Annotated in this window: 64 protein-coding genes and 1 riboswitch (2 of these 65 cut by a window edge); of the genes, 43 read left to right on the top strand and 21 right to left on the bottom strand. The window is 38.0% G+C overall.

All coding sequences use genetic code 11. The annotated features are described in order from the left end of the window. From LC455_RS26390 to LC455_RS26440, 11 genes are all read left to right on the top strand, one after another. Positions 1–116 carry the end of an ABC transporter substrate-binding protein gene (locus LC455_RS26390; RefSeq protein WP_223595488.1) on the top strand. It extends 883 nt beyond the left edge of the window, so the window shows 116 of its 999 coding nt (coding positions 884–999); the start codon falls outside the window, past its left edge; its stop codon occupies positions 114–116. 80 nt (positions 117–196) lie between these two features. Next, positions 197–1,228: an ABC transporter permease gene (locus LC455_RS26395; RefSeq protein ID WP_223595489.1), complete on the top strand. Its 1,032-nt coding sequence runs from the start codon at positions 197–199 to the stop codon at positions 1,226–1,228. After that, positions 1,203–1,997 carry an ABC transporter ATP-binding protein gene (locus tag LC455_RS26400; RefSeq protein WP_223595490.1) on the top strand — a complete coding sequence of 265 codons (795 nt, stop codon included), beginning with the start codon at positions 1,203–1,205 and terminating at the stop codon, positions 1,995–1,997. Before LC455_RS26395 ends, LC455_RS26400 begins: the two co-directional genes overlap by 26 nt. Before the next feature lie 236 nt (positions 1,998–2,233). Beyond that, positions 2,234–3,364 (top strand): 4-hydroxyphenylpyruvate dioxygenase, encoded by a 1,131-nt coding sequence (gene hppD, locus LC455_RS26405; RefSeq protein ID WP_440446429.1) that lies wholly within the window; start codon positions 2,234–2,236, stop codon positions 3,362–3,364. Between the two features lie 70 nt (positions 3,365–3,434). Next, entirely contained in the window at positions 3,435–4,043 is a 609-nt protein-coding gene (locus LC455_RS26410; protein ID WP_223595492.1) for a flavin reductase family protein, read from the top strand. 14 nt (positions 4,044–4,057) lie between these two features. Further along, entirely contained in the window at positions 4,058–4,984 is a 927-nt protein-coding gene (locus tag LC455_RS26415) for a fumarylacetoacetate hydrolase family protein (RefSeq protein WP_223595493.1), read from the top strand. A 4-nt stretch (positions 4,985–4,988) separates the two neighbouring features. Continuing rightward, positions 4,989–6,146, top strand: a complete 1,158-nt coding sequence (locus LC455_RS26420) for a homogentisate 1,2-dioxygenase (RefSeq protein ID WP_223595494.1) — start codon at positions 4,989–4,991, stop codon at positions 6,144–6,146. 136 nt (positions 6,147–6,282) lie between these two features. Then, positions 6,283–6,897 (top strand): NUDIX hydrolase, encoded by a 615-nt coding sequence (locus LC455_RS26425; protein ID WP_223595495.1) that lies wholly within the window; start codon positions 6,283–6,285, stop codon positions 6,895–6,897. A 131-nt stretch (positions 6,898–7,028) separates the two neighbouring features. Next, positions 7,029–8,390, top strand: coding sequence for an aspartate kinase (locus tag LC455_RS26430; RefSeq protein WP_223595597.1), 1,362 nt, complete (start codon positions 7,029–7,031; stop codon positions 8,388–8,390). Positions 8,391–8,533: 143 nt separating this feature from the next. Then, on the top strand, positions 8,534–9,508 hold the full coding sequence (locus tag LC455_RS26435) for a quinone oxidoreductase family protein (protein ID WP_223595497.1): 975 nt from the start codon (positions 8,534–8,536) through the stop codon (positions 9,506–9,508). Positions 9,509–9,532: 24 nt separating this feature from the next. Further along, positions 9,533–11,776, top strand: coding sequence for a molybdopterin oxidoreductase family protein (locus tag LC455_RS26440; RefSeq protein WP_223595498.1), 2,244 nt, complete (start codon positions 9,533–9,535; stop codon positions 11,774–11,776). 43 nt (positions 11,777–11,819) lie between these two features. Here the strand turns inward: LC455_RS26440 and LC455_RS26445 are convergent, their stop codons facing one another. Together LC455_RS26445 and LC455_RS26450 are read right to left on the bottom strand one after the other, a co-directional pair. Further along, the gene (locus LC455_RS26445; RefSeq protein ID WP_223595499.1) at positions 11,820–12,395 is read right to left on the bottom strand and encodes a hypothetical protein; all 576 of its coding nucleotides are present in this window, start codon (positions 12,393–12,395) and stop codon (positions 11,820–11,822) included. A 17-nt stretch (positions 12,396–12,412) separates the two neighbouring features. Further along, complete coding sequence (locus LC455_RS26450) at positions 12,413–12,979, bottom strand: membrane-spanning protein (RefSeq protein WP_223595500.1); 567 nt, start codon at positions 12,977–12,979, stop codon at positions 12,413–12,415. A gap of 148 nt (positions 12,980–13,127) precedes the next feature. Between LC455_RS26450 and LC455_RS26455 the strand changes: the two genes are divergently transcribed. Continuing rightward, positions 13,128–13,745, top strand: coding sequence for a TrkA C-terminal domain-containing protein (locus LC455_RS26455; RefSeq protein WP_223595502.1), 618 nt, complete (start codon positions 13,128–13,130; stop codon positions 13,743–13,745). A 38-nt stretch (positions 13,746–13,783) separates the two neighbouring features. Here LC455_RS26455 and LC455_RS26460 read toward each other — a convergent pair whose 3' ends face one another. Further along, positions 13,784–15,340, bottom strand: coding sequence for an ABC transporter permease/substrate-binding protein (locus LC455_RS26460; RefSeq protein WP_223595504.1), 1,557 nt, complete (start codon positions 15,338–15,340; stop codon positions 13,784–13,786). Further along, positions 15,340–16,464 carry an ABC transporter ATP-binding protein gene (locus LC455_RS26465; protein WP_223595506.1) on the bottom strand — a complete coding sequence of 375 codons (1,125 nt, stop codon included), beginning with the start codon at positions 16,462–16,464 and terminating at the stop codon, positions 15,340–15,342. Before LC455_RS26465 ends, LC455_RS26460 begins: the two co-directional genes overlap by 1 nt. A 259-nt stretch (positions 16,465–16,723) precedes the next feature. On the opposite strand from LC455_RS26465, the gene LC455_RS26470 reads away from it, so the two are divergent. Further along, a complete protein-coding gene (locus LC455_RS26470; protein WP_223595508.1) occupies positions 16,724–17,407 on the top strand; it encodes a M50 family metallopeptidase in 684 nt (227 codons plus the stop codon). 38 nt (positions 17,408–17,445) lie between these two features. Here LC455_RS26470 and LC455_RS31585 read toward each other — a convergent pair whose 3' ends face one another. After that, a complete protein-coding gene (locus tag LC455_RS31585) occupies positions 17,446–17,571 on the bottom strand; it encodes a hypothetical protein (protein ID WP_263297926.1) in 126 nt (41 codons plus the stop codon). Between the two features lie 144 nt (positions 17,572–17,715). On the opposite strand from LC455_RS31585, the gene LC455_RS26475 reads away from it, so the two are divergent. Beyond that, entirely contained in the window at positions 17,716–18,201 is a 486-nt protein-coding gene (locus tag LC455_RS26475; protein WP_223595509.1) for a nitroreductase family protein, read from the top strand. 50 nt (positions 18,202–18,251) lie between these two features. Here the strand turns inward: LC455_RS26475 and LC455_RS26480 are convergent, their stop codons facing one another. Next, the gene (locus LC455_RS26480) at positions 18,252–19,241 is read right to left on the bottom strand and encodes an NAD(P)H-dependent flavin oxidoreductase (RefSeq protein ID WP_223595511.1); all 990 of its coding nucleotides are present in this window, start codon (positions 19,239–19,241) and stop codon (positions 18,252–18,254) included. Between the two features lie 177 nt (positions 19,242–19,418). Between LC455_RS26480 and LC455_RS26485 the strand changes: the two genes are divergently transcribed. Further along, on the top strand, positions 19,419–20,669 hold the full coding sequence (locus tag LC455_RS26485) for a DHH family phosphoesterase (RefSeq protein ID WP_223595513.1): 1,251 nt from the start codon (positions 19,419–19,421) through the stop codon (positions 20,667–20,669). 32 nt (positions 20,670–20,701) lie between these two features. Here LC455_RS26485 and LC455_RS26490 read toward each other — a convergent pair whose 3' ends face one another. Continuing rightward, positions 20,702–21,715 carry an LLM class flavin-dependent oxidoreductase gene (locus LC455_RS26490; RefSeq protein ID WP_223595515.1) on the bottom strand — a complete coding sequence of 338 codons (1,014 nt, stop codon included), beginning with the start codon at positions 21,713–21,715 and terminating at the stop codon, positions 20,702–20,704. 297 nt (positions 21,716–22,012) lie between these two features. Between LC455_RS26490 and LC455_RS26495 the strand changes: the two genes are divergently transcribed. After that, positions 22,013–22,999, top strand: a complete 987-nt coding sequence (locus LC455_RS26495) for an acyltransferase family protein (RefSeq protein ID WP_223595518.1) — start codon at positions 22,013–22,015, stop codon at positions 22,997–22,999. 42 nt (positions 23,000–23,041) lie between these two features. Here the strand turns inward: LC455_RS26495 and LC455_RS26500 are convergent, their stop codons facing one another. Both LC455_RS26500 and LC455_RS26505 read right to left on the bottom strand, forming a co-directional pair. Then, on the bottom strand, positions 23,042–23,563 hold the full coding sequence (locus LC455_RS26500; protein ID WP_223595519.1) for a MerR family transcriptional regulator: 522 nt from the start codon (positions 23,561–23,563) through the stop codon (positions 23,042–23,044). 62 nt (positions 23,564–23,625) lie between these two features. Then, the gene (locus LC455_RS26505) at positions 23,626–24,504 is read right to left on the bottom strand and encodes a MerR family transcriptional regulator (RefSeq protein ID WP_223595520.1); all 879 of its coding nucleotides are present in this window, start codon (positions 24,502–24,504) and stop codon (positions 23,626–23,628) included. A 461-nt stretch (positions 24,505–24,965) separates the two neighbouring features. On the opposite strand from LC455_RS26505, the gene queC reads away from it, so the two are divergent. The 8 genes from queC to LC455_RS26545 all read left to right on the top strand — a co-directional run bounded on the left by queC (position 24,966) and on the right by LC455_RS26545 (position 31,192). Beyond that, entirely contained in the window at positions 24,966–25,625 is a 660-nt protein-coding gene (gene queC / locus LC455_RS26510; protein WP_223595521.1) for a 7-cyano-7-deazaguanine synthase QueC, read from the top strand. 5 nt (positions 25,626–25,630) lie between these two features. Beyond that, positions 25,631–26,113, top strand: a complete 483-nt coding sequence (gene queD / locus LC455_RS26515; protein ID WP_223595522.1) for a 6-carboxytetrahydropterin synthase QueD — start codon at positions 25,631–25,633, stop codon at positions 26,111–26,113. Next, a complete protein-coding gene (gene queE / locus LC455_RS26520) occupies positions 26,106–26,834 on the top strand; it encodes a 7-carboxy-7-deazaguanine synthase QueE (protein ID WP_223595523.1) in 729 nt (242 codons plus the stop codon). The genes queD and queE overlap by 8 nt, the downstream gene beginning before the upstream one ends. Before the next feature lie 58 nt (positions 26,835–26,892). Further along, the gene (locus tag LC455_RS26525) at positions 26,893–27,618 is read left to right on the top strand and encodes a polysaccharide deacetylase family protein (RefSeq protein WP_223595524.1); all 726 of its coding nucleotides are present in this window, start codon (positions 26,893–26,895) and stop codon (positions 27,616–27,618) included. Between the two features lie 85 nt (positions 27,619–27,703). Continuing rightward, on the top strand, positions 27,704–28,528 hold the full coding sequence (locus LC455_RS26530) for a DUF2935 domain-containing protein (RefSeq protein ID WP_223595526.1): 825 nt from the start codon (positions 27,704–27,706) through the stop codon (positions 28,526–28,528). A gap of 153 nt (positions 28,529–28,681) precedes the next feature. Then, positions 28,682–29,029, top strand: a complete 348-nt coding sequence (locus LC455_RS26535) for a hypothetical protein (protein WP_223595528.1) — start codon at positions 28,682–28,684, stop codon at positions 29,027–29,029. 112 nt (positions 29,030–29,141) lie between these two features. After that, on the top strand, positions 29,142–30,644 hold the full coding sequence (locus LC455_RS26540) for an aminotransferase class V-fold PLP-dependent enzyme (protein ID WP_223595530.1): 1,503 nt from the start codon (positions 29,142–29,144) through the stop codon (positions 30,642–30,644). Between the two features lie 59 nt (positions 30,645–30,703). Continuing rightward, positions 30,704–31,192 carry a L,D-transpeptidase family protein gene (locus LC455_RS26545; RefSeq protein ID WP_223595532.1) on the top strand — a complete coding sequence of 163 codons (489 nt, stop codon included), beginning with the start codon at positions 30,704–30,706 and terminating at the stop codon, positions 31,190–31,192. Between the two features lie 55 nt (positions 31,193–31,247). Here LC455_RS26545 and LC455_RS26550 read toward each other — a convergent pair whose 3' ends face one another. After that, complete coding sequence (locus LC455_RS26550; protein ID WP_223595534.1) at positions 31,248–33,635, bottom strand: immune inhibitor A domain-containing protein; 2,388 nt, start codon at positions 33,633–33,635, stop codon at positions 31,248–31,250. A 237-nt stretch (positions 33,636–33,872) separates the two neighbouring features. On the opposite strand from LC455_RS26550, the gene LC455_RS26555 reads away from it, so the two are divergent. Next, positions 33,873–34,814 (top strand): ATP-grasp domain-containing protein, encoded by a 942-nt coding sequence (locus tag LC455_RS26555; RefSeq protein ID WP_223595536.1) that lies wholly within the window; start codon positions 33,873–33,875, stop codon positions 34,812–34,814. Positions 34,815–34,868: 54 nt separating this feature from the next. Here LC455_RS26555 and LC455_RS26560 read toward each other — a convergent pair whose 3' ends face one another. Further along, a complete protein-coding gene (locus LC455_RS26560) occupies positions 34,869–35,399 on the bottom strand; it encodes a YceI family protein (RefSeq protein ID WP_223595537.1) in 531 nt (176 codons plus the stop codon). A 172-nt stretch (positions 35,400–35,571) separates the two neighbouring features. Here LC455_RS26560 and LC455_RS26565 point away from each other — a divergent pair, with 172 nt between their 5' ends. Together LC455_RS26565 and helD are read left to right on the top strand one after the other, a co-directional pair. Then, positions 35,572–36,438: a hypothetical protein gene (locus tag LC455_RS26565; protein WP_223595539.1), complete on the top strand. Its 867-nt coding sequence runs from the start codon at positions 35,572–35,574 to the stop codon at positions 36,436–36,438. Positions 36,439–36,624: 186 nt separating this feature from the next. Then, positions 36,625–38,949, top strand: a complete 2,325-nt coding sequence (gene helD, locus LC455_RS26570) for an RNA polymerase recycling motor HelD (RefSeq protein WP_223595541.1) — start codon at positions 36,625–36,627, stop codon at positions 38,947–38,949. Positions 38,950–39,001: 52 nt separating this feature from the next. Here the strand turns inward: helD and LC455_RS26575 are convergent, their stop codons facing one another. Further along, positions 39,002–39,136 (bottom strand): BA3454 family stress response protein, encoded by a 135-nt coding sequence (locus LC455_RS26575; protein WP_223595543.1) that lies wholly within the window; start codon positions 39,134–39,136, stop codon positions 39,002–39,004. 102 nt (positions 39,137–39,238) lie between these two features. On the opposite strand from LC455_RS26575, the gene LC455_RS26580 reads away from it, so the two are divergent. Then, positions 39,239–39,706 carry a GNAT family N-acetyltransferase gene (locus LC455_RS26580; protein WP_223595545.1) on the top strand — a complete coding sequence of 156 codons (468 nt, stop codon included), beginning with the start codon at positions 39,239–39,241 and terminating at the stop codon, positions 39,704–39,706. 22 nt (positions 39,707–39,728) lie between these two features. Here LC455_RS26580 and LC455_RS26585 read toward each other — a convergent pair whose 3' ends face one another. Then, positions 39,729–39,959, bottom strand: coding sequence for a hypothetical protein (locus LC455_RS26585; RefSeq protein WP_223595546.1), 231 nt, complete (start codon positions 39,957–39,959; stop codon positions 39,729–39,731). Positions 39,960–40,167: 208 nt separating this feature from the next. Here LC455_RS26585 and LC455_RS26590 point away from each other — a divergent pair, with 208 nt between their 5' ends. The 4 genes from LC455_RS26590 (at position 40,168) to asnS (ending at position 43,835) form a co-directional block, all read left to right on the top strand. Then, positions 40,168–40,917 (top strand): SDR family oxidoreductase, encoded by a 750-nt coding sequence (locus LC455_RS26590; RefSeq protein WP_317851483.1) that lies wholly within the window; start codon positions 40,168–40,170, stop codon positions 40,915–40,917. Continuing rightward, the gene (locus LC455_RS26595) at positions 40,898–41,923 is read left to right on the top strand and encodes an S-adenosylmethionine:tRNA ribosyltransferase-isomerase (RefSeq protein WP_223595549.1); all 1,026 of its coding nucleotides are present in this window, start codon (positions 40,898–40,900) and stop codon (positions 41,921–41,923) included. Before LC455_RS26590 ends, LC455_RS26595 begins: the two co-directional genes overlap by 20 nt. A 15-nt stretch (positions 41,924–41,938) precedes the next feature. Beyond that, the gene (locus LC455_RS26600; protein ID WP_223595550.1) at positions 41,939–42,292 is read left to right on the top strand and encodes a VOC family protein; all 354 of its coding nucleotides are present in this window, start codon (positions 41,939–41,941) and stop codon (positions 42,290–42,292) included. A gap of 151 nt (positions 42,293–42,443) precedes the next feature. Then, a complete protein-coding gene (gene asnS / locus LC455_RS26605) occupies positions 42,444–43,835 on the top strand; it encodes an asparagine--tRNA ligase (RefSeq protein ID WP_223595551.1) in 1,392 nt (463 codons plus the stop codon). A gap of 57 nt (positions 43,836–43,892) precedes the next feature. On the opposite strand, the gene LC455_RS26610 is transcribed toward asnS, so the two are convergent. Beyond that, positions 43,893–44,066, bottom strand: coding sequence for a hypothetical protein (locus LC455_RS26610; RefSeq protein ID WP_223595552.1), 174 nt, complete (start codon positions 44,064–44,066; stop codon positions 43,893–43,895). Positions 44,067–44,177: 111 nt separating this feature from the next. Between LC455_RS26610 and LC455_RS26615 the strand changes: the two genes are divergently transcribed. The 4 genes from LC455_RS26615 to LC455_RS26630 all read left to right on the top strand — a co-directional run bounded on the left by LC455_RS26615 (position 44,178) and on the right by LC455_RS26630 (position 45,615). Then, entirely contained in the window at positions 44,178–44,402 is a 225-nt protein-coding gene (locus LC455_RS26615; RefSeq protein ID WP_223595553.1) for a helix-turn-helix domain-containing protein, read from the top strand. A gap of 183 nt (positions 44,403–44,585) precedes the next feature. Continuing rightward, entirely contained in the window at positions 44,586–44,957 is a 372-nt protein-coding gene (locus LC455_RS26620; protein WP_223595598.1) for a DUF2089 domain-containing protein, read from the top strand. Continuing rightward, positions 44,958–45,341 carry an SHOCT-like domain-containing protein gene (locus LC455_RS26625; protein ID WP_223595554.1) on the top strand — a complete coding sequence of 128 codons (384 nt, stop codon included), beginning with the start codon at positions 44,958–44,960 and terminating at the stop codon, positions 45,339–45,341. A 4-nt stretch (positions 45,342–45,345) separates the two neighbouring features. Further along, positions 45,346–45,615 (top strand): hypothetical protein, encoded by a 270-nt coding sequence (locus tag LC455_RS26630; protein WP_223595555.1) that lies wholly within the window; start codon positions 45,346–45,348, stop codon positions 45,613–45,615. A gap of 37 nt (positions 45,616–45,652) precedes the next feature. Here the strand turns inward: LC455_RS26630 and LC455_RS26635 are convergent, their stop codons facing one another. Beyond that, entirely contained in the window at positions 45,653–47,128 is a 1,476-nt protein-coding gene (locus LC455_RS26635) for an amino acid permease (RefSeq protein ID WP_223595557.1), read from the bottom strand. 101 nt (positions 47,129–47,229) lie between these two features. Then, positions 47,230–47,419: riboswitch (Lysine riboswitch) on the bottom strand. Between the two features lie 311 nt (positions 47,420–47,730). Between LC455_RS26635 and LC455_RS26640 the strand changes: the two genes are divergently transcribed. Both LC455_RS26640 and LC455_RS26645 read left to right on the top strand, forming a co-directional pair. Beyond that, the gene (locus LC455_RS26640) at positions 47,731–48,546 is read left to right on the top strand and encodes a YitT family protein (protein WP_223595559.1); all 816 of its coding nucleotides are present in this window, start codon (positions 47,731–47,733) and stop codon (positions 48,544–48,546) included. A gap of 126 nt (positions 48,547–48,672) precedes the next feature. Next, positions 48,673–49,308 (top strand): nitroreductase family protein, encoded by a 636-nt coding sequence (locus tag LC455_RS26645; RefSeq protein WP_223595561.1) that lies wholly within the window; start codon positions 48,673–48,675, stop codon positions 49,306–49,308. 38 nt (positions 49,309–49,346) lie between these two features. On the opposite strand, the gene LC455_RS26650 is transcribed toward LC455_RS26645, so the two are convergent. Further along, entirely contained in the window at positions 49,347–49,961 is a 615-nt protein-coding gene (locus LC455_RS26650; RefSeq protein WP_223595563.1) for a PH domain-containing protein, read from the bottom strand. Between the two features lie 174 nt (positions 49,962–50,135). On the opposite strand from LC455_RS26650, the gene LC455_RS26655 reads away from it, so the two are divergent. Next, a complete protein-coding gene (locus LC455_RS26655) occupies positions 50,136–51,122 on the top strand; it encodes a DMT family transporter (protein WP_223595565.1) in 987 nt (328 codons plus the stop codon). Between the two features lie 48 nt (positions 51,123–51,170). Here the strand turns inward: LC455_RS26655 and LC455_RS26660 are convergent, their stop codons facing one another. The 3 genes from LC455_RS26660 to LC455_RS26670 all read right to left on the bottom strand — a co-directional run bounded on the left by LC455_RS26660 (position 51,171) and on the right by LC455_RS26670 (position 52,540). Beyond that, positions 51,171–52,031, bottom strand: coding sequence for a DUF421 domain-containing protein (locus LC455_RS26660; RefSeq protein WP_223595567.1), 861 nt, complete (start codon positions 52,029–52,031; stop codon positions 51,171–51,173). Between the two features lie 18 nt (positions 52,032–52,049). Then, complete coding sequence (locus LC455_RS26665) at positions 52,050–52,256, bottom strand: DUF1657 domain-containing protein (protein ID WP_223595569.1); 207 nt, start codon at positions 52,254–52,256, stop codon at positions 52,050–52,052. 80 nt (positions 52,257–52,336) lie between these two features. Then, positions 52,337–52,540 carry a DUF1657 domain-containing protein gene (locus LC455_RS26670; protein ID WP_223595571.1) on the bottom strand — a complete coding sequence of 68 codons (204 nt, stop codon included), beginning with the start codon at positions 52,538–52,540 and terminating at the stop codon, positions 52,337–52,339. Between the two features lie 175 nt (positions 52,541–52,715). Between LC455_RS26670 and LC455_RS26675 the strand changes: the two genes are divergently transcribed. Beyond that, entirely contained in the window at positions 52,716–53,054 is a 339-nt protein-coding gene (locus LC455_RS26675) for a YmaF family protein (RefSeq protein WP_223595599.1), read from the top strand. 137 nt (positions 53,055–53,191) lie between these two features. Next, positions 53,192–53,797 carry a hypothetical protein gene (locus LC455_RS26680; RefSeq protein WP_223595573.1) on the top strand — a complete coding sequence of 202 codons (606 nt, stop codon included), beginning with the start codon at positions 53,192–53,194 and terminating at the stop codon, positions 53,795–53,797. Between the two features lie 40 nt (positions 53,798–53,837). Here the strand turns inward: LC455_RS26680 and LC455_RS26685 are convergent, their stop codons facing one another. Together LC455_RS26685 and LC455_RS26690 are read right to left on the bottom strand one after the other, a co-directional pair. Then, positions 53,838–55,091 carry an erythromycin esterase family protein gene (locus LC455_RS26685; protein WP_223595575.1) on the bottom strand — a complete coding sequence of 418 codons (1,254 nt, stop codon included), beginning with the start codon at positions 55,089–55,091 and terminating at the stop codon, positions 53,838–53,840. Positions 55,092–55,187: 96 nt separating this feature from the next. Beyond that, the gene (locus tag LC455_RS26690) at positions 55,188–55,970 is read right to left on the bottom strand and encodes a GNAT family N-acetyltransferase (protein ID WP_223595577.1); all 783 of its coding nucleotides are present in this window, start codon (positions 55,968–55,970) and stop codon (positions 55,188–55,190) included. Between the two features lie 151 nt (positions 55,971–56,121). Between LC455_RS26690 and LC455_RS26695 the strand changes: the two genes are divergently transcribed. Together LC455_RS26695 and LC455_RS26700 are read left to right on the top strand one after the other, a co-directional pair. Further along, positions 56,122–56,781: an HlyD family secretion protein gene (locus LC455_RS26695; RefSeq protein WP_223595579.1), complete on the top strand. Its 660-nt coding sequence runs from the start codon at positions 56,122–56,124 to the stop codon at positions 56,779–56,781. 8 nt (positions 56,782–56,789) lie between these two features. Beyond that, a protein-coding gene (locus LC455_RS26700; RefSeq protein WP_223595581.1) for a DHA2 family efflux MFS transporter permease subunit crosses the window boundary here: on the top strand, positions 56,790–57,671 show its 5' end (the start). Its footprint extends 906 nt past the window's final position; 882 of the gene's 1,788 nt are visible here — the first part of the coding sequence; its start codon is at positions 56,790–56,792; its stop codon lies off the right edge, out of view.

Here is a 57,671-nt window from a genome sequence, read left to right on the forward strand (position 1 = left end):
CAGTTGAACTGCCAAACAGCTTAAAGCTTGTAATCAATAAAAAAGCAGCTGAAGCACAAGGCTTGCAAGTGAAGGAAGAATGGAGCAAGCTTGGCGAGTTTTATGATGGAAAATAACAAACTATAAATCTATAAGGAGTCAGCCTGAAAGGGTTGACTTCTTGATTGATACATAGAACAAAGAAAGGATGATTTTAATGTTTACAGCCATATTTGGATCTTTTGAAGCAGGTATCATCTATGCGATTATGGCACTGGGCGTCTATCTTTCCTTTCGTATTCTGGACTTTCCAGACTTAACGGTAGATGGTAGTTTTGTGACAGGTGCCGCCATTTCGGCGGTTATGATTGCGGGAGGATCTAATCCGTTTTTGGCAACGATTGTAGCATTATTTGCAGGATTTGCTGCAGGCTGCTTAACGGGACTGCTTCACACCTTTGGTAAAATCAATAATTTGCTATCTGGTATTCTGATGATGATTGCGTTATATTCGATTAACTTACGAATTATGGGACGATCAAATATTCCATTATTGAATACGGATACAGCTTTTACAAAAATCAGTGATATGTTTGAAAAATCAGGTATTGATTCATCTTTAAACAGTATTCTCTCGGCGATTGGGCTTAGCGATAGCCTTCCGGAGACATGGGGAATTTTAATCTTTATGGTAATCGTCACCTTAGTGATCAAAATCCTTACTGATTTGTTTTTGCAAACCGAAATTGGTCTTGCTATAAGAGCAACAGGCGACAACAAACGGATGATTCGCAGTCTTTCAGCTAATACCAATCTCTTAGTAGTTCTTGGACTCGGACTTTCCAATGCATTAGTGGCATTTTCAGGTGCCCTAATTGCGCAACAAGGCGGATTTGCAGATGTTGGAATGGGAATTGGCATGATTGTCATTGGCTTAGCCTCTGTTATTATCGGTGAAGCCCTGTTTGGTACAAAAACTATAGCACGAGCAACTCTTGCGGTTATTGGCGGATCCATTATCTATCGAATTGTTGTTACCCTGGCCCTCCGTGTTGAGTTCCTGGACCCAGGGGATATGAAATTAATAACGGCTGTAATTGTTATCATTGCCCTAACGGCACCAAAGATTATTGATGGCTCCAAAGAGAAAAAACGGAAGGCGAGAAGAAAATCTGAAAGAATGAACATCATCCAGACTTCTGTGAGAACGGAGGGGGACAACCATGCTGCAATTAAATCAGATTCATAAAATCTTTAATGAGGGAACACCAGATGAAAAAATTGCGATTGACCATATTAACCTTTCGTTGAAACCAGGGGATTTCGTGACGGTTATAGGCAGTAACGGTGCAGGAAAATCGACCTTAATGAATATCATTTCCGGTGTTTTATTCCCTGATATCGGAGACGTTTGTATCGGCGGAAAAAATGTAACAAATATGTCCGAGTTTAACCGGTCTAAAATGATTGGCCGCGTTTTTCAGGATCCCATGGCAGGAACAGCTCCAAGTATGACTATCGAAGAAAATTTGGCTATGGCCTATTCTCGAAATAAAACAAGAACGCTTCGAAAAGGTGTGACGAAAAAACGTCGCGATTATTTTAGAGAAGTACTGGAATCATTACATCTCGGTTTGGAAAACCGTCTCAGTGCAAAGGTTGGACTGCTGTCAGGCGGGGAACGTCAGGCGCTTTCTCTATTAATGGCCACTTTTACTGAACCCTCCATCCTGCTGCTTGATGAGCACACGGCTGCACTTGACCCATCAAGAGCGGAGTTGATTACAAATTTGACAAAGGAGATTGTCGATAAGTACAAACTTACCACGTTGATGGTCACACATAATATGCAGCAGGCGATTGATTTGGGAAATCGGTTAATTATGATGGATAAGGGCCAAATCATTTTGGAAGTGGATGAGGAAAAGAAACAGCAGTTAACCATCGAAAGATTATTAGAGGAATTCAAACGAATTCGCGGTGTTCAAATGGCAAGTGACCGAGCGGTCCTTTCATAGTGAAAAATATTTTTTCGATTGTAACTTTAGGTATATTTTTCAAAAAAATAATATTGCTACACTCAAGTAAGAAACATCCTAGGACTAGGTATGTTTCTTTTTTCTTTAAGGAAAAAAATACTATGGTTAAAGAATATTTCTTTACTGCAAAAAAGCGTTATTGCTTTACACCCTGCTCTTGAGGGGACAAGAATTCTTCCATTAAAATAAATTCTGAATATTACTATTTTTAAAAAATGGGGGTTCTTGAATTGAAAGAAAAACGCGTAAAAGCTGATCAGCTAGTAAATGACTTTTTTCCAGTACGAGATGTAGATTATATAGAGATTTTTACAGGAAATGCCAAACAAGCATGCCACTTTTTTTGCACAGCATTCGGGTTTCAGCCAGTTGCGTATTCAGGTCTAGAAACGGGCAATCGTGAAACCGTTTCCTATGTGTTAAAACAGCGGAACATTCGCTTGGTGCTTACAGGTTCCTATATGGAGGACAGCAGAGTAGCGCAGTTTGTTAAAAAGCATGGCGATGGCGTAAAAGATGTTGCCCTTTTAGTGGATGATGTCGATAAAGCATATGATGAGGCGGTAAATCGCGGGGCAATTGCCCATGTGGCGCCTTTTGAAATTAAGGATGAAAAGGGTGTTGTAAAAAAAGCCGTTCTGGGTACATATGGTGATACCATCCATACGTTAATAGAACGGAAAAATTATCAAGGTGTATTCCTGCCGGGATTCGAGTCCTATTCTTCCGATGTACCAGTTGAAGATGCTGGCTTAATTGGAATAGATCATGTGGTAGGAAATGTTGAACGCATGGAAGAATGGGTTGAATATTATTCCAAGGTAATGGGCTTTATCGAAATGAAGCATTTCACCGATAAGGATATCACGACTGAATATTCTGCGCTCATGTCAAAAGTTATGCATAATGGCGGCCGCATTAAATTCCCAATCAATGAACCGGCAGAGGGTAAACGCAAATCGCAAATTCAGGAATACCTCGAATTTTATAACGGTCCAGGGGTACAGCATCTTGCAATTTTAACGGAAGATATTGTCTCTACTGTTGCCACTTTAAAGAAAAATGGTGTTGAGTTCCTTAAAACTCCAAGTACTTATTATGAATCATTAGGAGAGCGTATCGGTAAGATTGATGAGGAAATTGAAAAGCTGCGAGAGTTAAATATTTTAGTGGACCGTGACGATGAAGGCTATTTGCTGCAAATTTTTTCAAAGCCGATTGTAGACCGTCCGACACTATTTATTGAAATCATCCAGCGTAAGGGTGCCCGTGGATTTGGAGAAGGAAACTTTAAAGCCCTGTTTGAATCGATTGAACGGGAACAGGAAAGACGTGGTAATTTATAAATTAATAGCAAGGGGGAACTTTTTCCCCTTTTTTTACAACCTTTTGTCATATGAAAGAGTGGTGTATTGAATGGAAATTACGCCGGAAGCGCTGGAATGGAGAGAGGCCTATAAATTATTAATCGGATCCATTTTACCAAGGCCGATCGCTTTTGTGTCAACGATAGATGTGGACGGTACCGCCAATGCGGCACCCTTCAGTTTTTTTACTGCCATCTGTGCTGATCCGATGCTCATCTGTTTTTCGCCGATGAGAAAAGGGAAGGACGGAGCGAAAAAGGATACACTTGTTAATATTGAAAATACCGGTCAATTTGTTATTAATATCGTCAGTGAACGTATGGCCGAGCAAATGAATAATTGTGCGATAGAATTTACACCTGACATTGATGAAATCGTGGAAACGGGCTTAACAAAAGAACCTGGCCATAAGGTGAAGGTACCTCGAATTGCGGAATCACTTGTTCATTTAGAATGTGAACTACAACAGGTTCTCCATTTTGGCGACAAGCCGGGCAGCGGCAGTCTCGTCATCGGTAAAGTGGTCCATGTTCATGTTCAAGATGAATTAATGGACAAAGGGAAAATAGACACCGCCCATTTAAAGCCTATTGGAAGAATGGCAGGTAATATCTTTACCGATCCTTTGGCGAAAACGTTTGAAATGAAAAGAAAATAGGAAAAGGTGAGTCAATGAAATTTGTAACCTTTGAAAAACCAGATGGGAGTATCCGTGCAGGCTGGCTCCTGAATGAAGCTTATGCTGTTGATATGCACGAAGCAACGGATGGAAGGCTGCCTTGTAATCTAATAGACTTTCTCGACAATAGTGAAGTGAATTTAAAGATTGCGGCTGCCTTGTCGTTAACCAATGATCAGAAAGGAGTTTACCAATTAAGTGATCTTCACTTAAAAGCACCACTTCCCAACCCAAGAAGCTTTCGTGATTTTTATGCCTTTGAGCAGCATGTGAAAACGGCACGGGAAAATCGTGGTCTGAAAATGATTCCAGAATGGTACGAAATTCCTGTATTTTATTTTTCCAACCACCTGGCAATAAAGGGACCTGGCGAAGAAATCATTAAACCTATAGATTGTGACTGGTTAGACTATGAACTAGAGGTCGCATGCATTATAGGCAAAACAGGCAGAAACATTTCAGCTGCTGAGGCCAATGATTATATTTTTGGCTTTTGTGTTTTGAACGATTGGAGTGCAAGAGACCTGCAGCGGAAAGAAATGAAGGTTGGCTTAGGTCCTGCAAAAGGCAAGGATTTCTCCACCTCTATGGGGCCTTGGATTATCACAAAAGATGAATTGGAAGATTTAAGGACAGGGAAGGGCTTTGATCTTAGCATGAAAGCACGGGTAAATGGCGTCCAACTTTCTAAAGGTAATTTAAAGGAGCTTTATTTTTCCTTTGGAGAAATGATTGAAAGGGCATCAGCGGGCGTAACCCTCTATCCAGGCGAGGTTATTGGTTCAGGCACTGTCGGAACAGGATGTATCCTTGAACTTGGCGAAAAGGTGCATCGATGGCTTAAGCCAGGAGATAAAGTAGAGTTAGAAATTGAGAATTTAGGGATATTAGAGAATACAATAATCGAAGAAAAGAGGTGAAAGGATGTATTACCGTCAACTGGGAAAGATTCCCCATAAACGGCATACGATGTTTAAAAAAGAGGACGGGAGCCTTTATAGGGAGCAGGTAATGGGAACTCGTGGTTTTTCAGGAACCCAATCGATTCTTTATCATCAATACATGCCGACAGAAGTCGTAAGATCTGAGCTAGTTGGAAATTATTTGCCTGTTTATGAAGTGCAGCAATCGCTTAAGCACCGACACTTTTTTTCGACCAAGGTTACCAAAAAAGGGGATGCTCTAAAGGCAAGAGAATATATTCTTGGTAATCAGGATCTGCTAATTGGAACCGCGACCGTTACCGAGCCTATGCAAAGCTATTATCGAAATGGCGATGGCGATGAAATGCTGTTTATTCATCATGGCTCAGGAAAGCTTGAGACGATGTTTGGGACAATCACATACCGTCCTGGTGATTATCTCGTCATACCGATAGGGACGATTTATCGAATCATACCCAATGCAGATGAAGAGACGAAAATGCTTTTTGTCGAAGCGTTTAGTCAAATCACTACTCCAAGAAGGTACCGAAACGAATACGGCCAGCTTTTAGAGCACTGCCCATTTTGCGAGCGGGATATCCGCGGTCCGGAAGCCTTGGTGACATTTGATCAAAAAGGGGAGTATGAGGTTTTAACAAAATCAAGAGGGGCGATTCATTCTCACATTCTGGGCCATCATCCGCTTGATGTGGTTGGCTGGGATGGGTATTTGTATCCGTGGGCTTTTAATATCGAAGATTTTGAACCAATTACCGGAAGAGTCCATCAGCCGCCGCCTGTACACCAAACCTTTGAAGGAAATAACTTTGTGGTTTGTTCCTTCGTTCCTCGCCTTTATGATTATCATCCGGAATCCATACCGGCTCCGTACTATCACAGTAATGTTAATAGTGATGAGATTCTCTATTATGTTGAAGGTAATTTCATGAGTCGAAAAGGGATTCAAGAGGGTTCCATCACTCTACATCCAAGCGGAATTCCTCATGGACCTCATCCGGGAAAAACAGAGGCGAGCATCGGTAAGAAAGAAACGCTGGAGCTGGCTGTGATGATCGATACTTTCCATCCATTAAAGGTTGTAAAGGGTGCAGTTGATTTAGAGGATACTGCTTATATGTATTCTTGGATTGATAAATAGGAATAATAGAGAAACAATCCTGCCTCTAGGCGCTTGGATTGTTTTTTTATATACATAGGCTAATTTTAACCGATAATACTGTTAAAAATGCTATTGTAAGTACATACACATTAATATCGAGATGAGGGGTGAAAACGTGGAGCGCGAAACCATTTTGACGAAATTAAAAGATCATGTTCCTACAATACTTGGCAGTGAGAAATTTTCAAGGTACGCTGTCATGCTGCCACTCATTCAAAAAGAGAATGGAATCCATGTATTGTTTGAGGTCCGTTCACAACAATTACGGCGGCAGCCTGGGGAAATTTGTTTTCCTGGGGGCAGAATAGATCCCGGTGACTTTGATGAAAAGGCAGCGGCCATTCGCGAAACGAAAGAGGAATTAGGTATTGCTGGAGAAAATATCTGTGAGGTGTTCCCTTTAGATTTTATGGTATCTCCATTTGGGATGATGGTATTTCCCTTTGCCGGCTTTATTACAAATCCAGGCAGTATTCAAGCGAATCCCTCTGAGGTCGGGGAACTATTCACGGTTCCTTTATCATTTTTTATCGAAAAAGAGCCGGAAATTTACCGAATCGAATTTAAAGCAGAGCCGGAAGAAAATTTTCCATTTGACTTAATTGTCGGCGGAGAGAATTATAATTGGCGGACAAGGGGGATGGAGGAGTATTTTTATATCTATGAAGATAAAGTGATTTGGGGGCTGACAGCTAGAATTCTTGCTCATTTTATTGAAATGATTCGCTAAATTTTATCTAAAGCCAAGTTGTGTACTCCCTATGCGTACAAATGTCCATGCAAAAAGGAAAAAACACTTGATTATTTTCAGAATTGGAATAAAATTAAGATTATATTTTTACACAATAGGGAGTTGTCATGATGAAAGTAGTAAAGTTTGGCGGATCATCTTTAGCATCCGGAAAGCAGATTGAAAAAGTATTTCAAATTGTCATAGCTGACGCTGAGCGGAAAGTGGTCGTTGTATCAGCTCCCGGTAAAAGATTTTCTGAGGATCATAAGGTAACGGATTTATTAATAGAATGTGCAGAACTCAGCTTACTCAATATGGATCCAAAAGAAAAATTTGACGCTGTTATCGAAAGATATTCATCCATTGCAGAGGAATTAGCACTCGGGGATGAGATCATTCATGAAATTCAAAACGATTTGATAGAAAGGCTGAATGGGAACAAAAGTAGGCCTGACCGGTTTATGGATAGGCTTAAAGCAAGTGGTGAAGATAATAATGCCAAATTGGTGGCTGCCTACTTCCGTAAGCGGGGAGTCGATGCCTCATATATCGACCCGAAGGAAGCTGGACTTTTAGTAAGTGATGAACCTGGAAATGCTCAAGTTTTAACAGAGTCGTACAATCGCTTATTTTCACTCCATGAACGCCCTGGCATTTTGATTTTTCCTGGCTTTTTTGGCTATAGCAGGGAAGGAGAAGTTTTTACGTTTTCACGAAGCGGCTCTGATATTACCGGATCAATCCTTGCTAACGCGCTAAAAGCGGATTTATATGAAAATTTCACCGATGTAGATGCGGTTTATTCCGTTAATCCTAATATTATTACAAAACCAAAAGAAATTAAAGAATTAACCTACCGGGAAATGCGAGAGCTTTCGTATGCGGGCTTTACCGTTCTGCATGATGAAGCCCTTGTCCCAGCTTTCCGTGCGGGAATTCCGGTTCATATCAAGAATACGAACAATCCTGCTGCTCCTGGGACCAGAATTGTGTCTGATCGAAAAAATACAAATGGGCCGGTAATTGGTATTGCCAGTGATCAAGGTTTTTGCAGCATTTATGTGAGTAAATACTTAATGAACAGGGAAGTTGGTTTTGGTCGTAAGCTTTTAGGTATATTAGAAGATTTCGGCTTATCATATGAGCATACACCATCAGGAATTGATGATGTATCTGTCATCTTGCGAGAAAGCCAGATGGATCCTATTATGGAAAGAGAAATAAAAGACCGTATTATGACAGAGCTTCATGCAGATGAAGTGAAAATTGAGCATAGCCTCGCTCTTATTATGGTTGTTGGCGAAGGCATGAGACATAATGTGGGTACAATGGCTCGAGCCTCTAAAGCGTTAGCGAAGGCACATGTTAATATTGAAATGATTAACCAAGGATCCTCTGAAGTCAGCATGATGTTTGGTGTAAAACAAGTAGATGAAAAAAGAGCTGTTGCAGCATTGTACGAAGAGTTTTTTGCTGCTGTCACGGTATAATAGGTAAAAAGTAGTTCTTAATTCCTTTTAATTAAGAACTACTTTTTTTGTCTCTATAGGGCGAAATTTAAATAGTATAAAATTTAATTGTGTGCTATCATTATACCAACCGGTTAGTATTCTAAAATAAAGGAGACTTTTTAATGAAAGCGATTCAATTTAAAGAATATGGAAAACCTGATGTTTTACAGTTTGTCGATGTACCCTTACCAGAATTAAGGTCCAGAAATGTTTTGGTAAAGGTAAAAGCTGCGGGAGTGAACTTTGCGGATACTGCCCGCAGATATGGCCAATATTTAGCGAAAACTCCTCTACCTTATGTTCCAGGAGCGGAAGTAGCGGGTGTCATCACAGAGGTTGCGGCAGATGTCACGGACTTTAAGATTGGCGATCGGGTAGTCGCATTAACAGATGATGGAGGATATGCAGAGTACATTGCACTTCATGAATCCCAGTTAGTAAAGATACCGGAATCAGTCGATTTCAATCAGGCTGCTTCCATTTTAGGTCAGGGAATTTCGGCATATTTCATCTTAAAATCTTCTGGCCAAATCCAAAAAGGTGACACCGTACTGGTGCATGCTGCAGCAGGTGGTGTGGGTACATTTGCGGTGCAATTAGCAAAGATAATGGGCGCAGGCAAGGTCATTGCCACAGCCAGCAGCAAGGAAAAGCTTGATCTTGCTTTTTCTCTTGGGGCTGATGTTGGAATTAATTACACTGAAGAAAATTGGCATAAGCAAGTTTTAGCTGTCACAGGTGGCAAAGGGGTCGATGTTGCTCTTGAGATGGTTGGCGGCGACATTTTTAAAAATACTTTGAAATGTATGGCGGTAAATAGCAGACTTGTCATTTATGGCCGTGCTGGCGGGCAGGAAACAAAATTCGATCCAGCTATCCTCATGCAGCGAAATGTAAGTGTTGTCGGTTTTTGGCTTGTTCATTTTCTGAAAGATTCAAAAGCATATAAAAATAGTGTAAGAGATTTATTGAATTATATTGGCGAAGGTAAATTAAAATTAATAATAGGCAAAACCTTTGCTTTGGAAGATGCGAAATTGGCACACGAACTGTTAGAAGGTCGTCAAACAATCGGGAAACTTATTTTAAATCCTTAATAAGCCTCAGGGGAGGAATTGCGGTTGATTTTGAATGAACTGGAAACAAAAATAAACTTTCGTACATGCCCATTGTGCGAAGCGACATGCGGCCTGGAAATTCATACGAAGGGACAAGAGGTTGTCCACATTAAGGGGGATAAACTGGATCCGTTTAGTAAGGGGTATTTATGCCCAAAGGGTTTCAGTGTCAAGGAACTTCATGCTGACCCTGACCGAATCCGAAAACCGATGATTCGCCGTGGTTCAGATTGGCAGGAAGTTTCTTGGGACGAAGCCTTTTTAGAAGTTAGAAAAGGACTGCAAACGATTATTAAAGAGCATGGAAGGAACTCCGTCGCCGTATATTTAGGAAACCCTTCAGTTCATAATTTGGGGAACATGTTATATGCGCCAACATTTTTACGGGCATTAGGGAGCCGGAATATATATTCTGCCAGTACGCTTGACCAGATTCCGAAGCAGCTTTCCTCTGAAATGATGTTTGGAAGTGATGCAAATCTTCCTATCCCTGACATTGATCATACAAATTATTTTTTAATGATTGGGGCTAATCCGCTTGCTTCAAATGGAAGTTTAATGACTGCACCTAATATGAGAGCTAGGTTGAGGGCTCTCCGGGACCGGGGCGGTAAGTTAGTTGTCATCGATCCAGTACGGACCGTGACTGCCAAACAGGCGGATGAACATCATTTTATCCGACCTGGAACGGATGCTTTTTTCCTGTTTGCCTTGATTAATACTCTTTTTGAGGAAGATTTAGTATCACCGGGGAAACTGGTTCATCTTATAAACGGTCTAGAGGAAATTAAATCCCTATCCCAGGATTTTTCACCAGAGGTGGCAGCAGCTAAATGCGGTATATCTGCTACTGAAATTCGCAGGATTGCCCACGAGCTGGCCGCCTCGTCTAAAGCCATTGTTTACGGAAGAATGGGCACCTGTACACAGCCCTTCGGAACGATGAACAGTTGGCTTGTAGATGTATTGAACGTTTTAACTGGGAACTTGGACCGTCAAGGTGGTGTGATGTTCCCTACCCCTGCGACTAGACGTGCTTCCTCGAAAAAAGTCAACTCAATCCGGTATAATCGATATCAAAGCCGGATTAGCAGCATGCCAGAGGTCTTGGGAGAGCTTCCAGTCTCATGCATGGCGGAAGAAATGGAAACGGAAGGACACGGACAAATTAAAGGATTCATTTGTGTGGCCGGAAATCCAACCCTATCGGCACCAAATAGTAAGCGTCTGCAGGCGGCTCTTGAGAAAGTGGATTTCATGGTCAGTGTTGACTGTTACATGAATGAAACGTCAAGACTTGCAAATGTGCTGCTGCCAGTTCCTTCACCATTAGAACATTCGCATTATGATATTGCCTTTTATAATCTTGCTATAAGAAATATAGCACATTATTCAAAGCCTGTTTTTGACCTGCCTTCAGAACAATTAGATGACTGGCAGATACTTCTGCATTTAGCTGCAGCAGTAAGTGAACAAAATTTAGTTGGCGATCCTCTCACTTTATTGGATGATTATACTATAGGTGAAAGGATTAAACATGAATTAAAAAATGAAAATTCGCCTATTTATGGACGGGATGCAGTTGAGATTTTTTCATTCCTAAAAGATAGAAAAGGACCAGAGCGGTTACTTGATTTTTATCTTCGTATAGGGCCGTACGGAGATCATTTTGGGAAAAATCCGGATGGGCTTAGCTTGTCTGTACTTGAGGTAAATCCGCATGGAATGGACTTTGGCGCAATGAAGCCCAGAATCACCGAAATTCTGCAAACTCCATCTGGGAAAATTGAATTGGCACCTTCAATTTTAGTGAAGGATGTTAAGCGCTTAAAACAGTCGCTTAAGTCTGAATCGAATCCTCTCGTTTTAGTTGGCAGGCGGGATTTGCGAAGCAATAACTCCTGGTTGCACAATTTGCCAGTATTGGTAAAAGGAGAAGACCGTTGTACGCTTTGGATTCATTCCAGTGATGCAAATCGTTTTGGTATAGGGAAGGGAGAAAGGGCATTACTCAAATCCCGAACAGGTAAAATTGAAGTGCCTGTCGAAATTACAGACGATATCATGCCAGGTACGGTAAGTTTGCCGCACGGATGGGGACATAGTCATACAGGTACACGACTTGGCGTCGCATGTGAGCATCCAGGTGTGAATGTCAATTTATTGACGGATGAACAAGAACTTGATCCTATTTCAGGAAATGCGGTACTTAATGGTGTTCCAGTATCCATTGAAAAGATTGGATAAGAATACCGACTCAAATAAAAGAGGCTCGGAGAAAGAGCCTCTTTTACCCTTTCTTTAATTTAATTCTCGTCCGAACCCCCGCCCAAATGGCGATGGCGAGACCTCCTGCCGTATCGGCAATTAAATCAGTCATCGTATCTTTGTTACCTCCGCCTTGTAAGGTCATGTCAAAAAATTGGTCAGAGCTAAATTCATATACCTCCCACAAAACACCGCCTAGTGCAGCGAACGATAAAGTGAATAAAAAGACAAACCACGGCGATATTTCATCCCCTGCATTCCGATGGATTAATCTTTCATACAAGGCGATACCTGAAAAAGCAAGGATCGCACCGCTGACAAAATGCATAAAAGTATCCCACCAGCCAAGCCCATACCAGCCTCGAATCGATCCTAAATATTGTGAGCCGATTAAAAAAATTAAATAGGAGATGACGATTGGCAAATTAAATTGCAGCTTTGTAAAAAGCGCCAGCAAAAGAGGGACGGCCCCGCAAACAATACCGCCTATGGCAACAGTTGATTTGAAGGATACGTCATTTTTATAATAATAAAATGCTAAAATTGCCATGAAAACTACATACAATCCACTTAAAAGAATAACGAGCTTCCGATTCATTCAGGAATCCCCCAGTTTTAAACTTTTTGTTTTCTAGCACCCGAGTAAATAGCGATAAGGAGACCACCGGCACAGCCACACAATAAATCATACATTGTGTCCGTATTGCCACCTCGCTGCATCGTATGGGTAAACGTTAAGTCCCCGAGAAATTCATAAATTTCCCATATCAGACTTGAAAAAACTGCAAGTGAGAGAACGAACAGAAAAAGCATGGCAGCCGAAACGCCGCTGCGGACGTTCTCCGGTATTAAACGTTTATATAGAGCAATCCCAACAACCCCAATATAAATCGCTTTAAAAAAATGAAGAGTAGAATCCCACCATTTGTAGTGCAAATAAAAGCTTGAGATTGATCCCAGAAATAAGGAACAAAATAAAAAAATAAAATAGCTGATAATGATTGGAATATTAAAGGGGTTATTTTTCAACCGTAATAAAAAAAGCGGTAAGGCGCTGACCAAAACTCCGCCTAGTGCAACCTGCCATCGAGAGGTATCACCCTTTAAAAGGTAATATATGAATAAGACAGTCATAAAAATAATAAATGCCGAGCTTAAAATGATAATTAATTTTCGCATCATGATTTCATCCTATTCTAATGAATTCCTTAAAATTATGTCCAAACTTAAGAAAATAAGTCTAAAATAGTGATATTAGACTTTTGTTAGAAGGAGTATATGTATAAAATAAGAAAGGAAATTCTTTTAGACGAAACGTGGCGGTGTTTTTATGCAAAGGGCACAAATCCCAACATATGAGCGGATTGCAATTGATTTAGCAAATAGAATTTATGATGGTGAATTTAAAGTCGGAGAAAAAATTCACGGTAGGTCGACACTGGCAAGTGAATATAAAGTTTCTCCGGAAACTGTCAGACGTGCAATTAAGATATTAGAGGATGTCGATATTGTTCAGTCGGCTAAAGGCAGCGGAATTGTGATCGCATCCAAAGAGAATGCCATCAAATATATTCATCGATTTTCCAATTTAGCAAGCATTAAAGATTTAGAAAAAGAAATGAATAGTATAATTTCGGAAAGAGATAGGCTTGACGAGTTGATGCTGGAAACTCTTAGAAAAATAATGGATTACTCAGGTAAGCTTAGGCATACAAATCCATTGGCCCCAATAGAGGTAGAGGTTTTTCCAGACTGCAGCCATATAGGTAAAACGATTTCCGAAGTGAAGTTTTGGCAAAATACCGGCGGTACCGTTATCGGTATGAAACGAAACGGAGAAATGATCATCTCACCAGGTCCATATGCCTTAATTATAGAAGGAGATGTGCTGCTAGTAATAGGTGATGATAAAACTTATGACAGAGTTTTGCATTTTTTAAAGGAATAAAATAAGCCAGTTTCCTCGGAAACTGGCTTATTTTCGGTTTATTGAATTAATCCTTCTTTTTTCAAAAACTCTTTTGCTACCTTTGCTGGAGACTGTTTCAGACTATCAACCTTATAGTTAAGCTGACGCATTTTGTCATCAGTTAATTTACCCGCAAGCGAATTGAGGGCTTTTTTCAATTCAGGATGTTCCTTTAATGTTTCTTGCTTAACTATTGGCACCGCATAGTAAGGCGGGAAGAAATTTTTATCATCCTTTAGAACTTTTAAATGAAAGGCCTCAAGTAAACCGTCAGTGGAAAACGCATCAATAACATCACTTTTATGATTATCTAGGGCTGTATAGCGCAGACCCCCGTCAACAGCTTTCACATCTTTAAAATTCATATTATATTTTTGAGAAAGTCCAATCAAACCATCATCACGATTTGGAAATTCAAGTGTAGGACCTAATATTAAGCCATTGCTGACTTTCGCTAAATCAGAAATCGTATTTAACCCATACTGTTTAGCGGTGTCTTGGCGAACAGCCAATGCGTAAGTGTTATTAAATCCGAGCGGTTTTAATTGTTCAATCCCATATTTTTTAATAAATTCTTTTTGGACAATATTATAGACCTGCTCAGGATCATTTTTGGGCGGCTGCTTTAAAATATTAACCAACCCAGTTCCGGTATATTCGACGTATACATCGATGTCCCCTTTATTCAGGGCGCTAAAGGCTACCTGAGAGCCCCCTAAATTAAGCTTTCTTTCTACTTTAAGATCCGTCTTGTCTTCAATCAAATCAGCCAGCATATTTCCTAAAATTAATTGTTCACTAAAATTTTTCGAGCCAATCACAATTTTATCCTCAGTATTGGCCTTTGCATAAATTGAAAAGGCTCCGGCAGTAACAAGCAGAACGGAAGCAATACCAATCACCCATCGTTTGGTCTGCTTACCTGAAGACTTTGAGGACCGTTGCTTGCTTGTATACGAAAGTGCCGATTCCATTTTACCCACAAGAAAGTCAATCAGAAGTGCCAGAATACACGCAGGGATGGCTCCTGCTAAAATCATGTTATTATCAACGGTTTGCACCCCTGAAAAAACGAGGTAACCAAGTCCTCCGGCGCCGACGAAAGCAGCGATGGTCATTAATCCAACAGCGGTTACCGCTGAAATTCTGATACCCGCCATAATCATCGGGAAGGCAAGTGGCAATTGCACTTTTCTCATTGTTTGACCTTTGGTCAGACCGATACCTTTGGCGGCTTCCAGAATATCCCTATCAATATTAGTTAAGCCTGTATAAGTGTTTTTTACAATTGGAAGCAGTGAATAAAGAACGACCATGATAATTGCGGGCGTGCTTCCGATACCAATAAAAGGAATCAAGAATCCGAGTAAAGCCAAGCTTGGTACAGCTTGAATAACATTTGTCGTCCCAATAACCGGCTTAGAAAGCTTTGGTTCTCTGGAAATAAGAATTCCAAGCGGAATACCTACCACAATCGCGATTAATACGGAAACAATACTTAAATAAAGATGCTGTCCTAGTAAACTGAAAATCTGCTGATAATTAGACGATATATAATTTAAGAAATTACTCATTAAAACGCCACCTCCAAATCAATCAGCTGGCTGCTTAATGCTGATAAAATGCTGCTTCTTGTGATTAATCCAGTTAATTGTTTAGCACTATTCACCACGGGCAAATAGCCTATTTTATGCTCATTCATGGTTGCTAACACTGAAATTAAATTTGCATCTTGGGAAACAGAAAGAACATTTTGTTCCATAATCATTTCAATTGAGGTATTTCGATTAAGAAGTTGAATGCCTTTTAAAGTCACGAGTCCTTTTAGGACGTTATTTTTGTCGGTAACCATTAAACTGTCTACCTTATTGTCCTTCATGATCTCAATCGCCTGTAAGACGTTTCTCATCGCTGTAATTTTTACAGGATTCTGAATCATAATATCCTCGGCCAATAATAATTCGGGATTATTCCATACACGTCGTTTCCCAATAAATCCCTCAACAAATTCATTAGCAGGATTTTTTAAGATATTTTCAGGTGTATCGTATTGAAGAATATCCCCATCTTTTAAAATACAAATCTTATCTGCTATTTTAATAGCTTCATCCATGTCATGCGTAACAAAAATGATGGTCTTATTCCATTCCTTTTGCATTTGGAATAATTCCTCCTGAAGGGAGCTTCTTGTAACGGGATCTAATGCACTGAAGGGTTCATCCATTAAGATGATATCGGAGTTTGTGGAGAAGGCCCTGGCTACGCCTATCCTTTGCTGCTGGCCGCCGCTTAATTCTTTGGGATAACGATGCAAATATTCCTTAGGATCTAAACCTACCATTTCCAGCAATTCTAATGTCTTTTTTTCAATCGACGCCGGATCTTCACCCTTCAGTTTAGGAATCAATTCCAGGTTTTCTTTAATAGACATGTGAGGAAATAATCCTGTGTTTTGAATAACATATCCAACATTCCTCCGTAATTCAATCGGATTCATCTTAGAGATATCTGTCCCGTTTACAAAAATCTGTCCCGATGTGGGCTGAATAAGCTTATTGATCATTTTAAGCAAAGTCGTTTTACCGCATCCGCTTGGACCAATAAAAACGACCAACTGACCTGCTTCAATGTCTAATGAGAAAGTGTTAATAATGGTCTTTGTTCGATATTTCTTAACAATATCTTTAAACTGTATCAATTTCATTCCCCCTTTTTTGTTGAAACGTTACCGGTAATGTGACAACCTAATGATAACACATAAGTTGTCACTTTGTCGAGTTCAAGAAAAAATTAAGCGCCGGATCAATCTTTCCAAAAGATTAGTCATTAAGTAAATAAGAGTTATTTTGGTTCCTCCTTCAGAGTGAACGAGTTGCCAAATGGAATAGCAGATAAGGTATTAAAAATGTTAAGATAAAGATAATAAAAAATTTTCAAAAAAAGGAGGAGAATGTGTTTTGAGCTTTGTCCGAGATAAATTCAGTACGAAGTTTTTCTTTTTCCTCGTGTTTGCTTTTCTATTGATACATGTACCAATTATTGGGGATTATGTAAAAATAATTAACACCCTAATACATGAATCCGGTCATGCTTTGATTGCGCTATTAGGGGGAAATGTTGAAAGAATATCGTTGTTTATGAATTCCGAGGGGGCAACCTATAGTAATCAATCTACATGGATTGGCAGTTTTTTTACCAGTCTTGCGGGCTATACATTTGCTTCTTTTATGGCTTTCCTTTCATTTTTGCTAATCGGAAAGAAAAAACAAATACTCTTTATTGATATATTGTTAGGTTTTATTTTTCTAAATTTGCTATTTTGGGTACGTAATCCTTACGGGATATTTTGGCTTTGTTCCTTTGCGGTCGCCTTTTTAATTTTACTGATAAAAGGAAGTCCAGGTCTAAGAGATCATATTTTACTTTTGATTGCTTCGATTTTGTTGGTTGATTCCGTTCAAAGTGCTTATGAAATCTTAATTATTAGCTTAATTCAGCCCGGTGCGGCGGGGGATGCTGCAAATCTATCGCAATTGACGCATATTATTCCTGCACCACTTTGGGGGATTTTCTTCTTTATTCAGTCACTGTGGTTTTGTTACTACGGATTGAAGAAAGGTTATTATAAACTGAAAAATTAAAAAAGGAGGACGTGCCTCCTTTACTAATAAAAATACATTTATTTTTGTAAATCTTTTTTCGTTATCTCACTTCGAATACCTGTTTCTTTTGAGAATTCAGTGTCTTGTTTTTTGTTGGCCGGATATTTATTTTTCCTCTCACGATTATCGTTGCGATTTGTCATTTGAAGTCCCTCCCTTCAATACGGTCGATGATTATTTTGTACATGCGGATGTTTTTTACTCAAGTAGATTTGAAAAGCACATTGTTGGTAATAGTTAACATATGATAATACAATGACCGATGGATGAAGGGTGGAGTAATAGAAATGAATATATTAGACGCGATTAATACACGAAGAAATATAAAAAAATTCAGACCAGTTCCAGTTAAGGAAGAGTTGATTCATTCGTGGCTCCAGGCAGCGGCAATGGCGCCTAATCATCGAATGACCGAGCCATGGGAGATTTATATTATTGGAAGTGAAACACGAGCAAAATTGAACCATAAAACGAATTTTGGGAATGCTCCTTTTTTGATGGCAATATTATCCAAACGTGGTGCAACAAAAATTGAGTCTGAAGAAAATGCAATGGCAACTGCCTGTTTTGTCCAAAATTTTAATCTGGCTGCCTGGGCAGAGGAAGTAGGGACATTTTGGTCATCGATAGGAGCGAATGGAAAAAATCGAGAGACACTCGGAATTCCTGATAATTATGACCTCATTGGTGTTCTTGCTGTTGGCTACCCAGAAGAAATACCAGCTCCAAAGCCAAGAACTTCGATTAATAGCAAAATAAAGAAGCTGCCATAAGAATAAATAAAGACAAAGCCAACCCTTCATCTTATGGTTGGCTTTGTCTTTTATGTTAAAAGACTTTTATTTACTGACTCTTTAAACTCCAATGTAAGATTGTCGATGATTTTTTGGACAGGTAAAATTTCTTTAATTTCATCCACTCTTGCGCCAGCAAAAACTAACCCGTTTTCAACATCCCCATTCACTGAGGTAACGAGAGAATCTAGTGTGCAAAAGCGATAAGAACAATTTTTTAAACAATCCTGACATTTAGCAATTTTTAATTTGTCTTGTCCGCTGATTAAGTTAGTAAAATGATTCTTTATCGCCCTCCCTTGTAAGCCAACGGTAGTTTTAACCAGAACCAAATCATCCTTTTGGGCATTAACGTATTTTTGTTTAAAGGCTAATGGGGCATCACATTCTTCGCTGGCCACAAACCGTGTCCCCATTTGCACCCCTGAAGCACCCATAGAAATTGCTTTTACGATATCGCTTCCATTCATAATGCCTCCTGCAGCAATAACTGGAATGGAAACCGATTCAATAACTTCTGGAAGTATGTCAAACATGGGGCGATCAGTTCCAAGATGCCCTCCAGCCTCAAACCCTTCAACCACTACTGCAGAAGCACCCAGCCTTTCAGAAATTCTAGCCAATTTGGCTGAAGAAACAATCGAAATGACCGGAATTCCAGCTTGTTTTCCCCAGGTATACATATCCCTTGAAATTCCTGCGCCAGAGATAATAAAATCGACCTTTTCTTCTAGGGCAGCTTTCATTTTTTCAGCAAAATCATTCATAGCAAACAAAACATTGACCCCTATATACCCTGTGTCTTTGATTAGATTTCTAGCTTTTTTAATGTGAGCACGCATTTCCGCAACTGAAATTCCTGTCCCAGAAATAATTCCAATTCCACCAGCATTTGCGACTGCTGATGCCAGTTTGCTCAAAGAGATACCTACACCCATTCCTCCTTGAAGAATCGGAACCTTTGGCATGATATGACCTATTTTGAGTTGTGGAAAGTTCAATTCATAACCCCATTTCATTTGATTTCTTTTATAACTACTTGTGAATCGTATCATTTTGTTTTTGAACTGTATGTGATGTTTGTTACCTGGTCATAAAGGCAGGTTATATTTCTTTTCTAACAAAACAAAGTATAAGAACAAACTTCCGAAACCAAACTATACGTTATGGATAAATTTTTGAATGGTGGGGAAGAGATGGTAAAACTTTTTACTGACATTGATTTGGATGGACTTGGCTGCGGCTTGATCGCTAAGATTGCTTTTGGGGAAAAGGCAGATGTAGCATATTGCTCCTACCGAAATCTAAATCAAAGGGTGGAAGCATTTATTTCTAATTCAGAGAATAATGCAGAAGAAGTGTATATAACTGATTTAGCCGTCAATAACGATGTTGAGAAAAAACTGGCAGAAAGATTTCGGCAGGGGAAACATATTCAAATGATTGACCACCATGCGACCGCGATGCATTTTAATGAGTATACGTGGGCAAGTGTAAGGGCGGAGTATGAGACAGGTAAAAAGACTTGTGCCACCTCATTGTTTTATGATTTCCTTGTTGAACATGGAAGGTTAGAACGAAATACGGCTTTAGAGGAATTTATCGACTTGGTCCGCCAGTATGATACCTGGGAATGGGATGAAAATGATAATATTAAAGCAAAAAGATTAAATGATTTATTCTATATCAGGAACCGCGAGCAGTTTGAAGAAGAGATGCTAAAAAGGCTGATAGAAAACAAAGATTCATTTGATCTGACTGAAACGGAAAATATGCTTCTTGATATCGAAGAGCAGAAGATAAGCAGATACATTCAGTCCAAGAGCAGACAAATGGTCCAAACCTTTGTTGGCGATTATTGTGTCGGAATTGTCCATGCGGAGCAATATTTATCTGAGTTGGGAAATGCATTAAATAATCTTTATCCGTATTTTGATATGATTGCATTATTGAATGTCGGAGGTAAGAAAATGGGATTTCGAACTATTCACGATGAAGTAAATGTAGCCGAATTTGCCCAAAAATATGGCGGCGGCGGCCATCCGAAAGCCTCTGGAGCGGATTTGACAGCTGAAGCATTTGAAACGTTTATTGTGAAAGTTTTTAATCTTTCTCCTCCTAAACCAGATGCAGATCGAAATGAATTTAATGTGAAAGAAGCCTCCTATGGCAGCAGTTATCAGAACCATAAAGGGGAAATTAGTTTTATTCAGCCGAATGGTAATAGCAGTTATAGAGTATTCCATAATGGAGAGAAACTAAATCAATCATTCTTGTCTTATACAGAGGCTGAACGATTTTTAAAAAGAAACTACGCCTCTTGGCTCCGATATGACAAAGAATATCTTCCATTACTTGCAAAAAATCTCCAGATTTCATTGGAGGAAATAAAAGAAAAATATCCTGAAACTATTAGTAACAGGATTGTGGACATTATAAACATATAAAAAGAGCTTGGGCAGCCAAGCTCTTTTTATGTTCATTTGACTATTTCAGATAAAATTTCATAAGAACGAAGTCGGGCTTGATGATCAAAAATTTGCGAATTAATAATCATTTCATCTGCCTGGGTTTCATCTAAAAAGGCTTGCAGTTTCTCCTTAACAGTTTTCGGTGAGCCGACAATAGAGGTACTCAATCGGCCGGCTAACAGTGACTTTTCATAATCACTGCAAAGCGAATCAATATTTTCGACAGGAGGTTGGAGCTTTCCAGGATTATTTCGGATTAACGCTAGGAATTGCTGCTGCATTGACGTGGAAAGCCAGTTTGCTTCTTCGTCAGAATCTGCGGCAATCACGTTCACTCCCACCATGGCATAAGGCCTCTTAAGTACACCAGAAGGTTTGAAATTGCTGCGATAAAGCGCAAGAGCAGGCTTTGTGTATTCAGGAGAAAAATGACTAGCAAAGGAAAAAGGCAATCCTAGTTGTCCTGCTAATTGAGCACTAAAACCGCTGGAACCCAATAACCAAATTGGGACATCCAATCCTTCTCCAGGAATGGCCTTTACATAATTTTTCCCTGATGGATTAAAGTACGCTCGGAGTTCACCAAGCTGCTCAGGGAAGTCATGGCCATCGCTTCGCCGGTCTCTTCTAAGTGCATGGGCTGTCAGCTGGTCTGTTCCTGGTGCACGGCCTAGTCCAAGGTCAATACGACCTGGAAAGAGAGATTCAAGCGTTCCAAATTGCTCGGCAATGATTAGTGGTGAATGATTAGGAAGCATAATCCCACCTGAACCAACTCGGATGGAAGTAGTGCCAGCTGCAACATGACCAATAACCAAAGATGTCGCAGAACTCGCAATCCCTGGCATATTATGATGCTCTGCAAGCCAATAGCGGTTATAGCCCCATTTTTCAACATGACGGGCAAGGTCTAAAGTGTTCCTTAATGAATCAGCAGGACTTCCTCCTTCAATGATGGGAGAAAGATCAAGGACTGAATATGGGATATCACTAAGACGTTTCATTCTATTTTCTTGATTCATATTGTCAGCTTCTTTCATAAAAAACTTTATTGGGTATTCACAATGAAATTTTATCAGTTCGTTGCTGCCTCTCAAAATGAAATGCCTGCCCCAACTTATTAAGGCTTAATTAAGAATAGAGTGGTAATTTAATCGTGGGTATATTTGATTATTATTTCAAAATTGTAATTCCCATGAAACATTATGTAAATCCGCTAAAATATTTCCGTAATGGTTTTGAGGTATCATGGATGAACAGGGTGATTTGGAAAATTTTTAATATACCTTTTTGAGTGAATTAAACTATGGGGTGATAAAATGGGTTCAATTTCAAAAAGGAGTAAATATTTCGATAATGCCAAATTTATATTAATTTTTCTCGTTGTTTTTGGGCATCTCATCAGTCCTTTAAAGGAACACGATGGGATCCTTTTTACCTTATATTCCGCGATTTTTTTATTCCATATGCCAGCATTTATATTAATCTCCGGATACTTCGCAAAAGGTTATAAAAAACCAGGCTACTTGAAAAAGTCTGTAAAAAAAATATTAATTCCTTATTTTATTTTTCAATCCATTTACTCTGTTTATTATTATCTAAATGGACAGGAAGACAAATTGAATTTTGATTTACTCCATCCGCATTGGACGCTATGGTTTTTAATGAGTTTGTTCTGCTGGAATTTATTGTTATATATCTTTGCAGAACTTAGATGGAAGGGTCTTGTGATTGCTATCGCTATCGGAATTGGGGTAGGTTATGTTGATCATATTGGCAGTTTCTTAAGCTTATCAAGGACATTTGTATTTTTTCCATATTTTTTAATGGGGTACTTACTAAATGGGAAGCAGCTAAAAAGGATTATCAGAGCAAAGTACTCACTTCCATTGGGGATCTTAATCATATCTGTAACCCTTTTATTGGTTGGATTTGGCTTCCCAAAAGATGCAGTTCCATGGCTGTTAGGTGATACATCATATGCAAACATGGGAGGTAAAGAGGTAACAGATGGGCTATTGCGAGGTCTACAATATGGTGTGACATTCATAGTAATGTTTGGGTTTTTAGCTCTCATACCTTCCACTCAGTTTAAATTAACGAAAATCGGAGAAAGAACCTTATATATCTATTTATTTCACGGTTTTATTATTAAATCGTTTCAAACGTTCATTCCGGATGAGCGATTAAATTCCATATCAGGAAATTACCTTTTACTTTTCATCATTTCTTTCTTGATATGTAAAGTTCTTGGAAGTTATTTTATGAAAAAATATACGCAGCCTCTAGTTGAATTAAAAGTCTGATAGCCGAATGTGTTGATCACATTCGGCTAATTTTTTGCCCAATTACAATCCAAGTAATGAACTAACGAAACTTTTCTTTTTTCTTTTGACTTTTCCGTTGTCCAGGACGAGTGGTTTATCTATTTGAGGCTGTCTTTTCATTTCGTTCACTTCTGTTTGAAGTTTTTCTACCAGGTGTGTTAATTCTTTTATTTGTTGCTGAAGTTCTTCAATTTCACGGCGATGCTGTAGAAGCTGGTAGGAAGCAACCGAATCTGCTTTTGCATGAAGACCCATTTCTAGTTTATTAACCTTTTCAAGCAGCTTTTCAAATGTTTCATTCTTCTCCGTAGTGTTAACTATACCTTTTCGAGTTATCTTCTTCTCTTTTACAGGAGCAATTTCTTGAATTAGTGTCCCGCTTTGCAGCTTTTCATGAATTTCTTGTAATACCTCAATGTCCTTGTCGTTAAAATGATAATGCCCTCGTTCATTTCGTTCCATTGGCAGGTCGAGCTGTTTTACCCAGCGTTGAATCGTACTAGTAGACACTCCTAATAATTTAGCGGCCTCGCTTGAATTCATATCGAATCCCTCCAAAGTTAAAATTCTCGTAAACTCCGAACGACGAAATGATTCACAATCAATTAAGCCCAGAATTTCCACCATTTCTTTTCTTTGGTTGCTGCTACATCTCTAAAGCTTGTCAACATTTGTTGAAATGCTAATTCCCTTTGAGTAATTTCTTGACGGTATTGATTTCGTTCTTCGATAAAAAATTCACGGTCAATGGAAATAGCTTCAGCAAGGCTTGAGATTTCGTTATTGGTTACATCAACATAATGAGACAATTCGTCTGTGGTTTCGGAAAGTTGTTTTGAAAGGGTGAAAATTTCTTCAGTTGTTTCCATTGAAACGTTTGCAATATTATTAGAAAGGTATTGCAATGATTCTAGCGTATGTTCAGAAGCTTTTTCAATAGATTCTGAAAGCTGTTGAATATCAGATTGCGTGTTGGCTGATGATTTATAAATCGAATCGGAAATTGATTTGACAGTAGTTAATGTTCCGTTTTTAATTTCTTTTTTTACTTCCTCTAATACCTCTTTACGGACAACACTTCGGATTTCTTCTTTTACTTCATTTAAAAAATTTTGCGTATAGGTATCCATTGCTTCGAAAAAAAGATTAGCATTATTTAATGGATAGTCCTCCGCAACCGCCGGCGTTTTCGGTTCTGAAATGACCTCTACAGAGATGATAGAGGGTTCTAAATCAGTCTCAGCAACATTTTCGGACTCTGGTTTTGGTTGTAGCGATTTGCGAATAAGCTCTTTACTTGCCTTTTTTTCTTGCATACTTTTAATATCGAAAAGCAGGTTTATCTCCCTTTCCCCATAAATTCTTGCCCCTTGTTTTGTCCGGGGAATATCGAGTAACTCATTAAATTCTGTTTCCCACTGACGTAAGGTTCCAGGCGCGATATTTATTTTTTTTGCTGCTTCTTTTAAGGTATAGGTTTTCATTTATAAATCATTCCTCTCTATAAAAATCTAGGAAATAATCATCGTTATGATAGTAATTCACCATTAAGTATCCTATTTTCCTGCTATATGACAAAAGCTATCAAAACAAGACTTAATGTAAGAAATAACAACATATTACTGCAAATTGAGCGCAGTTCTTTTTTGGGAATGAGTAAGTTGTAATAGTTGAGTGTAAACTAAAAGGAACATGTCGAATGAACAACAATTTCTATTGTGATGTTGGCGATAAATTTGATGTAGATTTCGGTAAAATGAAATAGAATTAGCAAAAATTTTATCTTTGAAAATATTTATTTTGTGGTATAGTTAGAAACGGAAATAAATAATTAATCCGCAGGCAGATGCGGTAGAGGTTCTAGCACCCCTCTCAAAAAAAACTAAGAGGAACAGTACTGCTTCTTAGTGGTACTGTTTTTCTATTTTAAGGAGAATGAGTAAAAATGAAAAACAGTAAAGCACTTGTAGTCTTTAGCGGCGGTCAGGATAGTACAACATGTTTATTCTGGGCCTTGGAACAATTTAAAGAAGTGGAAGTCGTCACTTTTAACTATAATCAGCGTCACAGCCTTGAAATTGAATGTGCCAAAAATATTTCAAATGAACTTGGTGTCAGGCACCATATTTTAGACATGGCACTGCTAAATCAGTTAGCGCCAAGTGCATTAACACGGGAGGATATTGAAGTAAAAGATGGCGAAGAGGGCGAATTGCCATCATCCTTCGTACCAGGAAGAAATTTAGTCTTTTTAACGTTTGCAGGAATCTTAGCGAGTCAGATCGGCGCCAAGCATATTGTAACAGGTGTTTGCGAGACAGACTTTAGCGGCTATCCAGATTGCCGTGATATTTTTGTGAAGTCTTTAAACGTTACCCTTAATTTATCGATGGATTCTCAATTTGTCATCCACACACCACTAATGTGGATTAATAAAGCAGAAACCTGGGAATTAGCCGATAAATTAGGAGCTTTAGATTTTGTCAGGGAAAAAACGCTAACTTGTTACAATGGCATTATTGCCGATGGCTGCGGAGAATGTCCTGCCTGTAAGTTACGCCAAAATGGATTAGAAGAATACTTGAAAATTCGAAAGGAGTTTTAACAACTATGTATGGTTTTCGAATTGTTGATAAACTCCAAAAGATTGATGTAGATATCCAAAAAGAGCAGCTAAGGTATCATAATAAGCGTGTCATGGTAAGTAAAGAATTCACCTTCGATGCTGCCCATCACCTGCACAACTATGAAGGAAAATGTAAGAACTTACATGGGCATACCTATAAAGTGATATTTGGGCTCAGCGGTTTTGTCGATGAGCGTGGGTTGATGATGGACTTTGGCGATATTAAAGATATTTGGAAACGTGAAATTGAAGTCTTCCTCGATCATCGGTATTTAAATGAAACTCTTCCGCCGATGAATACGACAGCTGAAAATATGGTTGTTTGGATTTATGAAAAAATGGCTGAAGCACTAAGCAAGGATGAAAGACAGAAACAGTACCACGGTGTAAGAGTGGAATTTGTCCGTTTATTTGAAACTCCGACGAGTTATGCTGAAGCCAGAAGGGAGTGGATGGAAGTTGAGTAAATTGCCTGTAATGGAAATTTTCGGGCCAACCATCCAAGGCGAAGGCATGGTTATCGGTCAAAAAACGATGTTTGTAAGAACGGCGGGCTGTGATTATTCCTGCAGCTGGTGTGATTCATCTTTTACATGGGACGGAACCGGTAAAAATGACATCAATATGATGACAGCTGATGAAATTTGGGAAGAATTAAAAAGGCTTGGAGGAAATGGGTTCTCGTTTGTAACGATCTCTGGAGGTAACCCTGCGCTATTAAAAAATTTAGATACTTTAATAGAACTATTTAAAGAAAATAATATAAAAATTGGCCTGGAAACGCAGGGCAGCAGATGGCAGGATTGGTTTGTGGATATTGATGAATTAACAATTTCTCCAAAGCCTCCTAGTTCAAAAATGGAAACGGACTTCTCCATTCTTGATACAATCCTAAACCGCCTGGAAGGAACCGATCCCTCGAAACATGTGAGCATAAAGGTTGTCATATTTGATGACCAGGATTATGACTATGCCAAAAAAGTATACCAGCGTTATCCGAATGTTCCTTTCTTTTTACAGGTTGGAAATGATGATTTAGCAACAACCGATAATCTGTCATTAGTAAGTCAATTATTGAATAAGTATGAGTGGCTTATTAATAAGGTGATGGATGATGTTGAATTTACAAATGTAAAAGTCCTTCCACAATTGCATACTTATATTTGGGGCAATAAACGAGGGGTTTAGATCGAATTAATGGGGAAAACTATGCGCAAATCGTTTACAGGGTAAAGTGAGGGAATATATGAAAAAGCTGCTATTCTTCTTATGTCTTTTCGTAATTGGACTTCCCGGTGTAGTTTTCGCTCAGCAAAAGGTACCCATCCTTATCTATCACTCGATTGATGAATTTAATGGACACGGTTCAAAAGAGCTATATGTGACACCGGCTAATTTTGAAAAACAAATGATTTATTTGAGAGATCATGGCTATACCATGTTGACCTTCGAACGCTGGCAAGATGTTCAAAAAGTGAAAAAGCCCATTTTTATTACCTTTGATGATGGATATAAAAATAATTTGAAAGCCTTTGAAATTTTTCAAATAGTGAAAACGGATCATTTCAAACCTGCTGGAACTATTTTTGTGATATCAGATTTTATTGGCCGTTCAAATCGTTTATCGCAAACGGACTTAAGGATGATGGCGGATTCTGGCCTGATTTCTATTCAGTCTCATACGGCAACCCATCCGGATTTAACTAAAACGGAGAATTTGACCTATGAACTTAAGGAATCGAAAGAAAAAATACAGAGGATAACGGGTAAACCAGTCATCTCCTTGGCCTATCCCTATGGAAATGCTGATGATCATGTTGTTAACGAAACGAAAAAGTACTATTCCTACGGACTTACTACTACTCCTGGTCCATATACAAAAACCGGGATTAAGAATGAGGTCTATCTTTTGCCTAGAATTTACGTGAAATATTCAACAACACTTGATGATTTTGCACAAATAGTAAAATGACCATAAAGATAGGCGATTACTTTTTATAAGGTAATCGTCTTTTTTTGTGGTTTAGATAATATGCTCATTTTAAGGGGGAATGGGGATGAATTCGGGGATTAGTGTATGGCAAGAGCATTTATTTTGGCTGGAAATTCTCCAGGATCATGCAATTTTTGTTCGGGATCACTTGTCAAAAGAAGCTGAAGAGGCAATTTCCATCGCTGAAAGGTTTAAAGAATCATTCGGTGCCTTACTCAATAGCCTGCAGCAATTGAATCCAGAAATAAGTGTTTCCGCAAGTGAACAAATTGCCTTTGCTAAACAAGCTTATTCTGTTTCATTTGAGTACTATCGATTTGAGGGTCATTTACAAAATCTTAGGATTAAAAATGAAATAAATTTGAACTTATCGCCAACCTATTTAAATGGAACATTGAATGAAAACCAGGAGTACTTACGGATCCTTTCTTATTTTATCAATGGACAGCAACCTGTTCCCTTACGGCTGGATCAACTGCTGGATTTATGGCTGGAGGATCAGCTCGGTCACATCATTTTATTAAGGAATATTGTAGATCCTATTGAATTGGCCGTCGTTAGGCAGACAGATGTGTATGCCCAAAGGTTTCAAATGTTTATTCTCCAAAATCATCATGTAAAGGGATTTCTTAGATTTACGGAACAGGGTTTCCCTCGTCAGAAAGAGCTTGCATTAGAAGTAGGAAGAACCGTTATTGAAATGAATTTGTACGTCAGGTCAATTGTGGAAAAATATAAAGGCAATAGTCTATTAAATAAAACAACATTAAGATTTTTAGAACATCACTTTCCGGAAACGTGCTACTTTATTAAAAAATTAGCAGAATTTGCACCAGAACTTCATTTAGAAAGCACACATTGCTCCTTAAGAAAACCATCTTTTAGCTAAATAGAGAAACTGAGCATCTACGGCTGCTCAGTTCTTACTATTATTTATATGAATATCTCGATAATGACAAAGCATTGTAATCTGTACGAAACTTCCGTGTAAACTACCACAGCTATAATAGAACAAAGACTCTAGTAGGGCGGGTGTTTTTATATGGAAGAGACAATGGTAAAATCTTATTTGCAGAAATCATTAGAAGAGTGGAAGGATGATATTTCACTCGTTCTTGATGAAATTGCGTCTGAATATGATGAGGTGGCCCAGGAATTAAAGGTGTATTCATATAAATATGGGATTACCAAACAAGTTATTCAATCGACAGTTAATGAGGAAATTATTGAGAAAATTCGCCAAATGTATCATAAACCTTTTGAAGAAAGCTATAACCAGCTGAAGGAATACATAAAAGATCTCGAAGAAAAACGAAGAGTTTTCCAAATGTTTATTCAAAAAATTGAAGAAGTAACCAAGAAAGAATCAGCTAAGATTACAACTTATTAATTGTATTAGGAGGCATCCTTTAAGGGACGGCCTCCTTTTAATTTGGCGTGAACCACACCAAAAGGGATTTGCATATATTGATTAGCAGGATGGAATAGCGAGGTGTCAATATATGATAACAGCAAAAATTGGAAGTAATACTTATCAAATCCCGGATAACCTCGAGGAGTATTTTCAATCGTTTCGAAAACAAGTGATAGGGATGAATCAAGAGTTTGAATCGCCCTATGGCAAAAAGAAAATTATTTATGCCGACTGGACAGCCAGTGGACGTTTGTATAGACCAATTGAACAAAAAATGTCTGAAATATTTGGACCATATATGGCCAATACACACACAGAATCCAATATTACCAGTCTAATGATGACTGAAATTTATAAGCAATCAAGAAGGATTATTAAGGAACATGTTAATGCCGATATGAATGACGCTGTCATCTTGGATGGTTTTGGGATGACATCAGTCATCAACAAATTCCAAAGGCTTATAGGTATCAGGGTGCCAGAACAGTGGAAGAATCACCTGCAGATTCCAGAGGAAGATAGACCGGTTATTTTTCTGACTCATATGGAGCACCATTCGAATCAAACCTCATGGCTCGAGACATTAGGAGAGGTAGTGATCATTCCACCCGATCAGGAAGGAGGAGTGGATGTTCATCAATTGGAACTTCAACTCTCTCGATACAAAGACCGCCGAATTAAAATCGGTTCTTTTACTGCCTGTTCCAATGTATCTGGAATCCAAACTTCTTATCATCAATTAGCAAAAATGATGCATCAACATGGCGGGATTTGTTGTGTGGACTTTGCCGCATCGGCCCCATATATCAAGATTGATATGCATCCAGAAGATCCCGAGGAAAAGCTAGATGCTATTTTTTTCTCACCCCACAAATTTTTAGGAGGACCTGGAACAAGCGGAGTATTAGTTTTTGATTCCCGATTATATAAAAATAAGGTACCCGACCATCCCGGAGGCGGAACAGTGACATGGACAAATCCATGGGGCAATCATAAATATTATGATGACATTGAACTGCGTGAAGACGGAGGTACACCGGGCATACTTCAGGCCATTCGAATCGCTCTTTGCTTGAATTTGAAAAAACAAATGGGAGTTCCTAATATCTTAAGAAGAGAAAAAGATCAGCTTGCTCTTTTGCTATCGCAATTAGAGGAGATTCCAACCCTACACATATTAGACGGTCACATCAAGAATCGCCTGGGCATCGTGTCTTTTTATGTGGAAAATATCCACTACAATTTAATTGTCCGTTTACTTAATGATCGATTTGGCATTCAAGTAAGGGGAGGCTGTTCGTGCGCTGGAACATATGGGCATTACCTTTATAACATAGATGAAAATACATCAAAGCAAATTACGGACCAGATAAATCTGGGTGATATGTCCACTAAACCTGGCTGGGTGCGCTTTTCCTTACATCCTATAATGACAAATGAAGAAATTTTAATATTTGTTGAGGCAATGGCGGAAATAGTCAGCAACATTTCTGACTGGAAAAAGGACTATGTATATGATGCTGCGAGCAATGATTATTTTTATATTAACCATATTAGAGAGGATATGTCGCCATTATTCCGCTTTGAATAGGGAGGTATCACAGGCAAGCGGCTTTTCATATGCTAATCAAAAAAAGGGGGTGGTATGGGATGATTCATACAGTAAGAGCTGGTGAAACATTAACTATCATATCCGCTAATTATCGGGTTAGCCTCAGGCGGCTTTATGCTGCAAATCCGGGGATAGGGCATTTGCATGCAGGACAAAAAATTCAAATTCCCGGTTTGCCTGAGCCGAGTACGATCCCTTTTTCTATCCATATTTCAGTAGGGAAGAGAAACCTTGTATTATATAATAATGGGAGATTAGTGAGAATTTTTCCAATTGCAGTGGGGAAGATGCTGACCAATACTCCAACAGGAGAATTTGTCATTGTGAATCGACAGTACAATCCTGGAGGACCGTTTGGCGTTTTATGGATGTCGCTTTCAAAACAGGGATATGGTATACACGGTACTAATGATCCAAGTTCAATCGGCAAAGCCGTTTCCCATGGATGTGTAAGGATGTACAATCGGGATGTTTTGCAGCTGGCAGAAATGGTCCCGAATGGAACGAGAGTTGTAATTAGTCCGTAGATCAAGAAATTGAAATAATCCCACCTCCACGAAAGGAGGGTGGGATTATTTTTGATTATTTATAGATTACGATTGATCCTACTGATTTGTCCTTGGCCTGTCCGTTTACACGAACTTTTAGACCATAGTGCGGGATATCACGGCCAGCATCATCTTGGAAAGTATTATTGAATGATTTGCTATCATCAAATAATGAGACTGCAGGCTGACTTGGAGCACTCAATGTTTGTACGCCTGGATAATTTAGGCTTATTCCAGAAGTAGGATTTAAACCAAAAGCTGCGTCCGCAATATGGAAACGAGTGGTAGCTTCAACAGTTGATCCGTTAGCTAGGAGCCACTGTAAGTCTTGGCTAAGATGGGAATCTACTACTCCTAGGAAGCCATTTCCAGGGTGAACACCTGTCCAGTTATCGGTGTAGCTATCGTCTACATACCAAACAACTAAGCCACCATCATAGCTCATTAATGAGCTTCCGCGTTTAAGGTGGGCAAGACCTTGGTCTACACCTTGTTGATTACGCCATTCTAGTAAATAATAGTGGTCACTGTACTTGTTTCCATCTTCTTTAGTAAAGCCATTTAATGTAAATGGCGTAGTAGCGTTTTCGCCACCGTCTTCAACTAAAGTTTGACCATCTGCTACAACTTTGATGTTATCTGCATAGAAGCCTGCAAAGGAGCTACCCCAGTCAGTTGCATAACGAAGGCGAAGCTTGATTTTTTGACCTTTATACTCGGAAAGGTCAAAGGACTGTGGCTGCCATTCACCATTGGTGCTTCCAGTTAAACCAGGCATAGAATCTTTAATGGTTGGATAGCCTTCTTCTACAACATCAGATCGAGTATTTGCATTACCTAGAGACTTCCAAGTAGCACCATTGTCAGTGGAGACTTGAACAAAAGCAAAATCCCACTGAGGTTCGATATCATACCATGCGTCAAATGTTAAAGTAGCTGAGGTTTTTCCAGTTAAATCGACATCAGTTACCATATTTGTATCGGATTCATCTGCTTGTCCACCCCAATATTCGTAACTGCCAGTTGGCTTGTTAATCGCAGTTACTTTGGTTGGTAGGTTAACACGGACAGCTTGATCATTCTTTCCAAGCGGGGAATTCGCTTGATCAAGTAAAAATTGTGTTCCTTTTGCAGATACATCCTCCCAGTTTACAACTGTAGGCTTTGTCCACTTTCCACCTAGTGTTGATTGGAAGTACTGCTTTGCCCAAGGTGAGAAACCTGTTGGTTCAGCACCAGGAATTTTTCCAGCCCATGAACCGGCTGACATAATGGACCAATAACCAATCGGTTCGTCCGCACCAGAATAAATTGTATCATATTCATCAGGAAGACCTAAATCATGGCCATATTCGTGAGCGAATACGCCAGTAGCTCCATCTTCAGGCATGATAGTATAGTCGTAGAATCCTGGTAAACCTTGGCCAAGTCCATCTGGATCATAGAATACTGCTGAACGGTGTGACCAAATTGCTTTATCGCCTTGTTTTCCACCGCCTGCTTCTTGACCCATTCCAGCGTGAATAATTTGAAGGTGATCAACTAAACCATCTGGCTCCCAGAAGTTTCCGTCGCCATCTAAATCATGTGGATCTTCCAAATCATAGTCTTGTAGTGGTACACCAGCCGCTTTAGCTGCAATTAGGGTATCTTTAATTAATTTCGAAACACCTTGTCCAGGGTAATTATCATGACCACCTGCAGGATTATCTTTACCATAATATTCTGCAGTCTGTGGTAATTTTAACCAACCGTACGCTTTACCATCAATTGTGTAAGTACCGCCAGATTGCTCCAAATAGTATTCTTTCTGAGAAATTTGATCTTCACCATTTGGACCTTTATATTGGCCTTTATCACCAAAAATCATATCTTCATAGTGTTGAAGATCATAATTAGGATAATAGTTGTCAGTATCTGCTGGTGTAAGTGTTCCATGATCTAAATCAGAATACTCAACTGTTAAAGTTAATAGTTTTCCTTGTTTTTGGATTCCCGGCGATTTTTCTTCCTTAACATTTTGACCGGTCTTGTTACCGTTACCTTTCATCATTCCATTATTGTATTCTTTATATTTACGCGCCTTTTCTGCATCCGCAGCTTTAACTTTAGCAGCTAAAGGATCAGATGTTATTCCTTTATTTTCTTTCCCTTTTAACTCTAGGTAACTATGTAGGGCCTTTTGCTGTTCAGCAGAAGATGCGTTCTTGGAGATGACACCGCGTTTAATAAGAGAATCTAACAATTTGTCTTCATTCACTACTGATAAGTCTAATGAACCATATGAATGAGATTGTGAGACAGAAGTTAGACTTGGATGTAGGACTTCAGCCGAAGTTTTCGCATAGTTTCCGGGAAAGCCGGAAAATAGTGTTCCTGCGATTACGGCAGTGGTAAGTCCTGTTTTTAATAGTTTTTTCAATAATCTTCCCCCTTAATAAAAAAATAGAGTGCTTTTTAATAATATTTCGAATATTGAAATAAGACAACGGGATAATTTGCTTAATTTTCCGTAAATTGGAACAAAATATAGTTAATTTGACTTATTTTTCATGGGGGATTATTGTCACATCTTTTCCGTTTCTATCTTCACAAAACGACAAGCGAAATTTACAATAAAACTAGCATAGTAATAATCAGCAAAAGAGGAGACTTTTCGATGAAAAAAGTTTATATCATCCACGAAAATAGCGAATGGACCATTCATCTAACGAAGCGCTTAAATGAATTAAAAGTCCCATATGAAGAATGGCATCTAGACAGAGGAAGGCTGGATCTATCCAAAGAACCACCAGAAGGAATTTTTTATAATCGGATGAGTGCCTCTTCTCATACGAGAGGACACCGCTTTGCACCGGAATTTACAGCACAGGTCCTTGCCTGGCTTGAATCCTATGGGAGAAAAGTTTTTAATGGGACCCGTGCACTCCAGCTAGAGGTAAGCAAGGTTATACAATACCTTGAGTTATCTAAACATGGCATCAAAACCCCACGGACCATTGCAGCTGTTGGCAAAGAACAAATAGTAGAGGCGGCAGCTGAATTTGCTGGGATACCTTTTATTACTAAACACAATCGTGCAGGAAAAGGACTTGGTGTCCAATTATTTCAGTCAATAGATGCTTTACGGAGCTATGTTGAAGGTCCTTCATTTGAGGAACCGGTTGATGGGGTTACTTTGATTCAAGAATATATCCAAGCACAGGAAAGTTTTATTACCCGCTGCGAATTCATTGGTGGAAAATTTATTTATGCAGTAAAGGTAGATACTTCAGAGGGCTTTCAATTATGTCCTGCAGATGCCTGTCAAATTGGCGATTTATTTTGTCCTGCAGGAGATACTGTAGAAAAGCCTAAATTCCAAATCATTGAAGGATTTAATGACCCTATTATTAATAAATACGAACAGATCCTCTCTGCTACCCACATTAATGTCGCAGGAATTGAATTTATTCGTAATTCAACAGGTGAAATATTCACCTATGATATCAATACAAATACAAACTACAATTCAGATGCAGAAGAAAAGGCCGGTAAATTTGGCATGTTAGAGCTGGCCAAGTTTTTAAAGCATGAGTTAAATCAACTAGCTGAGGACTAAAACAATAGGAAAGAGGCAGTTCCAATTGGAACTGCCTCTATTTTTATTCTAGATTTAAGCTTTAGCAGCCTGAATTTGCAGATTGATTTTTACTTTATCACCAACAAGTACGCCGCCAGTTTCAAGTGCAGCATTCCAAACTAGGCCATAGTCAGAACGGTTAATGCTTCCTGTTGCACTGAAGCCAGCCTTTTCATTTCCCCATGGATCCTTTCCTGTGCCTTCGAATGTAACAGCGAAAGTTTCTTGCTTTGTTACTCCACGAAGAGTTAAATCACCAGTCACATTATATTCGCCGTCATCTGTTTTTTCAATATTAGTAGCCTTGAAAGTCATGTTAGGATGATTTGGAGCATCGAAGAAATCAGCAGAAACTAAGTGTCCATCACGATCTTGATTACGAGTGTCAACACTACTTGTTTCAATAGCAAATTCGATTGATGCAGTTGTTAAATCAGTTGGATCTGCTTCAATCGTTGCATTAAAGCTGTTGAAAGAACCTTTTACGTTTGCAATCATCATGTGTCGAACCGAAAAATCTACACTGCTGTGTGCAGCATCTAGTGCCCATTTTGATTTAGTCATGGAAAAATCTCTCCCTTTTTTGTTTTGAAATTATTTATCTCGAAATCTAAATAACTTAATTCAAAATAAATTATATGGTGTTGGACATCTTGTTGTCAATTGATTTTTTATAATTTTTTTTCAATCATGACAAATACTAATAAATAATGGTTTATAAGGAGGTGTTGTATTTTTGAGAAGTTTGAATCGAAATCGTATGCCTTTTTTCATCCTTTTTCTAATACATACATTCCTTCTAATTGTAACGGTACATAAAAGCAAAAATCGAAAAAAGATATTTGTTTTGTTGTTAGCAAATATGGGTTTTTCGTATTTATTTGAGTACTTTGTCTTTAATTTAATGAAGGCATATTCCTATAAACCAAAAATTCTTCAAAAAAAACTCTTTGATAATATTTTGGGTGCTTTTTTATCGCAAGCTATCTATGTGCCATTTACGGCTGTTTTTTTAACAGGAATTAAATCAGGCTGGGGAACAAAAGTAGCTGCAGGACTTTATTTTTATTTAGTAGAAAAAATATTTTTATGGCTTGGGGTTTTTAAACTATCAGGCTGGAAATCAATCTACACGTTAATCTTTCTGCCTCTTTATTTTAAATTAAGTGATCTCTGGTTCGCTTCATTAAATAAAAAAACTTCAATGGTACGGTTTATCTCACTCTTTTTCATGATCATGGTTACCGAGACCAATTTGTTCTTAATATTTGCCTTTATAAGACGCTACCGATTTGGTATAGGAAAGTACCATTCATGGAAAGAACATTTTATCTTATCACCTTTATACACAACGCTTTTGTCATTATTTACAGCTTTTTCATTAAAGAAGGAGAATACATTAGCAGTTAAACTGGGGGTTGTTTTATTTGCAGCTTGTTTAAATAAACTTTTCCAAAGAATCAAGCTGTTAAAAAATAATCTTCATCCAATTTCTTACTTTGGAATAAGATTGATCATGACCTCTATTTATGGAGAATATAGAAAGTGGATATACGGGGATGTAGAAAACGAATCACTGGAAAACAAAAAAACTAATAAGTAGATGCCTAATGGCATTTGCTTATTAGTTTCAAAATTTACTTGTGAAAAAAGAAAAATCATGATAAAATGATTTTTGGTTTAATATGTAATGTGTTATTTATTAAATAAAATACCCTATAATAACATTAACATATTAGTTTGTGAAAGTCAAACAAAAGGACCAAAATTTTTTCTGGAGAGTGATTTCATGAACGAAAAACAGAATAAAGTTTGGCAAATGGAACAAGAACGGGTACTTGAGGTTGTCGAAGAAATTGAAAAAAAAGAAAATAAATTAATGCACAATACCGGCAAAGTCAGTTCAGACGTCTTAGAGCTTCGAAAAACCTTTTGGGAAGATGTTACCGTCAATTTGGATGATCCTGATGATGTTATCGAAACGGCAGCGAGTATTAAACAGCAATCAGAATTACTCTCTGAGCGGGAACGAACCCATAAACAATTGGATAAACACCTTAAAACGCTTTATCGGCTTAAATACTCCCCGTACTTTGGAAGAATTGATTTTTTGGAGGATGGAGAAAAGGCAACAGAAAGTGTCTATTTGGGAATTGCTTCGTTTATGGATCAAGATGACGAGAATTTTTTAATTTATGATTGGCGAGCGCCCATTTCGAGTCTTTATTATGATTATTCCCCAGGACCAGCTCATTATAAAACCATGGATGGAAACATTGAAGGAGTAATGAAATTAAAGCGACAATTTATTATTCGTGCTTCAGAAATAAAAGGAATGTTCGACACAGGTGTAACAATTGGCGATGAAATGCTTCAGGAAGTGCTTGGGAACAACGCAAGCACACAAATGAAAAGCATTGTTGCGACAATTCAACGTGAGCAAAATCTGATAATCCGAAATGAAAAAAGTAAATTACTTATTGTCCAAGGAGTAGCGGGAAGCGGGAAAACCTCAGCAGCCCTTCAGAGGGTAGCTTATTTATTATATCGATATCGTGATACGTTAAAGTCAGAAAATATTATGCTATTTTCTCCAAATCCCTTGTTCAATAGCTATGTGGCAACTGTGCTTCCTGAACTTGGAGAAGAAAATATGCAGCAAGCGACTTTTATGGAGTTCCTTAATCACCGTTTGAGTCATGAATTTGAAGTAGAGGATCCATTCAATCAGATGGAGTATTTGTTAAACGGACAAAATGATGAGGAATTTCAGGATAGAGTTTCAGGTATCCGATTTAAGGCAAGCCTCGAATTTAAACACATCATCGATCAATGTGCATCCAATTTATCAAATGAGGGTTTGCTTTTTAGAGATTTATTCTTTAGAGGTGATGTGTTAATTTCGAAACGTGAAATCCATCGATATTTTTATAATTTAGATAAGAATTACACTATGCCAAATCGGATTCAGCTTGTTAAAGAATGGTTATTAAAAGAATTGAAGCGTGCGATGAAACGTGAGCGTTCAAGAAGCTGGGTGGAGGAAGAGATTCAATTTCTTGAAAAAGAAGATTATATGGAGGCATACAAGCAGCTGCTAGAGAAGAAACATTTTACTGAGAATACGTTTGATGATTTTGAAAGAGAACAAAAACTTCTAGCTGAAATGGTAGTGAAAGAAAAATTTAAACCTTTATTTGCAAGGGTGAAAAATTTAAAATTTATCGACATGCCGGGAATTTATCGGCAAATTTTTGAATTGAAAGATGGAAAGATGGAGATTTTACCAGCCAACTGGGGCAATGTTGGCAGGCAAACTATCGATAAATTAACAAATGGGGAAATGCCTTATGAAGATGCCACTCCTTATGTCTATCTTCAGGATTTAATTCAAGGGCGAAGATCGAATACTTCTATCCGCCATATTTTTATTGATGAAGCGCAGGATTATACTCCATTTCAATTTGCTTTTATCCAAAAATTATTCCCGTATAGTAAGATGACGTTGCTAGGTGATTTCAATCAAGCCATCTTTTCAGGCGCGACGGGCTCCGAGACTGTGTTAACAGATTTAGACCTGAAGGGTGAGGACATTGAAACGTATGTTTTAACAAAAACGTATCGTTCTACTAGAGAAATCGTTGAATTTACGAGTGGGTTGATAGACGGCGGAGATAAAATTGAACCATTTAACAGGAAAGGCAGTAAGCCAATTCTAGAAAGAGCAGAACAATCACAGCTATTTTCTCTCATCACTGAGAAAATCAAAGGCTTTGAGAAACAAGGGCATAAAACAATCGCTGTTATCTGCCGCACAGCAGAGGAAAGTAAAGGCGTGTATAAGGCGCTAAAGAATAATGTCTCGATCCATTTAATCGAAAAGGGTACGATTTCTTATGAAAAAGGCATTCTGGTTATTCCGTCGTATCTTGCAAAGGGGATAGAATTCGATGCGGTCATTTTGTACGATAGTTCAGCTTATAAAAGTGAAACTGAACGAAAGCTCTTTTATACGGTCTGCACTAGGGCTATGCACGAATTGCACCTATTTGCAGCAGGTCCGATTAATCCGTTATTAAATTCTGTTCCGAAAGATACCTATGTAATAATTTAATCAATGTGAAAAGCTGCAGGTTCTGAGAATCTGCAGCTTTTCGTTGGTTCATTTATTTTTTCCATTGCTTTTGAACTTGTTCAAAAGCAAGTAGCAGGATTTCTTCATCGGTAGTATCTCGAGTAGTTATGACATTCGTTAAATAGCTTCTGCCTTCAAATGTAATTGTTACTTCAACTTGTACCATTGGAATCACCTTTCTTTTCTATATTGAATTTGAAAGTTTGCTAAAGTTAATAATGATTTTTTGATATAATGGTTCCAAAAATGGATTGTTAGGTGATCAATTATGTCGATGTTTTTTGAAGAGATAAAGAAAGATACACTGTATATTGCTGTTGAAATAGTTAATTCAAACCCTGAGTATAATGTATTTGAAAACGGTAAAGAAACAAGGAATCTCGAAGACCTTAAAGATGAATTTTTAAATCAAAACACAATTTGTTCTTTCATTAAACTCGATGACACATATATTGGTGTTATTGATTTTATGCTGGAAAATCCAAATGATCATTATCCGTGGTTAGGTTTATTGATGATACATGGTGATTATCAAGGTTATGGTTTTGGTGCACAGGCCTATGCACTATATGAAAAAGAGATGCTAAAACGAGGTTTGGACACTGTCCGAATTGGTGTGTTACAAGAAAATAAAAAAGCGCAGCATTTTTGGGAGTCGAAAGGATTTGTTTATTATAAAACGACATCATCCAAAAATGGATGTGGAATATTATGCTATCAAAAATCAATTGAATAGAAAACTTCCTAAAAGGAAGCTCTTATACCTCAACAGTCATAAATTCCTCCACAAATAGCTGCACCTCATTCTTGTCAATTTGATTTTTCTTAAGTAAGGATTCGACAATGACAAGATGGGCTTGAATGGAAATATTTTTCTTTAACTCTCGAACTGATACATCGCCATTCAATAATTGGATGGCTTTTTCTCTGATGTCTTGATTCTTAGAAGACTTGTAAAGAAGATAGGCAATGCACGTAATCTTATCCACTGCAAACACTCCTCATTAATCAAGAATCGAACTTTTTTTATATAATTCGACCCTCAATATTTATTTTCCTGCTAATTTTCTGAAAATTATTAAAAAATATTAGACTAAAGTCGTAGATAGAATCAAGCTTCTTTACGAGGTGATTAAAATACAAATTCCTTATGATAAAGACATAGAAAACAAATTAATTCGTAAGGGGTTTTGTAAAATGGAAAATAATCAAGTAGTGATGATAACTGGTGCATCAAAGGGATTAGGGAAAGCATTAACATTAGCATTTGCAAGAAAAGGAGCTAGCTTAGCAATCTGTTCACGAGGAAGCAAAGACTTACAACAGGTAAAGCAGGAAGCGGAAGCTCTTGGTGCAGCAAATGTTCTAGCGCTAACTGTTGATGTCTCTAAATCACGAGATGTTGAAAGATTCGTGGCGATTACAGAGGAAGCCTATGGAAAAATTGATGTCTTGATCAATAATGCTTCGATTCTTGGGCCGAGTCCTATACCTTTTTTATTAGATTTTCCAGAGGAAGATTTTGTTGAAGTGTTAAAAGTCAATGCGGTGAGCCCGTTTTTAGTGACGAGAAGGGTGCTGCCTAGCATGCTTTTAAGAAATAGCGGATCAGTCATAAATGTAACCTCAGAAGCGGGTAAAACAGGATATGCAGGCTGGGGGGCCTACGGGATTTCAAAATTTGCGGTGGAAGGACTAACAGAAACATGGGCAGATGAGTTGGGCGAAACGGGTGTCCGGGTTAATATGGTTGATCCTGGTGAAATGGATACAGAGATGCACCAATTAGCAGTACCCGATTGTGACTATGAATTAGCCAATCCCAATGATGTTGTCGAAGTATTCCTTTACCTTGCTTCTGATAAGTCTAGGAAGGTAAATGGGCAGCGATTCCAAGCGCAGGAATTTACCAAAGGAAGTGTTGAAGATGCTTCAAGAAACGCTTAAGTTTGAACTGCCTTCTGTTTTAAATGCCTCCATGCCGCCAGAAAGAAGAGGAGTCCGCAGAGACCAAGTCAAAATGTTGGTCCAAAACCGCAATACATGTCTAACAACACATGATCACTTTTTTAATCTTGATGACTATTTAAGAACGGGAGATGTCCTTGTTCTAAACAGCAGCAGAACAGTACCAGCAATATTAAAATCGGAATTGCTGCGCAAGGGGAATTTAATCTATAGAGAAATTGAAATCCGCTTAGCTCGAAGGATAAATGAATGCACTTGGGAAGCACTGGCTGTTACTGAGAGGGTAGAAAATGGAGATTCGCTTGTCTTTTCACCGAGTCTGACCGGGGAGGTGTTATCTGCACCTAATACCCCGTTTATTACTATCCAGTTTAATCAACGAGGTTCTGCCTTGTATAATGAAATCTATGCAATCGGGGAGCCGGTCCGATATGAATATATTAATAGCCCTTGGGGACTCGATTATTATCAAACTGTTTTTGCTATTCATCCTGGATCTGTTGAAATGCCGTCTGCAGGCCGTGCTTTCAGCTGGGAATTATTATTTAAGCTACAGAAAAAGGGGATAAAGCTCGTTTTTATCCAGCTCCATACAGGGCTAAGTTATTTATTAGATGATAAGTGGGAGCATTCACCTACTGAAAACCGTGAAGAATATAACATTCCAGCTGAGGCATGGGAGGATATTTTACAGGCAAAGATGAATGGTAAAAGGGTAATTGCAGTTGGTACGACTGTTGTCCGAGCAATGGAAACCGCTGCTGTTAACGGTTGTTTATCTGGATGGACAAATCTATATATAAAACAGAATTACGACTTAAAAATCGCTGATAGTATCATAACAGGAATGCATGAACCTGAAGCAAGCCATTTAGATATGCTCTCAGCCTTCGTTAACCAGAAGGATTTATTCAATGTCTATCAGGAGGCAATAGCATTGGGATATTTATGGCATGAATTTGGCGATACGAATCTTATTCTATAATGTCAGGAGAATAGTATGTTAAAACTCCACCATTACGCAATAGAAGTTACTGAAGTTCAAATGGTTAGGGATTTTTATATGAATTTATTGGGATTTGTCGAGGATGAAAAGGTAGAGTTTGCTGGTGAAGAAATCCTATTTTTACGGAATGGAGATTTCCTTCTTGAACTTATTCAAGTAAATCAAGAGGAAACTCCTCCTGGAAATGTTCATCTATGTTTTGAAACAAAAAGTATAGATGATATTATAGAAAAGTTTTTAAAAGCTGGAATTGCTCCTGATGAAGGTCCATATACCCTTAAAAATGGCTGGAAGACGGTTTTCTATAGAGGTAGTGCGAATGAAATATTAGAATTTCTTGAGCCTTAATTTGTTGTATATTGCTTATTGAGTTAAATTTTTTGTATAATATTGAAGGGATAAAAGAAAAACGATATTAATGCCAAATTCTACCTTTCGTCCCGCTTTGGGAGGAAGGGTTTTTATTTATCCATTAAGTAATACATAGGAGGATTTACTTATGAAACAAGCCTTGATCAAGGATTTGTACCGAAATACAGAAACTTATGTGGATCAGAAAGTTCAATTATCCGGCTGGATTAGAACGATCCGTGATTCCAAAACCTTTGGTTTCATTGAATTAAATGATGGCAGCTTCTTTAAAGGTGTGCAAATCGTTTTCGATGATCAATTAGAGAACTTTAAAGAAATTGCCAAGCTGCCAATTAGCTCTACGATTAAAGTGGAAGGAGATTTCATCCACACTCCTCAAGCTAAGCAGCCTTTTGAAATTAAAGCAACAAACATTGCCGTTGAGGGAATCTCTAATGTGGATTATCCTTTACAGAAGAAAAAGCATACCTTTGAATACTTACGGACGATCGCTCACTTAAGACCAAGAACAAATACATTCTCTGCAGTCTTCCGTGTGCGTTCATTAGCATCTTATGCAATTCATAAATTTTTTCAAGATAAAGGGTTCGTTTATGTTCACTCTCCGATCATCACTGGTAGTGATACTGAAGGGGCAGGGGAAATGTTCCGTGTAACCACACTTGATATGGACAACCTTCCAAAAAATGAAGAAGGAAAAACGGATCTAACAAAGGATTTCTTTAACAAAGAGACCAATCTAACGGTTAGCGGACAGCTTTCTGCTGAAGCCTTTGCTTTAGCCTTTCGCAATGTCTATACTTTTGGGCCAACTTTTAGAGCAGAAAACTCAAACACTGCAAGGCATGCTGCTGAATTCTGGATGATTGAGCCTGAACTCGCATTCGCTGAACTTCCGGATATTATGGACCTTGCAGAAGAGATGGTTAAATATGTGATTGGTTACGTATTGGAACAAGCTCCAGAGGAAATGAACTTCTTTAACAGCTTCATTGAAAAAGGTTTATTAGACCGTTTAAATAATGCTCACACTGCTGAATTTGGCCGGGTAACCTATACAGAAGCCATTGATTTATTAAAAGAATCCGAAGAAACGTTTGCATATCCAGTTGAATGGGGATTGGATCTGCAAACAGAACACGAACGCTATTTGTGTGAAAAGGTATTTAAGCGTCCTGTTTTTGTTACAGATTACCCAAAGGAAATTAAAGCTTTCTATATGCGTTTAAATGAAGACAATAAAACTGTTGCTGCGACTGATTTGCTTGTTCCAGGAATCGGGGAATTAATCGGAGGCAGCCAGCGTGAAGAGCGTGAAGAGATATTAGCCGGCAAAATTAATGATCTGGGTATGACCGAAGAAGATTATTGGTGGTACTTAGAACTAAGGAAATACGGCGGTACAAAGCATTCTGGCTACGGGCTTGGCTTTGAACGTTTAATTATGTATCTAACAGGAATGTCTAACATTAGAGACGTCATTCCATTCCCAAGAACAACTGGTAATGCAGAATTTTAAACTTTATTAACAAAAAGAAGACCAATTCACTGAATTGGTCTTCTTTTTAAAGTTGTCTTATATATTTTTCAATTCTTCCTCGAAATAAAATGTGCCAGGATGTTCTTTAACAATATAAGAAAATCTTTTCATATTTTTAACGTATTGCCATTTTAATATAGTAACAACCTCGCCAGTTTCTTTAATATTAACAGCTTGACCGTTATTAAAACGGTTATTTGTGTTTTTCAAAGTAACACCCCTTTTATGATCTATTTAATTATAACATACAATGAATGTAACCAACTCCCCTTTCTATTACCATCTTACTGTGTTATGCTTAACAAAAGTGAGGTGTCATTTTTGACCAATTATAAAGCAAAGAAAAGCAACCTCAAGGACTTATTAGCAAAAAACGGTATGGACTTGGATAGTTTGGAGCGGAATACGCAAATTCCGAAAAGTCAACTTAACGACTACATATCAAAGAAGGTAATGAACCTAAATACTGCGATGACCATTTCCAAAGAATTAAATTGCCAAATTGAGGATTTATATGTTTGGTCTTTAGAGGAAAAGTTAAGTTAATTGTTCCATTAAAAACAGACTCAATTGTGAAGTCTGTTTTTTTTATATCAATGTTTCAATATAATTAATATTTAATATAACATAATTAATTTTTTTATTATTTTTTATCAAAAAAATAAATTGATACCTTTAAAAAATTTTAAAATATTGTATGATGTGGTTAATAAAGGAAAGGAGATTATGATGGCGTATCCGCTCATAACAAATTGCCCGGTTTGCAGCAGACAATTAAAAATTACGAAGCTTCAGTGTACCCATTGCCAAACGACTGTTGAAAATGAATTTCAACTATCTAAATTTGCAGCTCTTGGGCAGGAACAGCTTCAGTTTATAGAAACATTTTTAAAATGCCGTGGAAATATTAAGGAAGTTGAAAAAGAACTTGGAATTTCCTACCCAACCGTACGTGGAAAATTAGACGATATTATTACTTCACTTGGTTACACCACAAATAAAAAGATGGAAATAGATAAGAAAAAAATTGTTTCGATGCTTGAAAAAGGCGAAATCACTGCTGAAGAGGCCATTCATTTATTAAAAGAGGGGGAACTATAAATGAAAGAAGAGATTTCAAGGGTGTTAACGATGGTTGAAGAAGGAAAGCTGAATAAAGAAAAAGCAACAGAATTAATTAATGTACTTCAAGGTAAGGAGCAATTCATTCCACTTGACAAAGATGCTTCGTATTTAAATAAAACATTAAAGATCCGCGTTTCTTCAGAAGAAGGAGATAACGTGAATGTAAACCTTCCGATTAAGTTAATTAAAGCTGTTTTAAAAGTTGGCACGAGTATTGCGGAGAAAATACCTGAGGCTGAGAAATATGTAAAGCATGTTAATGTAGATATGTTAATCGAAGCTATCGAAAATGAAGTAGACGGACAGATTGTCGATATCACTTCGGCAAAAGGTGAAAAAGTTTTCGTGGTCATTGAATAAATCTATGCTTAAAGTCCGAGTGAAATTAAAAGAAAAAAAGGTAACCATACCTGTTCCTTACCCGATCTTAAACCTCCTTTTAAGATTGATTACTTCAAAAAGAATAACAAGTTTAGTAAATAAAGCAATCGAAAATGATGGGAAAAAGTTTACGATTCCGCAAATAGATAGAAAAGACGTAAAGCCACTAATAAAGGCCTTAATAGAGCAAAGGGGATTAACGTTGGTGGAAACTAAATTAAAAGATGGAACTGAAGTAACCGTTCAGTTATGAATAATAAAGAGCACGCTCGAATGCGTGCCCTTTAACATTAATTATTTAAATCACATTTATCTAAAGGAATAACCTTAGTTTTCTTCATAACTTTATATCCAAGCCAAAGGATTAAGAATAACGGCAATCCGATATAGGAAACCATAACACCGTTCCAATCAATATGATCCCCCATAAATGCGGAATAGTTTTGTCCTAGGACAACGAAACCACAAACTGCAAAGGCAAAGATTGGTCCAAATGGGAAGAGCTTTGATTTATATGGTAATAAGTTTAAATCTCTACCCTGAGCAACATAGGCTCTACGGAAGCGATAATGACAAATTGCAATTCCAAGCCAGGCGATAAAGCCAGACATACCAGAAGCATTTAACAACCAAACGTATACAGTTCCATCACCAAAGAAAGAAGCAAGAAATGCAAGTGTACCCACTAGTGTTGTTACGATTAATGCATTTACTGGAACACCATTTTTATTTAATTTACCAAGAAATTTTGGTGCTTTTCCTTCACGTGCCATATCCCAAAGCATACGAGTCGAAGCATACATGCCTGAATTTCCTGCAGATAGTACAGCTGTTAAGATAACCGCGTTCATAACTGAAGCAGCAAAAGCAATGCCTGCTTTTTGGAAAACAAGTGTGAAAGGACTGACTGTAACATCACCATTCGCTAAGTCGCCATTAGTATAAGGAATTAAAAGGCCGATAACTAAAATAGCTAAAACATAAAATAAAAGAATACGCCAGAATACTTGTTTAACTGCACGCGGAATGGCTTTTGTTGGATTATCTGTTTCCCCAGCTGCAACCCCAAGGAGTTCTGTACCTTGGAATGAGAATCCAGCTGCCATAAAGATACCTAGCATCGCCATAAAACCGCCGTGGAAAGGTGCATCGCCGACAGTGAAGTTTTTGAACCCAACAGCTTCGTCTCCCATAATGCCAAAAATCATTAACGTGCCAGTAACGATAAAGATAATTACCGTAACCACTTTCACTAAGGAGAACCAATATTCAGCTTCTCCGAATCCTTTTACAGAAAGGTAATTTAATAAAAACATAACGACTAAGAAGATTCCGCTCCAAATAATAGAAGGAGTGTGCGGAAACCAGAATTTCATGATCATTGTAACGGCTGCTAATTCTGCCGCAATGGTAATGGCCCAGTTATACCAGTAATTCCAGCCAAGTGCAAAACCTAGTGAAGGGTCGACGAATTTTGTGGCATAGGTGCTAAAGCTTCCAGCAACCGGCATGTACGCACCCATTTCAGCTAAGCTTTGCATTAAAAAGTACACCATTACGCCAATAACGAGATAAGAAAGGATGGCGCCTCCAGGACCGGCAGAATGAATAGCTCCGCCGCTTGCCAGGAATAGCCCTGTACCAATTGTACCTCCAAGTGAAATCATCGTCAGGTGTCTCGATTTTAAGCTCCGTTTTAATCCATCTTTGTTAGAAGGTTTAACATCTATGCTTACATCTTCTTTTAATACCCGTGCAGTTTGCATAATTATAACTCCCTTTAAATTAGTTTATGGAAGGAGTTTGGAATAAAAAATACCATCGAGATAGACATCGATGGCATTTATAATACCCCGCATCATACCTTCCGAAAGATAGCTCAACACGAACAGCTGGTAGGGCCATTCGTGACAGTTCTGTTCCTATTTGGAGACAGCCCCAGCATGCTTATTCAGAGAAGAAAGCAAACTTCGGCAGTTTTTCCTTTCAAACGGAGTCAATAATGTCTCTGCATCTCGTCCGTGATACTAATAAAAACCGCGACCTCTACCTCATCGGCTTGATGAGGATTTATTTATGAAGTTTAATATATTACTAAAGTATAAATACTATTGAAAAATTGTCAATGATTCATCACAAAAAAATAATTTAATTAGCATGAAATAAAATTTCTTAATGAATAAATATTCATATAAAAGGAAAAACATAATTGGGTATGAATATTATATTATCCGATATCTCTCGCATATAGAGAATAAAAATAATTGTCAGATAATTTATTATTATTATAAAAAACTATTAAATTTACATAAGGAAAAATTATCGGTATTATTTCTAAATAAATGGAGAAGTATGGGAGGATTTCCTCGTGCGGATATTTGGACTAATAATTGGATCTCTTATTATTGTTATTGCTTTTAACCTTTTTTTAATTCCACATGAAGTGTTAAGCAGCGGATTAAGCGGAATTTCCATGATGTTTGGAATGATTACCCCCATTAATACAGGGTTGGCCAACTTTCTTTTAAATTTCCCGTTATTAATCATTGGATATAAAATGCTTGGGAAAAAATTTATCATGAATTCCATCTTCTCAGTATTAATTATTTCTTTAGGGCTTTATGTAATACCAGTATTCCCAATCGCAAAAGGTACGATCCTTTCCTCCATATTCGGTGGAGCTTTAACAGGCTTAGGTGTGGGAATCGTGTTCCGCTGTTCAGGATCAACTGGAGGCTTTGATATTATAGGAATGATCGTTGCACGTAAAAAAGACTTTCCAATAGGTGTTTTACTTTCAGGCATGAATGCAGTCGTTATTTTAATAAGCGGCTTTTTGTTCACGTGGGATGCCGCTCTTAATACATTAGTTTCGATATTTGTTACGGGTAAAGTGGTGGATGCTATTTATACCGATCATGCAAAATTAACAATCATGATTATAACGGAAAAAGGCGAAGAGATGAGACAGCATTTACTGACTAACCTGTACCGGGGTTTAACCATAATGGATGGAGTAGGCGGCTATTCAAATGATAAACGTAATGTAATGTTTACAGTTATTTCTCGTTACGAACTAAATGAAGTAAAAACGCTGATAACCGAAGTGGATCCAACTGCTTTCGTAAATATTACCGAAACAATTGAAGTCATGGGGCTGTTTCACAGGCGAAGTCCTTCATAAACTAATGCTTGCACTTATTCAAAGTGCAAGCATTTTACTTGTATCGAGGTAATGATTTCATGGTATCGTTATCGGGGGATAAACAAACGATAAGTAACAATTCCCATCCAAAAGGAGGAATCATCGATGGCAACTTCTGTAAGTACAAAAAGTTTGACTGAATTGATTAATGAACGTCATTCAGTAAGAAAATATGATGCAACCTATAAAATCCCTAAAGAAGTAATTAATGATATTCTAAAAGAAGCAACAAAAGCACCATCATCTAGTAATTTGCAGCCATGGCGCTTTATTGTGATCGAAGACCAAGAGGTTAAAAAAGAACTTAGAACAATTGCGAACAATCAAGAGCAGGTGGAAACAGCTTCCGCCGTGATTGCGGTCATTGGCGATAAAGAAATGTATAAAAGTGTAGAAAAAGTTTACCACAGTGCATTTGAAGCTGGATATTTGGATGAAGTAAGCATGAGCCGATTAATCGAAAACACCAACAAAACGTATCCTTTTGCTTCGGAAGAGATTCTGAAAAACATCGCTTCCTTTGATGCAGGACTAGTTTCCATGCAGTTAATGTTAATTGCTAAAGATAGAGGCTATGATACGGTGCCAATGGGAGGTTTTAGCAAGGAGCAATTTGCGAAAAAATTTGACCTCCCTGAACGCTTTTTCCCTGTTGTCCTAATCGCCATAGGGAAAGCCGCTGCACCGGCTCATCATACAACCAGATTGCCATTAGATGATGTTTTAATTGATTATATTTAAATAAAATAACCCCAAGCTTGGGGTTATTTTTAATATATTTAATTATTAATGTACTTTTCAAATACAGAGCCAAAGTCCTTCACGCAAAATTGCTTTTTGCTGTCTTCTAACCATTGGAATGCCGCTTGGTTAAGCATTTTAAACTGAACCACTAAATTGCTGTCAGGACTTGTTACACGGCCTAATGTAGTAGAGGCAACTTCAAGGCTTTGCTTTGCAAATTGAAAGGAAATGTCATTTTCATGTGTGATTTCAGATATTTTGATCAAAGCTTTATATAAGTCCTTTACTTCTTCAATATGTTTTTTATGAACATCAATGGAGAATGGCATAGAACCAATTTTGAATTTAATTTCCACGTCAAGATCGACGGTTCCGGCTGTTTCTAGCATGACATCAGAAATTTTATGGGTAGCATAGCTATATCGGTGCAGCATGCGCTTTTTACTTGTGGCACTTGTGCCGTCCAAATGGATAAGAGCATTGTTCGTAAAACAATATTCATCTGATTTTGATTTAATTAAGAAATAGATTTTTTCATTATCTTCATGCATCACATAATCATCGGCGTCCACTTTATCATAATTCTCCGGCTTAATAACCGCACCAACATCACTTAGTCCCAAAATATCAGCAGCAACTTTTCCGAACATGGTATCTACCTCACTTTATAATTTATCTTGACCACAAATATGTACGTGCGAAAAAGAAGAAAGTTTCAAATTTATCGGTGTAATTATTCTTTAAACAAATAATTCAGAAATCTGCTATACTAAAAAAAGTTGATCTATGTAAGAGAAAAAATTTTTTTGAAGGGGATATAGTCGATGCGGCCCATCATTTTAGGCATCCTTGCCGCTTTCTTTTTTGCGTTTACCTTTATATTAAACCGGTCGATGGATTTAGCCGGCGGGAGCTGGGTTTGGAGTGCATCCTTACGTTATTTCTTTATGGTTCCCTTTCTTTTCGTTATCGTAATCATGAGAAAAAATCTTAGGCAATTATTTGCTGAAATGAAAAAACGGCCAAGTTCATGGTTCTTATGGAGTTTTGTTGGATTTGGATTGTTCTATGCACCAATTTGTTTCTCAGCTGCTTACGCTCCCGGATGGTTAATTGCAGCCACCTGGCAAATCACCATTATCTCCGGTTCATTGTTAGCTCCGCTATTTAATGAAACCATTATGACAGATAAAGGACCAATCCAATTAAGAGGAAAAATTCCATTCAAGGGAATGGCCATGTCATTGATTATTTTATTGGGAATTATCTTAATGCAGCTGGAGCAAGCCAACCATCTTTCTGTTTTGGCGATTTCCTTAGGGGTGGTCCCGGTTGTGATTGCATCTTTTGCTTATCCTCTTGGCAACCGAAAAATGATGGATGTTTGTGGCGGCCGTTTAGATGTATTTCAACGTGTATTAGGGATGACATTGGCGAGTCTTCCACTATGGATTATTTTATCTCTATATGGTTTTCTTACAGAAGGACCTCCCAGTTCGGGACAAACGATACAATCAGGACTTGTTGCCATTTCTTCCGGTGTCATTGCCACCATTCTCTTTTTTCATGCTACCGATTTGGTAAGAGGAGATATGCAGAAATTAGCAGCGGTCGAAGCTACACAATCAATGGAAGTTTTATTTGCTTTAGTTGGGGAGTTGTTGCTGCTGAATTCTTTATTTCCATCAATGTTATCCTGGATTGGAATGATTTTAGTAATGGCTGGAATGGTGCTTCATAGCTATATTTCTCAAAAAAGTACGGCCGCTTCCCCGCCAATTACTAGCAAAGAGAATTCAGTTAGTTCCTAAAAATATTGAATCCTTATCAATCAAATGTTGATAAGGATTTTTCGTGTTCTATCCAATTAAAAATGGACTAAGCTTATCAATTTTTTCCTGTAGAAGAGCAGCATTTTTCTTGTACATTGCCTTTGATTGTTCACAATCCGTCTGATGCGAAAATATTTCTAAATCAGCCTGGGTCTTTTTCAGTGTTGCAAGTAATAGAGGTCTTTGTTGCGGCTCGGGAACCTGAATTTTATCATCATACAGATCCACGGTTAATTCACCGTAAGAATCAACTTGACCTATGAAAACATTTGCAAGTGAAACGTTTAGTTTTTCTAATTCTGTATAGAGCCAGGCTCTGCCTTTTCGAGCAATTCGCAATGGTTCATCGATGATATTTCCATCCATTATAACTGTTTGCGGTTCTTTTTCATTTGGTACTTTCATTTGTAAATCTTTAGGTGTAAGCGGACGGTTTTCCTTTTTTAACAAGGCGGTTAAATTGCCTCGGGGTTCCAGGACCGCAAATTCCACATCTGCAAGCCTAAAAATATCCTTTTGACGAAGCAGTGCTGAAAGCTCGTCAATCGTATATTTTTCTTTCTTTAAATTTTCTTCCAAAACTTTTCCATCTTTAATGACAACCGTACCTTTTCCTTCGACCATGTCCCGAAAACTTTTACTGTATAAGGAAATAAAGTCAACCAACCAGGTAACAAAGCCAAATACCACACACGCCAATATTCCATGATAAATATTGGCTTCAAGTCCGGTTACAACCTCCCCGGCAATACTGCCGATTGTAATACCGGCAATATATTCGAAAAAGGAAAGCTCAGAAATTTGTTTTTTTCCAAGAATTTTAGTTGTTAGAAATAAGAGCAAGATAAATATAAGCGAACGAACAATTATAAATATCCATCCTGGCACTATTTTTCACCCCAATGATTATGAGCCTTTATATTGCGGTTCCTGTCTTTCTAGTTCCAAAACACGGTATTGAAGGTCTTTTTTGATATCGGCCATCGTTAAGGAAGTTTCATGAAACACAGCTTGAGCTTCTTTATCTAAAGAATTTAAGGCAAGCGAAGACAGCTGCGCTTCAATTCCTTTTATGGTAATCAGACACTGCTTAACGTTTGAAGCCACGGTCACTAGAAAAACTTCCTTTCGTTTGTTTTTTAAAGCCTAAAAAATAAATGAAAAATGGGTTGGCTAAGCGCCAACCTAATTGATTATTGATTGTATTGTGGTTCTTCAGTTAAGATTTCTTGAAGACGAGGCTCAAGGCTATCAAGAACTTGTTGTGTTTGCTGGGCTGCTTGTTGATATAGTTGTTTTGCATTTTGGTTATCAGTTGCCAGAGCAAAGGTTTCGAAACTTGCTTGTGCACTTTTTAATCCAGCTAATGCTTGTTTTACCTGTGTTCCTACAGTCATAAGTTGATCCTTCTTTCGTAATATTGATTGAAATTACAAAAATAGTATGTGATTTATCTTGATGCTTATGTACCTTTTTTATATTTGGTTCACTGGAAATTTTTCCACCATTCCTAATTATTTTATTTAGGAAGTGTGCATATAGATGAAACATCATAATCGTGAGGTGATTGTAATGGCTAAAGTTGGAAAAGATGATTTTGTTCCAGGTTTTGTTCCGCACCATAATCATGGTTCTGTAGACTATACTGGTGTTAGTTCAGGGCATGTTCATCAATGCCTTGATGTAACCTCACCGCCAATACCAACACAGGATGGTGGACATATTCATTTTACTGAGGGTTATGTATTATTTGAGGATGGCCATACGCATCATTACAGGGCATATTCAGGACCGGCTATCCCAGTGGGAAATGGAATGCATGTTCATTACTATGATTTCCATACAACAGAAGAGAGCGGCCACAGTCATCATGTTAAAGGCGTAGATCAACCAGCACCTGGAACAAAATAGTATGGGGAAAAACCAGTTAATTTTTGACTGGTTTTTTAATTCAGATTTTTGTGAAACTTTATCTGAGGAGTCACGTCAAATTATTCAGATAATGGTAAAATAAATGGAATAAAATACATAAGGATGGTATTTTTTATATGTTGTTGCCGAAAAGGAAAGAGTCTACAGAGGATAATCAGGTAAAGCTTGTTGCCTATACAATTATTTTGTATATCAGCAGTTTATTTGTTCCATTTATTGTTGTGGCTTCCTATCAGAGTTTGGTCTATTACTCCCGAACCCAATGGTTTTTTACAACGCCTTTAACAGCCTATATCACTTTTGCGGCAGGAATGTTAATAATAGCGTTCGCTTTAACCGGTTATCTTATTTTTCGGCAGAAATCGAATGGCAGCGGAATAAAATGGGTCACTTGGATCTTAATTCTTGGAAGCATACCAGCGTTTGTAATGAGCTTAACCAATTATTATTTTTTTGATGAAAAAGGAATCCATTATAACTCCCTTACTAAAATTAGGGAAGAGGAATTTAAATGGGATAAAATTAAAAAAATTCATATCGTTTATCGAAACCACCAAGGAACCACGGGTATATTGGAATATCAATTTGAAAGCAGGAATGGCAGGGAAATTACCATACCATTTAATGATAAACTTTCAGAAAATAAGTGGCGGGTTGAAAACATGGTAAAGGAGAACAATATTCTGGTAACAGATAATTTTAAAAATCCCATCGTGGATTAGCATAAGAAAGGTCTTCCTTAAAAATGGAAGACCTTATTAATTATATTAAAATATGCTCTAAGACGAGGGGGCGCAAGGCTGTGGTTTTATCGATAAAAATAAATCCATCATACCTTTGACCCATGTTAGAGGGAACATAATTTCCAAAATGCTCATATTCAGGCCGGTATACTACACCTATCGCTCGATGACCAATGGTTGTGGAAAATTCTTCTTGGTTCTTATTATTAAAAATGAGGTATTTATTAAAGGCACCCGAATTGTGCATAAGATATTCCCAGCTTCCATACTGGGCTGGCGGAACTTCAGTGACCTGAAAATCCAGACCCCATTCAGTTGCCGAAATAACGGTGCCGTTAAAGGTTCCGAAGCCGATAATGAACACATCTTCCGGTTTGTTTTGTTCTCTAATTAATTGGCCGACATTTATCATTCCCTCATGCTTCATGTCGGTTGCCCTTGCATCGCCAACATGAGTATTATGCTCCCAAATAATCACTTTTGCGTCTTCGCCATAAAACTTCATTACCGAATCTAAGGCATCTACCATATGTTTGTCCCGAACATTCCACGACCTTACATCACTTGTTACCATCGTTCGGTAGTATTCTTCCGCATGTGCCGTAACTAAGGCATTCACTTCCATATTCAGACTGCTTTCCTCTTGGTCATCGAATCTCCATTTGTTTTTTCGAATTGATTCTAAAAGTTCTAATGATTCTTTCATACAATCGTCCGATAGAAACCCGGCCGAGACTGCATAAGTTTCATGATTCCGGTTAAAGGGTTCATAGCAGGAGAATGCTTTTTTCGCTTGGATTAGGCTAGGGGAATTGTTTTTTTCTAAATATCGGAGGATTTCGTCCATACTTTCCCAAAGACTATATACATCCAAACCATAAAATCCGACTTTTTGTGTTCGAGAATGCTCCAGGTTGTATTCTTTTAACCATTCGATTAGCGTAATGATTTCTTGATTAGCCCACATCCATGTTGGCCATCTATTAAAGGATTGAAGCACCTCTTTGACATCCATACCAGTTTGATCAATCCCCTTTATGTACCGGTTAACACTTTGGCAGGATGGCCAATCTCCTTCAACGGCAATAAAAGAAAAACCTTTTTCCTTAATCAATTGTTTTGAAATCTCGGCACGAACTGAATAAAACTCGGAAGTTCCATGAGAGGATTCACCGAGGAGCACGTACTTAGCATCACCAATAGCATCAATTAAAGGGGTAAGGTCTGTAATTGCGTCGAAAGGTTTTGCGTGTTTTTTTATGGATTCATACATTACATTATCGCATCCCTTCATAGTTCATGTTAGTAATTTTCCCTTATAATTTTCGGCTACTACATAAAAAAGAATCCTATATAAAGGATTCTTTCGTTAACGGTGCATCGTCCACATGCCAATATCTTTGAAGCCTAGTCTTTTATAGATCCGACCTGCCTCAGGATTATCATAAAAGAGGCAAAGAGTTTTTCCTTCTGATAAAACATCATTAAAAAGCTTTTGCATAATCCCAGTGGCAAGGCCCTGACGGCGATTTTCAATTCTTGTGCAAACACCGACAATCATTGCGGAGATGGAATTTTCAGCTGTTGTTGACACACATGAGGTCATAATGCCGTTTTCTTCGGTATAATAGGTCCTTGATGTATTGGACTCTATTGATTTTAGTAAGATTTCACGGGCATCACTTCGAATTTGAAATTCTTTAATCGTGCTGCGAAGGGAAATGATTCTGTCAACATCTTTTATACCAGCTGAGTGTATTTCTAAATCTGTCGTCCCCAAGTTTTCGGGTGAACGGCATTCAGCAAAGTATGTAACCTGTTTTGGTCCAAGTTCCAATTCTTTATAGGACTCGAATCTTTCTACAATATCTGATTTTCCAGATAGATAAAGAGGCTTCTTATACTCGTTCATGATTGAAGCAAAACCTCTAACGTTAAATTCCCCTTTAGCATACGGAATAAATGATTGATAAAAGCGGAGCAGGACGGCTTTGAACTCCCCTTGTGGATCAAATTCCCCCCAAATTTCCTGAAAATCAGAATGATATCCAAATACCTCTAAATCCCCAATAATAAATAAATTTATCGAAGGTTCCTCACGTAAAAAGGAGAGGACCTGTTTGTGATCATTTTCTGATAGTTTTCTAATCATATTAATCTCCCCCTTGGTTCTATTAGATTAATCAAATAATACAAAAAATTCAACCATTTAAAACTGAAAAGTTTGTTGCTTCTATAGTAAAACCTAATGAGTCTACACAAACTACTATTTATTAAAACCTAATAGAGGAGGAGTAAAGCATATGAAGACAGGTCGATTAATTTTATTAAATATCATCATTTTAATTATCCTAGTAGGCGGAGGATTTGCTGCATATTCCTACTACAACAATACTGTAAACTATATATCTACAGATAATGCTCAAATTGCCGGTCAGCAAGTTACTATTTCCGCTCCGGCCAGTGGGAAATTAACTAAGTGGGATGCAAAGGTTGGAGATCACTTTGCCAAAGATGAGCAAATTGGTTCCGTAATTACTACAGGTACTGGAGCTGGAACAGCACCTGCGGAAATAAAGATTACCCTTCCAAGTGATGGAACGGTAGTCCAAACAAGTGCTTTCAAAGATTCATTTGTGGCGGCAGGAATGCCTTTAGCTCAAATGTTTGACCTTGAAAATTTATGGGTGACGGCCAATATCGAGGAAACCAGTATTGATGAAATGGCTGTTGATCAGGAAGTTGATATTTATGTAGATGCCTTTCCAAACACGACATTAAAGGGAAGAGTGGAGAATATCGGATTAGCTACATCTGGGACATTTTCATTATTACCTAATACAAATGCAGCCGGTAATTATACCAAAGTGACACAAGTCATCCCTGTTAAGATAGCCGTTGAGGATTATAAGGGTCTCCAATTAGTCCCAGGTATGAATGTAACCGTGAGAGTCCATAAGTAGGTGAAAATATGTCGATTTATATTTCTGTATATATCATTTTATGCATTTTGCTTTTATTCGTATTGAATTATTTATTTTTGAAAAAAAAGAAGAAGAATGCTAAAAGAGAAAGTGCCATTTATTCTAAGGTTTCTGAGGCAGACAATGAGGATTTACACTTGCAAGTGGAAGACCTATTAAAGGAATCTGCTATTCCTGAACCTGCCTTAGAATATGTCGAAGCAAATGTAATACCAAAGCGAAAAGCAGCTGGCAGATCAAGAATGCAAGATGCCAAAGATGATAGTGGAAAAGGTAAAATTCTGGCAGCATTAATGCTAGGAGCATTTGTTGCGATTTTAAATCAGACGCTATTGAATGTAGCAATCCCGCATATTATGACAGACTTAAATGTTTCAGCTACAACGGTTCAATGGCTTTCTACAGGATATATGCTTGTAAATGGGATATTTATCCCCGTTACTGCTTATTTAATTGAAAAGTTTGGTACAAGGAAATTGTTTATTACTTCTGTTTTTCTGTTTACATTTGGTTCTATAATTTGTTCGTTTTCGGCAAATTTCAGTATGCTGATGGTTGGAAGGGTTGTTCAGGCTTCAGGAGCAGGGATTATTATGCCGCTATTAATGACCGTCTTTTTCTCTTTATACCCACCAGAGAAACGAGGAAAAGCAATGGGGATTATGGGAGTGGTTATGCTGTTTGCACCAGCCATTGGTCCTACTTTGTCAGGTTGGATTGTAGAACATTATTCTTGGAGACTTTTATTTGATGTGGTAATTCCAATTGGCATTCTCGATTTAATTTTGAGTGTCTTTTGGATGAGAGATGTTACTGAGGTGACCAACCCGAAATTTGATTTCCCAGGTTTGTTATTTTCAACCTTGGGT

This window comes from Neobacillus bataviensis (assembly GCF_019969725.1).

Bases quoted from the DNA above. Each gene is read 5' to 3' on its own strand.
- LC455_RS26395 (WP_223595489.1), top strand. From the start codon at position 197: ATGTTTACAGCCATATTTGGATCTTTTGAAGCAGGTATCATCTATGCG.
- LC455_RS26400 (WP_223595490.1), top strand. From the start codon at position 1,203: ATGCTGCAATTAAATCAGATTCATAAAATCTTTAATGAGGGAACACCA.
- hppD (WP_440446429.1), top strand. From the start codon at position 2,234: ATGGGGGTTCTTGAATTGAAAGAAAAACGCGTAAAAGCTGATCAGCTA.
- LC455_RS26410 (WP_223595492.1), top strand. From the start codon at position 3,435: ATGGAAATTACGCCGGAAGCGCTGGAATGGAGAGAGGCCTATAAATTA.
- LC455_RS26415 (WP_223595493.1), top strand. From the start codon at position 4,058: ATGAAATTTGTAACCTTTGAAAAACCAGATGGGAGTATCCGTGCAGGC.
- LC455_RS26420 (WP_223595494.1), top strand. From the start codon at position 4,989: ATGTATTACCGTCAACTGGGAAAGATTCCCCATAAACGGCATACGATG.
- LC455_RS26430 (WP_223595597.1), top strand. From the start codon at position 7,029: ATGAAAGTAGTAAAGTTTGGCGGATCATCTTTAGCATCCGGAAAGCAG.
- LC455_RS26435 (WP_223595497.1), top strand. From the start codon at position 8,534: ATGAAAGCGATTCAATTTAAAGAATATGGAAAACCTGATGTTTTACAG.
- LC455_RS26445 (WP_223595499.1), bottom strand. From the start codon at position 12,395: ATGAATCGGAAGCTCGTTATTCTTTTAAGTGGATTGTATGTAGTTTTC.
- LC455_RS26450 (WP_223595500.1), bottom strand. From the start codon at position 12,979: ATGATGCGAAAATTAATTATCATTTTAAGCTCGGCATTTATTATTTTT.
- LC455_RS26455 (WP_223595502.1), top strand. From the start codon at position 13,128: ATGCAAAGGGCACAAATCCCAACATATGAGCGGATTGCAATTGATTTA.
- LC455_RS26460 (WP_223595504.1), bottom strand. From the start codon at position 15,340: ATGAGTAATTTCTTAAATTATATATCGTCTAATTATCAGCAGATTTTC.
- LC455_RS31585 (WP_263297926.1), bottom strand. From the start codon at position 17,571: ATGACAAATCGCAACGATAATCGTGAGAGGAAAAATAAATATCCGGCC.
- LC455_RS26475 (WP_223595509.1), top strand. From the start codon at position 17,716: ATGAATATATTAGACGCGATTAATACACGAAGAAATATAAAAAAATTC.
- LC455_RS26480 (WP_223595511.1), bottom strand. From the start codon at position 19,241: ATGAAATGGGGTTATGAATTGAACTTTCCACAACTCAAAATAGGTCAT.
- LC455_RS26485 (WP_223595513.1), top strand. From the start codon at position 19,419: ATGGTAAAACTTTTTACTGACATTGATTTGGATGGACTTGGCTGCGGC.
- LC455_RS26490 (WP_223595515.1), bottom strand. From the start codon at position 21,715: ATGAATCAAGAAAATAGAATGAAACGTCTTAGTGATATCCCATATTCA.
- LC455_RS26495 (WP_223595518.1), top strand. From the start codon at position 22,013: ATGGGTTCAATTTCAAAAAGGAGTAAATATTTCGATAATGCCAAATTT.
- LC455_RS26500 (WP_223595519.1), bottom strand. From the start codon at position 23,563: ATGAATTCAAGCGAGGCCGCTAAATTATTAGGAGTGTCTACTAGTACG.
- LC455_RS26505 (WP_223595520.1), bottom strand. From the start codon at position 24,504: ATGAAAACCTATACCTTAAAAGAAGCAGCAAAAAAAATAAATATCGCG.
- queC (WP_223595521.1), top strand. From the start codon at position 24,966: ATGAAAAACAGTAAAGCACTTGTAGTCTTTAGCGGCGGTCAGGATAGT.
- queD (WP_223595522.1), top strand. From the start codon at position 25,631: ATGTATGGTTTTCGAATTGTTGATAAACTCCAAAAGATTGATGTAGAT.
- LC455_RS26525 (WP_223595524.1), top strand. From the start codon at position 26,893: ATGAAAAAGCTGCTATTCTTCTTATGTCTTTTCGTAATTGGACTTCCC.
- LC455_RS26530 (WP_223595526.1), top strand. From the start codon at position 27,704: ATGAATTCGGGGATTAGTGTATGGCAAGAGCATTTATTTTGGCTGGAA.
- LC455_RS26535 (WP_223595528.1), top strand. From the start codon at position 28,682: ATGGAAGAGACAATGGTAAAATCTTATTTGCAGAAATCATTAGAAGAG.
- LC455_RS26540 (WP_223595530.1), top strand. From the start codon at position 29,142: ATGATAACAGCAAAAATTGGAAGTAATACTTATCAAATCCCGGATAAC.
- LC455_RS26545 (WP_223595532.1), top strand. From the start codon at position 30,704: ATGATTCATACAGTAAGAGCTGGTGAAACATTAACTATCATATCCGCT.
- LC455_RS26555 (WP_223595536.1), top strand. From the start codon at position 33,873: ATGAAAAAAGTTTATATCATCCACGAAAATAGCGAATGGACCATTCAT.
- LC455_RS26560 (WP_223595537.1), bottom strand. From the start codon at position 35,399: ATGACTAAATCAAAATGGGCACTAGATGCTGCACACAGCAGTGTAGAT.
- helD (WP_223595541.1), top strand. From the start codon at position 36,625: ATGAACGAAAAACAGAATAAAGTTTGGCAAATGGAACAAGAACGGGTA.
- LC455_RS26575 (WP_223595543.1), bottom strand. From the start codon at position 39,136: ATGGTACAAGTTGAAGTAACAATTACATTTGAAGGCAGAAGCTATTTA.
- LC455_RS26580 (WP_223595545.1), top strand. From the start codon at position 39,239: ATGTCGATGTTTTTTGAAGAGATAAAGAAAGATACACTGTATATTGCT.
- LC455_RS26590 (WP_317851483.1), top strand. From the start codon at position 40,168: ATGGAAAATAATCAAGTAGTGATGATAACTGGTGCATCAAAGGGATTA.
- LC455_RS26595 (WP_223595549.1), top strand. From the start codon at position 40,898: ATGCTTCAAGAAACGCTTAAGTTTGAACTGCCTTCTGTTTTAAATGCC.
- LC455_RS26600 (WP_223595550.1), top strand. From the start codon at position 41,939: ATGTTAAAACTCCACCATTACGCAATAGAAGTTACTGAAGTTCAAATG.
- asnS (WP_223595551.1), top strand. From the start codon at position 42,444: ATGAAACAAGCCTTGATCAAGGATTTGTACCGAAATACAGAAACTTAT.
- LC455_RS26620 (WP_223595598.1), top strand. From the start codon at position 44,586: ATGGCGTATCCGCTCATAACAAATTGCCCGGTTTGCAGCAGACAATTA.
- LC455_RS26625 (WP_223595554.1), top strand. From the start codon at position 44,958: ATGAAAGAAGAGATTTCAAGGGTGTTAACGATGGTTGAAGAAGGAAAG.
- LC455_RS26630 (WP_223595555.1), top strand. From the start codon at position 45,346: ATGCTTAAAGTCCGAGTGAAATTAAAAGAAAAAAAGGTAACCATACCT.
- LC455_RS26635 (WP_223595557.1), bottom strand. From the start codon at position 47,128: ATGCAAACTGCACGGGTATTAAAAGAAGATGTAAGCATAGATGTTAAA.
- LC455_RS26645 (WP_223595561.1), top strand. From the start codon at position 48,673: ATGGCAACTTCTGTAAGTACAAAAAGTTTGACTGAATTGATTAATGAA.
- LC455_RS26650 (WP_223595563.1), bottom strand. From the start codon at position 49,961: ATGTTCGGAAAAGTTGCTGCTGATATTTTGGGACTAAGTGATGTTGGT.
- LC455_RS26655 (WP_223595565.1), top strand. From the start codon at position 50,136: ATGCGGCCCATCATTTTAGGCATCCTTGCCGCTTTCTTTTTTGCGTTT.
- LC455_RS26670 (WP_223595571.1), bottom strand. From the start codon at position 52,540: ATGACTGTAGGAACACAGGTAAAACAAGCATTAGCTGGATTAAAAAGT.
- LC455_RS26675 (WP_223595599.1), top strand. From the start codon at position 52,716: ATGGCTAAAGTTGGAAAAGATGATTTTGTTCCAGGTTTTGTTCCGCAC.
- LC455_RS26680 (WP_223595573.1), top strand. From the start codon at position 53,192: ATGTTGTTGCCGAAAAGGAAAGAGTCTACAGAGGATAATCAGGTAAAG.
- LC455_RS26685 (WP_223595575.1), bottom strand. From the start codon at position 55,091: ATGTATGAATCCATAAAAAAACACGCAAAACCTTTCGACGCAATTACA.
- LC455_RS26690 (WP_223595577.1), bottom strand. From the start codon at position 55,970: ATGATTAGAAAACTATCAGAAAATGATCACAAACAGGTCCTCTCCTTT.
- LC455_RS26695 (WP_223595579.1), top strand. From the start codon at position 56,122: ATGAAGACAGGTCGATTAATTTTATTAAATATCATCATTTTAATTATC.